Below are 57,671 nucleotides of genomic sequence, written 5' to 3'. Positions count from 1 at the left end.
GCTTCAGGACGTTCATTGGTCGGGTGGTGACTTTGGTTACTTTGCATCATACTCGCTCGGCAATATGTATGCTGCACAGATTCTACATACACTGCGCAAAGAAATGCCGGAGTTCGATGCCCATATTGCTGAAGGTAACCTGATCCCCATTAAGGAATGGTTGACTGACAAAATTTATCGTTACGGCAAAAGCCGTACACCTTCTGAACTGATTGTGGCCGTAACGGGTGAAGAGCTGAATCCGGACTATTTGGCTGATTATCTGGAAGCGAAATATGCCGAGATTTACAAGCTGTAAACAGCTATAACATCATTATCCAATTTTTGAAGAGCGGGGCATCATTGCCCGGCTCTTCTTTTGCATGCAAGTTCTTAACCTTTTGCTGGGCATCAGCATATCAATAATAGAGAGAACAGCTGAAACCAGTGAAGGAGGTAAATATCATGAAATACACGCCCTGGTTCATCCGGGCCATCGTCATTTTGCTCATTATCATCGTGGCTCTCACCAGCTGCAATAAAGATAAGGATGAAACCAAAATTACGATCGGTGAGGTCACACGTTCTGTTTTTTACGCACCTGAATATGTGGCCGTGGCCCAAGGTTTTTTTGAGGAACAGGGGCTTGAAGTGGACATTCAAACGACGGCTGGTGGAGACAAAACGATGGCTGCACTGCTTGCAGGCTCAGTAGACATCGCGTTGGTCGGAGCTGAGACGTCTATTTATGTCTATCAACAAGGCGCAGAAGATCCGGTCATTAACTTTGCCCAGCTTACACAGACGGACGGAACGTTTCTGTTTGCCCGCGATCCCGAAGGCGACTTCAATTGGGATCAATTGAAACAGAGTACATTCCTTGGACAAAGAAAAGGCGGCATGCCTCAAATGGCAGGTGAATTCACACTGAAAAAACATGGCATTGATCCGCAGAATGATTTGGAATTAATTCAAAATGTGGATTTTGCCAACATCGCTTCTGCATTTGCTTCAGGTACGGGGGATTATGTGCAACTGTTTGAACCTCAGGCTTCCATCTTTGAGAAAGAGGGTCGCGGCAAGGTTGTAGCCTCGTTTGGAACGGAAAGTGGCCATCTGCCTTATACGGTCTTCATGACTAAACAAAGTTACATCAACGACAACAAGGACATCGTTCAGAAGTTCACTAACGGCTTGCACAAAGCACAAGCTTGGGTGGATTCCCATACCGCTGAAGAGATCGCTGAAGTCATCAAACCTTATTTCAAAGATATCGATCCAGCCATTCTGGTAAGCAGTGTGAACCGTTACAAAGAACAGGGCACATATGCAACCGATCCAATCATTGATGAGGACGAATGGAATAACTTGCTGGACGTTATGAGCGCAGCGGGAGAACTGAAACAACGTGTGGACTCTCCAACGATTGTCGATAATTCCTATGCAGAACAAGCAACAACGAAGTAACCAGGTATTCGGGAAAGGACGTGAGCATGTATGCCTGAATCCGAAACGGTGATCAGACTGGAAGGGATTTCGCAAGTCTATGTCAGCGAACGTGAAGCATCACTGGTTATTGAAAATTTGAATCTTCAGGTTGAGCAGGGAGAATTCGTTAGTCTTGTTGGCCCAAGCGGATGTGGTAAAACGACATTGCTGTCGATCATCGCCGGGCTGCTCACACCAACCGCAGGCGAGGTCAAGGTAAAAGGAAAACGCATCGAAGGTCCGTCTGCCCAGATCGGCTATATGTTGCAACAGGATTATCTGTTTCCATGGCGTACCATTTTGGACAATGTCTTGATCGGACTTGAATTGACAGGTGGACTCAATGACGAGAGTCGCGAGCGCACACGTGAGCTGCTGGCAGGTATGGGTCTAGCTGGAACTGAAGCCCAGTATCCTTCAGAGCTATCCGGGGGGATGAGGCAACGGGTGGCTTTGGTACGTACACTGGCTACGGATCCGGGAATACTGTTGCTGGATGAACCCTTTTCTGCACTCGATTATCAAACCAAGCTGCAGCTGGAGGATCTGGTCTCAGACACATTGAAGAAATCCGGCAAAACTTCGGTGCTTGTCACCCATGATCTGTCCGAAGCCATTGCCGTCAGTGACCGCGTCATTGTGCTTGATCGTAATCCGGGTCGCATTCGGAAGGAGTTTATCATTCCCGAAGATCTGCGGAACTCACAGCCTTTTCACGCGAGGGAGCAGCCAGGGTTCAATGAGCTGTTTCAGGCGTTATGGAGTGAACTGGATCAGTCCGGAGGAGGTGAGAAAAACGGGTGAATCAGACGAACCAGAAGCAGGAAATGCGTGATGATTGGATGAGACAGCTGCACCAAAGTCATATTCAGCAGGTTGCCAGATGGCGACATAAAGTGCTGGCGGTGCAGCTGTCCATGCTGGTGTTTATGTTTTTGCTGTGGGAACTGGCAGGAAGACTGCGCTGGATTGATGTGCTTTTGTTCAGTTATCCCAGCAAAATTTTCAATCAGATCTGGAAGGACATCGTCAGTGGAGAACTATGGGCGCATGTTGGGGTAACCGTTGGGGAAACGGCAGTCGGCTTTTTGCTGGGGACACTCGTCGGAACACTGCTTGCGGTTCTGATCTGGTGGTCTCCTTTTTTGTCCAAAGTGCTTGATCCCTATATGGTTGTGTTCAACAGCATGCCCAAAGTAGCGCTGGGTCCAATCTTTATTGTCATGTTTGGTGCAGGATTTACGGCTATTGTCATGACGACGTTATCCATTACAGTCATTATTACTACACTCGTCGTGTATAACAGTTTTAATGAAGTAGATCAGAACTATATTAAGGTTATCCGTACGTTTGGTGGCGATCGTTCCGAGATTTTCAGCAAAGTGGTATTACCCGCATCCTTTCCTGCCATTGTCTCTACCTTAAAAGTAAACGTGGGCATGGCCTGGGTCGGTGTGATCGTGGGTGAATTTCTGGTCGCCAAGCAGGGATTGGGCTATCTGATCATCTATGGATTTCAAGTGTTCAACTTTACCCTTGTTTTATCGAGCCTGTTGATCATTGCGGCTGTAGCTACAGCGATGTACCAACTCGTTGTATATGTAGAACGCAAGCTGCTGGCAGGACGCAGGTGATTTTGCGAACCATGCGTGTGCAAAATAGAATGCTTCATGATATGTATACAATTTCACAAGAGGTGTCACGTTGCCTGAACCCGTAAAATCAAGTACCATACTAATACGAATATTCCGCGCAGTCCGGAATGAATGCGACGATTGGAGAAGAGGGCCTAGAGGCTTTTGTCGCATCAATCAAATTGCCAGCGTCCCTCATCCGGGGCGCGTTATTGTGACCGACATGCATATGCATGTCGGTTGATGCCGTTTATGAGTGTAGCAGCGAAATAGATATACGGTTCTTCCAGAATGATTCTTTTGATTAGATAAGAAATGGTTTTTGGCAGGATGTGTAATACTAGGGATATGATATATGACGACACACGCTGTCAGGCATTGGTGGACAAGTGCTCACCCGGATAGGTATGGCTCGCTGGCTTTGCCATTTTTGCAGCTTAGAGGAGAGGGAGTTAGATGGGTTTTAGGGTAATTAAAACCGCAATAGCCGCGCTGATGGCCGTGCTGATTGCGGACTGGTGCGGCTTGCCCGGACCAACATCGGCGGGCTTGTTAGCCATACTCGGCGTTGATGTGACACGAAAAAGAAGTATTCGCACCATATCTGCGAGATTTTTCGCTTCCGTAGTGGGGCTTTTATTTGCAAGTGTACTTTTTCACTTTCTTGGCTTCCATTACTGGGTGCTGGCGGTTTACATACTGATTGCATTCCCGGTTATCGTTCGGGCCGGATTCAAGGAAGGCATTGTGACGGGTTCTGTCGTGGTGTTCCGGGTATTTAGCGGCGGCGAAATGGACGTACAGGTGGTTTTGATCCAAATTGGGCTGCTGCTGATTGGTCTCGGTTCCGCGATGGTTGTCAATTTGGCCTATATGCCGGCTGCGGACCCGCAGATGCTGCGTATTCGCAAAAGAATTGATGAATTATTCTCGGTTATCTTCCAGGAGTTTGCAGCCACGCTGCGCAATCCAAACGAAGTATGGGCAGGGAAAGAGCTCATTGAAGCCGACAAGGCTGTACTAGGCGGCATTGAAGCGGCCAAACGTTCATTGGAAAATCAGGTCATCCACCCGAACGAGGGATGGAGTGTTTACTTTTATATGCGCAAAACGCAATTGGATTCCATCCAGCATATGATGCATCTGGTATCCCAGATCTATCAGAAGATGCCGCATGCGGAAATGGTATCGGAGCTGTTCGACCAGCTCAGTCAGGATGTGCTCACTGAATCTTACACCGGACGTACAGAAAAACTTCTCGCAGATGTGCAAGAAGAATTCAAGCGAATGGAGTTGCCGGATACAAGGGAAGAATTCGAGATTCGTTCCGCGATTCTCCAGCTGTGCCGGGAACTCGCGCTGTATCTGAAAATAGCCAAGAAGGACAAAGCGCCGTCTCCAGTATCGGACCGGTCCCAATCTACAAATGAATAATAGAAAATAGTTGTCACCCTAGACGGATGCCCTGCATACACTTGTAAAGAATGATTGTATGGAGGAGGTTTAAAGATGTCATTGAGTCATAAACATCAATGTAGAGAGATCATCACGAAGGCGATCTGCGGCAAAGGTCGTAAGTTCTCTACCGTAACACATACCGTGACTCCGCCACATGGTCCGACCAGTATTTTGGGGGCTTGGATTATCAACCACCAATATGAAGCCGTATCAGCGGGGGACGGAATTGAAGTTATTGGTACTTACGATATCAACATTTGGTATTCCTATGACAAAAATTCACAGACGGATGTAGCCAAAGAAACGGTGTCGTATGTAGAACATGTGCCTTTGTCCTATCTGGACCCGAAACACCGGGCCGCCACTGTAGAGGTATCTGCGGATGCAACGCAGGAACCGAGCTGTGTGGAAGCCACGGTGTCGGCAGGTGGAGGCAGCGTAATTATCCGGGTAGAACGGGAATTCGCTGTTGAACTGGTCGCCGAGACCAAAGTATGTGTGAAAGTGTGCACGGATGGCTGTGGAGATTACGAAGACAAGGATTATGACTACGGCAGTGGCGATGGAGATTATGACGATCTCGATCCCGACCTGCTTGACGATGAGCTGTAAGCTCAGCGATCCGGATTCATAAACTTAAGGTATTATATGCGCCGCAAGCGGCAGTGAAGAGGGCGTAAGCCCTCTTTTTTCATTTTGGGCGAGTATCGGGAGGTGGGACAGAATGAATGTGATAGATGAGGCCGAGGAGGCGGTGCGCCGATATGAACGCATGCTCCCTCGTGAACGGTCAGATCGCCTGAAACGATCCGGGATTGAAGTGCTGGCATCGCAGGACAGACGTGACCGGGAGTTGGGTCTGCGTGTACGTTACGATGTAGAGATATGCTGTCTGCAAGCGATTCGCATCAAACGTAGGGACACCAGTGGCATGGGTGGAGCGCAAGAAAGTGTGCTGGATCGTGAAGCGGCATCAACGTTATTCAAACGCATTGAACGGCTTGCCACCAAAGCATTGTATACGGTTGGACTGGATCACGGCGCTGTAAGACTGGAAGCGTCAGGAAAGAGCGGTTGTGCTGTCATCTCGATTGACCCAAGGCCATGGAAGGGTATGACGGATCTCTCTGCCATGTACCGTGCAGGCTGGAAACAGCTTCAGTCCGAACTGGATGAAGAGCGGCATCGTAATGCAGCCCCCATACTTGGAATGGACCCTGAGTTCCTGCTTGTGCAAATGCCAGAATCCAAAATTGTGCCCGCCTCCAGATTTCTCGAACGAACAGGTGTAGCCGGCTGTGATTCCGTGACGATTAATGGACGACGAATATATCCTGTTGCCGAACTACGACCTGCACCCAGCTCTGAGCCGCGCGAGTTGTTGGCTCATCTGATGAGAGCCTTTGCGGCGGCTTCCCGTAGTATTAGTGATCACTCGCTGATCTGGCAGGCAGGGGGAATGCCCCAGCGTGGCTTGCCACTGGGCGGACATGTTCATTTCAGTGGGGTTACATTAAACGGGGACCTGCTGCGTGCGCTTGACAATTATCTGGCGCTGCCGCTTGCCGTTCTTCAGGATCCACGAGGATCAGGTCGCCGTCCACGTTATGGGGCATTAGGTGATTTTCGACTGAAATCATACGGTGGATTCGAATACCGCACATTACCCAGTTTTTTGGTATCTCCTTTGGTTGCCAAAGGAGTTGTGGCTTTGGCTGGTCTTATCGCGAGAGGTTACCAACAATTGCGTCAACGTCCATTGGCGAAGGCTGTTATTCATACTGCTTTTTATGAAGGCAACCGTGAGGTGATGCAGGCGCATATTCCGGCACTGCTGGATGACCTGACACAAATGGATGGATATGAACGTTATGAACTTTACGCTGCTCCATTAATTAGCCAGTTAAGACAGGGTAGGACATGGGACGAGAGTCGGGATATACGTAAACTCTGGAATATTCGAGCAGGTTCATGAAGAGTGGGCACTTTTTTGTTATAATGAGAAATAAGTCGATTTTGATCATCGTTACGGAAGAAATGGAACAGCAACCTGTGAGGGAAGCGGCGGATGCCGAAACATGAGGCGGTGGCACGATTAAGGTGCCTAACCGCCTTATTGCTCCTTCCGGGACAGCTTCTCTTCCTGACAACATTGGAACGGATGGAGGATACTCATGGCTCAGTATACGCCAATGATTCAACAATATTTGCAAGTGAAGGCCGAAGCGCAGGACGCTTTTCTTTTTTTTAGATTAGGTGATTTCTATGAAATGTTCTTTGATGATGCAGTTAATGCTTCTCGTGAACTAGAAATTACATTAACAGCACGTGCAGGTGGGGGAGAAGATAAAATCCCGATGTGCGGTGTGCCTTATCATTCGGCTGACAATTACATACAGCGCTTGATTGAAAAAGGATACAAAGTAGCCATCTGCGAGCAGATGGAAGATCCAACGGTAACCAAGGGCATGGTGCGGCGTGAAATTGTACGAGTTATAACACCCGGAACGGTAATGGAAGGCAAGACCTTGGGGGACAAGTCCAACAATTATATGGTGTGCCTGACAGGGAATCAGAACACACTTGCACTGGCTGCCTGTGACTTGTCCACAGGGGAACTCTATGTGACGTCAGTTCCTTACTCCCAAGAGTGGCTCAAGGATGAGATCGGGATCTATGAACCTTCGGAACTGGTGGGGGATGCTGCGTTGCTGGATACGGTGGCTACCCAGGCATCTCCAATTGGTCGGCCTGTGGTATACACACCATGGACGAAGAGCAAGGAAGATTTGGTGCGTCAGCAATTCGGCGAAGCGGTGTGGGCACGTCTGGAGCCTGAACGTCAAGCTTGTATAGCGCGTCTTTTCTCCTATTTAAGTGAGACGCAGAAGCGTTCTCTTGGCCAATTGACACAGGTTTCAACGTATGAGCCGGATCACTTTATGATTCTGGACCCCTTTACTCGGCGCAACCTGGAACTGGTGGAAACCGTACGTGAGCGTTCGAAAAAAGGTTCGCTGCTCTGGCTCCTGGACCGCACAGAGACGTCCATGGGTGCCCGGATGCTGCGTCGTTGGGTGGATAAACCCTTGCTGCAAAAAGGCAAAATCAATGAACGTCTGGAAGCGGTAGATACGCTGTATAACCAGTTTATATTGCGGGAAGATCTGCGTGCAGAACTTAAAGACATCTACGATCTGGAACGCCTGGTGGGTCGGATTGCCTTCGGCAACGCCAACGGCCGGGATCTGAATGCACTGAAGGTGTCACTGGATAAAATTCCGGGGCTACGTCAGTATTGTGCAGATTCGCCTTCTACAACGCTACAGCACATTGCTGGTATTATGGATGATTGCAGTGATTTGCGAGATGCAATCGGTCAGGCTATCGTTGATGAGCCACCGGTGTCCGTGCGTGATGGCGGCTTAATTCGTGAAGGGTACCACGAGCGGCTGGATGAGCTCCGGGAAGCCTCGGTGAATGGTAAACAGTGGATTGCTGAATTGGAAGCCAGAGAGCGTGAAGCAACCGGCATTCGCTCGCTGAAAATTGGTTACAACAAAGTGTTTGGGTACTATATTGAAATTACCAAGTCGAACCTGGCTTCTCTGCCAGAAGGCCGTTATGAGCGGAAACAAACACTTGCCAATGCTGAGCGTTATATTACACCGGAGCTAAAAGAAAAAGAGACGCTGATTCTGGAAGCTCAGGACAAGATGGTTGATATTGAGTACGGCTTGTTCGCGGAATTGCGGGAACGGCTTAATCAGGAGATCGCCAGGCTGCAAAAACTGGCTGAGCTGGTGGCGGAAATTGATGTGTATCAATCCTTTGCCGTTATCAGTGCAGAGCGCAATTTCGTACGTCCTACATTGACCGATGGTTACGATCTGGTCGTGGAACAGGGGCGCCATCCGGTAGTTGAAGCAGTGATGCGAGATGGAGCTTTCATTGCCAACAATACTGCAATGCAGAAGGAAGAGGCGCGCATTCTGCTGATTACCGGCCCGAATATGGCAGGGAAAAGTACGTATATGCGGCAGGTAGCGCTGATTTCGATTCTGGCGCAGATCGGCTGTTTCGTGCCAGCTGGGCAAGCTGAAGTACCGATTATGGATCGTATTTTCACACGGATTGGTGCGGCAGACGATCTCATCGGTGGACAAAGTACGTTTATGGTGGAGATGGCCGACATTCAGGTCATGACGGATAAAGCAACACCACGCAGCCTGATTATTATTGATGAATTGGGCCGGGGGACGTCTACCAGTGAGGGAATGGCGATTGCCCAGTCTGTCATTGAATATGTGCACGATATCATTGGGTGCAAAGCGCTGGTATCAACTCATTTCCATGAGCTTGCTCATTTGGAAGAGAGTTTGGACAAGTTGGCGAATTACTCCATGGCCGTTCAAGAGAGCGGGGACAAGGTTAATTTCCTGCGTAAACTGATCGCCGGGGCTGCAAGCAGCAGCTACGGAATCTATTGCGCACGGCTTGCAGGTCTGCCGGACAGCATCATTGAACGGGCGAATGGCCTGCTGCACGGTTTCGAACATGCGGCGGCTCAGGTTGCGGTTGGAAGTGAATTTGCCGGGAAGGACAAGCAGCAATCGGGTGATCATGCTCGAGACGGTGCAGAGTTCCAGTCAACTGATCATTCGTCATTGATTCGGGAGCAGGAATCTACAGAACCTGTCGAACTCTCTGTTGCGACTGAAGATCCAGCACGGAAACAACAGGACAAAAAACAAAACGGCAAGCAGCAGTCAGACTCCAAACATGCCGATGTGGTTCAACTGTCCATCTTTGGGGATGAAGAGCCAAGTGTAACTCCGAAAACGGAGGTTGTTGCCTTTGACAAGCCTGCCAGGGAGTTTATTCGTAATATGAAAGATATTGATGTAATGAACATGACGCCACTTCAGGCGATGCAAATACTGAATGATCTCAAATTAAAGGCACAGCAATTATCCTGATTATAGGGGAGGGGAAAACCTGTGGCGAAAATTCATGTGCTTGATGAACATATTGCCAACCAGATTGCGGCAGGTGAGGTGGTCGAACGGCCTGCTTCAGTCGTTAAAGAGTTGCTCGAAAACTCGGTGGATGCAGGCGCCTCCAAAATTGATGTTACGGTGGAAGAGGGCGGACTGCTCCGAATTCGGGTCAAAGACAATGGTTCCGGCATCGAGCCGGAGGATATGGAAAAGGCTTTCTATCGTCATGCAACCAGTAAAATAGCTCATGGCCGCGATCTGTTCCAGATCACAAGTCTTGGATTCCGGGGAGAGGCCTTGGCGAGTATTGCCGCTGTCTCCAAAGTGGAAGTATTATCGGCCAGCGGGAATGACGGGCGTGGACGCCGAATCGTGATTGAGGGTGGCAAACTTCTATCACATGAGGATGAAACCTCACCCCAAGGCACGGACTTTGAGGTAAAAGAACTATTTTTCAATACGCCGGCTAGGCTAAAATATATGAAAACGATCCAGACTGAGCTGGGACATATCTCGGATGTTCTCTATCGCATGGCGATGTCTCATCCGAATATCTCGTTCACACTGCGACATAATGAAAATACGCTGCTTCAGACGCTGGGCAATGGGGATCTGCTGCAAGTGGTTGCAGCAATCTATGGTACAAGCGCCGCCAAAGCGATGCTTCCCATTCAGGGAGAGAGTCTGGACTATCGTGTGAGCGGGCTGATCAGTTTGCCGGAATGGACTCGTGCCAATCGTGGCGGCATGTCAACCATTGTGAATGGACGCTTTATTCGGAATTACGGGCTCAATCAGGCTATTCTGAAGGCGTATCATACATTGCTGCCCATTAATCGATTCCCACTTGTCGTGGTTCAATTGGAAATGCATCCATCCCTGGTCGATGTGAACGTGCATCCGGCGAAGTTGGAGGTTCGTTTTAGCAAGGAAGCGGAGCTGTACGAGTTTGTGGAAACGACACTGCGTGGAATCTTACGGAAGGAAGTGCTTATTCCTCAGGTAACCAAGCAGCAAATCAGACGTGGAGATAACAGTTCCTTTATCCAGGAACAATTTCTGTTCCCAAGAGGTCCTTTAAAGGACGAATCGGAATCTGCGGGGTATGGGCAACAGGGTCCATTAGGGAAAACTGCTGGCCTCGATAAAACGACCTCAGAGGACGATGACCTGGATGCTCCGGCTGATGTGGCTCCGTCTGATGTGCAATCAGTTCCTGATGGAAACGGTGAGGGTCAGTCGCTGCCATTGCCTGAAGCCCCACCCGAGATACCACCATCCTATGACCCATTCGGGATGTTGAGTGGGGACCTAGGATCAAATGTCCTGAAGCAAAATTATAGTCCTAATGAAAACTCCAATACCGATGAAGCTTCTGCTGTGAGTGGGGGTACCGGTGCTAACGCAGATCGTGCTGCGCAAGATGCCTTACCTTTAACTGAAGATAAGGGGCTGTCTACTTCACAGGCTCAGTCTTCTGCGTATCGTTCCAATTCGGTGAATTCTCCGGTTAGAGAAGGGCGTTCATCTTATAATCCATCTGCAGTGGCTGCAAAAGGAGAGCGGAGCTGGAAGACTCCAAGTTTACCAGACCCGGCAAGGCTGGCATCCGCCATTAAGTCGGATGTTTCCATGCCCGCGTTTCCCGAGCTAAGTCTGATTGGGCAGCACCACGGTACGTACTTGATTGCACAAAATCAAGATGGTCTATATCTGATTGATCAGCATGCTGCCCATGAACGGGTGAATTATGAATATTACTACGAGCAGTTTGGCAATCCGGCTCAGGCTTCGCAGGAGTTGTTGTTGCCCATTACATTGGAGTTCACACCATCCGAGACCGAAAAGCTCAAAACAAGACTGGCTTGGTTCGAGCAGGCAGGTGTCTATTTGGAACATTTCGGTGGGCAGACTTTCCGGGTGCGTTCTCACCCGTTCTGGTTCCCTAAGGGGGATGAGAAAGACATTATTGAAGAGATGTCAGAATGGGTGCTGAGTGAACGTAGTATTGATGTTGCCAAAATGCGAGAAGCAGCCTCCATTATGTGCTCTTGCAAAGCTTCCATTAAAGCCAATCAGAAATTGACGGATCAGGAGGCGGAAGTGTTGATTCAGCGCCTAGGTTCTTGCCGTCAACCATATACTTGTCCACACGGGAGACCGATTGTGGTGTCATTTTCAACCTATGATCTGGAGAAATTGTTCAAACGGGTCATGTAGCTACTTAGGAGGAACTTATGTATATTACAACCGGTGAAAAGGAAGCAGGCCACCTTGTGGAACGTGCACGAAACCTGGCGGAAACAACAGGAGGGACCTATGTACCGCGCAAAAAAATGTCTTTACCTGCACTGACTGCACATTATGGGATAGATGAAATTGTAGTTGTGCTTCAGGGTAAAGTTCGTTTGTTTCGTCCGGATTCACCGCTGCTTGAGTTTCACCCCAGTATGGGATTTGTTCGGGCCAAACGTGTGTTAAATGGAGAAGCTGATCCGATGCTGGACGCAGGGGCGATTCTTGAAGGGGATACTGTTATCGATTGTACAGCAGGATTGGGCACCGATGCACTGGTATTCTCGGTTGCTGTAGGCAAAAGTGGTCGGGTCATCGCCTGTGAAAGCTCCCTCCCACTGTACACGTTATTAGTAGAAGGCATGTCTCAATATGAGAGCATTAAGCCTGCGGTAAACGAAGCTTTCCGGCGCATTGAGCTGCGGCATGCAAATCATCTCGATTTGCTGCGTTCCTTGCCAGACCGAAGCTGTGACACGGTATATTTCGATCCGATGTTCCGTGAACCAATGCTTGATTCAAGCGCCATTCAGCCTTTGCGAGATTATGCGAATCCAAGTGCACTGGATAAACAGAGTATTATTGAAGCGAAAAGAGTTGCCCGCAAGCGGGTAGTTATGAAAGAGAAGCGCGGCAGCGCGGAGTTTACGAGACTCGGTTTTGAAGTGCATGACCGGGGCAATGCAAAAACACTGTACGGAGTGATTAATGTTGAAAGCGGAAGTTAAACCGAAGCTGCTTGTGCTGGTTGGACCAACAGCGGTAGGCAAAACAAGAATGAGTATCGAGCTTGCACAGGCGTTCAATTGCGAGATAATTTCGGGGGATTCGATGCAAGTGTATCGCGAAATGGATATCGGAACGGCCAAAATTACTCGCGATGAAATGAAGGGTGTGCCCCATCACCTCATCGACATCCATGAACCGGAATATCCCTATTCCGTGGCGGAATTTCAGGAAAGCTGCACACGTCTGATTGGGGAAATCCATGAGCGTGACAAGTTGCCTTTTATTGTTGGTGGTACTGGTCTGTATGTGGAATCGGTATGTTACGGCTTTCAATTTTCGGACAGCGGCTCAGATGAAGCGTTCCGGGATGAACAGTTCCGTTATGCAGAGCAACATGGCCCGCAGGCGTTACATGATAAGCTGAGGGTCATTGATCCGGTTAGCGCAGAACGACTGCATCCGAATGACCAACGCCGAATTGTTCGTGCACTGGAGATCTATCACCTCACAGGTGAGAAGTTATCCGAGCAGCTGGCTTCCCAGAAAAAAGAGTCTCCATATGATCTACTTATTGTGGGTTTGACAATGGATCGTCAGAAACTGTATGCCCGAGTGGAAGAACGAATTGATCTTATGATCGAGCAGGGTTTGGTAGATGAGGTCAAGTCTTTGCTGGAGCGAGGCGTAGCGAGAGGACATATTTCCATGCAGGGGCTCGGCTATAAGGAAATTGCGGCTTATCTTCAGGGTGAAGTAAGCTGGGATGCTGCGGTGGAGTGGCTGAAAAGGGATACGCGTCGTTTTGCCAAGCGGCAATTGTCCTGGTTCCGGCATATGAAAGATATTGAATGGGTAGATATGACGGATACCGAAGATTTTGCAGGGAATTATGCCCATGTAAGTGAGATGATCAAACGCAAGTTTGACTGAATATAGAAGGTGGAATTTGCCACCTATTAGGACTTTAGAACCTCTATCTTTTTGAAATAAAAGGTAGAGGTTTTTACTTTTTTTATATGAAATGATGCCTTTAAAAGAGGGAATAATCGGTGGTATATGCAGATTTAAGCAGAGAAATTGATTGTAAAAAAATAACATAAATATTAAAATGAATTCACATGACAGGCTAATTGTTTTGATTCAAAGCTAAAGTGGAAGGGGGAAGATTTTATGAGTGCAGAACCGAGCGGAGTGGCAAGTTTATATCTCTTTTTCTCAGGATTGATTGGAATTGGTTTCGCCATTGGAGGTCTTGTCGCATTAATTTGGTTAATTATTGTTCTAATCAATACCAATACATACCTGAAACTCTTGATCAATGATAAGAAGAATCGGAAAAATATTACGTTAGTCAAAGAAGAAGAGAAACCGTATACAAATCCAGAAAAATAGAAGGGAAACGTGGGAAAAGGTAGAATTTGTCCCTCTTTTGCAATTCTGACAAGCGGTGTATAATGGATAAGTCTTCTAGTTGCAAGCGAAGCTCAGGCATAGGTGCAAAATAGCAGACAAGGGGTTTTTGTGGATTATATGAATCCGTTCATGATATAATAGCACGAAAGCTACTCAGCGATATTGAATATTACTTATAACACGAATTCAAATGAACCAATGGGGGTACGGCTAATGAACAAGTCCATCAACATCCAAGATACGTTCTTGAACCAACTGCGGAAAGAAAACATTCCAGCTACAGTCTATTTGACTAATGGCTTTCAAATCCGCGGAACGATCAAGGCATTTGACAATTTTACGATCGTCATTGACAGCGACGGACGCCAGCAAATGGTCTACAAGCACGCCATCTCCACGTTCACGCCGCAACGCAGCGTATCGCTGATGCAGCAAGATAATAGCGGCGAAGCTTAAAAAATTACGAAACCTTTTTATCAACCATTTCGTCTACATGTATAGGAATTGAAACAGAGCAACCTGAATAAGGGTTGTTCTTTTCATTCCGGGCAAAATAAGCTCTATAGGAGTTTGAGCCAGCAGACGAATAGAAATTATGCAACTGAAAGGGAGTCAGGAGGTAACATGCCAAACGATCCGTTGTCGAGGTCTAACAATCGCAACAGTAATAACAAGTCAGCCAAAAAAGCGAAGCCAAAGACCTCTAAAAAGAAAAAAATTACGGGTAAACGCGTTGGATGGACACTGTTTTTCACCATGGCAATCGCCATATTCTGTGCACTGGGTGGATATTTATTTATTATGGTGAGTGGCGAAAATCTGCTCAAAGCCAACAAGGACAAAACAACAATCAATGAAACTTCAAAAGTATATGATCGTAACGGACAGTTAATGGGCGAGTTGTCCATTCAAAAGCTGGAGCCGGTCAATGAAGAAGATATTCCGGAATTGGTAAAGGAAGCTTTTGTTGCTACGGAGGACAGACGATTCTACGAGCATCAGGGCGTGGATATTTGGTCCATCGGACGGGCGGCAGTTAAAGACGTCATGGCCCGCTCCATGGTGGAGGGTGGTAGTACACTGACTCAGCAGCTTGCGAAAAATATGTTCTTGTCCCGTGACAAGACATTCTTCCGGAAAGCAACGGAGGTTTCCATTGCGATGGCATTGGAGCGTAAGTACTCAAAAGACGAAATTCTGACGATGTATCTGAACCGGATTTTCTTTGGTCATCAGCGTTATGGAATTAAGGCTGCGTCTGAATTTTATTTTGGAAAAAAAGATTTAAACGATCTTAAGTTATGGGAAATTGCCACATTGGCAGCGATGCCTAAAGGGCCTTCAGCTTATAACCCGCTGAGCAATCCCAACGATTCCAAGGCACGTCGCGCTGTGGTATTGCAGCTGATGTATGAGCAAGGTTACATCACCAAGGCGGAAATGGATGAAGCCAAAGCAGTAGATTATGACTATACACCGCCTGAGAAAGATCAAAAGTATCAAGCCTTTATTGACTATGTTCTTCGTGAAGCAGAAAAAGTGACTGGTAAAACGGAGGATGATCTGAATATCGGCGGGTACAAAATTTACACGACGATGGATGCTCAGGCTCAAACAGCCATGGAAAGTGCTTTCTCGGATGATAGTTTGTTTGAGTCAAGTAAAGACGATCAGCCAGTTCAAGGCTCCATGGTCATTATGAACCATGAAAATGGCAGTCTCGTCGCCTTGATGGGCGGACGGGATTATCAAACGAAGGGCTATAGCCGGGTAACACAGAGCCGCAGACAACCTGGATCGGCATTTAAACCGATTGTGACTTATGCACCGGCTCTTGAATCAGGTAATTACAATGCAAACTCAGCTCTTAGTAATGAAAAGCAATGCTTCGGCAATTACTGTCCGGGTAACTTGCATGGGTATTCTTCTACCATTAGCATGACGGATGCCATTACCAAATCGGAGAATATCCCGGCTGTATGGCTCCTAAACAAAATTGGTGTGAATACAGGTGTTCAGTTTGCCAAAAGCGTAGGTATCCAGCTTACGGATGAAGACAAAAACCTGGCGATCGCGCTGGGTGGTCTTAGCAAGGGTACGAATACGCTGGAAATGGCGCAAGCCTATAGTGCATTCGCTAATCTGGGTGAGTACCAGCAGGCGTATTCCATTAAGGAAATTAAGGATAGCGCTGGGAAAACGACCTATAAACACGATAGATCGGAAACAACACGTGTCATGAGTGAGCAAAATGCTTATTCCCTGACTAAGATGCTGCAAAATGTCGTGAATGACGGTACAGGTCGTTCAGCACGTCTGGATCGACCAGTTGCTGGTAAGACGGGAACCGTTCAAAGTGGTATTTCCGGCAACAGTGCCAACCGTGATGTTTGGTTCGTCGGATACACGCCAGAATGGACTGCGGCAGTATGGATGGGTTACGACAATCCAGATGCAAACCATATGCTCAAAAATAGTAGTAAGCTGTCAGCGGCGTTCTTTGCCAAAGTTATGGGGGATGCGTTGAAAGGAGTTCCTGTGAAGGACTTCAAAGCTCCAGCAGGTGCCCAGACACCTCCACCGGAAAAAGAACCAGAGCAACCAACGCTTTCAGTGAGTGGTTTGAATGGAGCTTATGATCCATCTACGCAAACTGTATCGTTGAATTGGACTTCAACGGGGGATTCCTCGACACAGTATCGGATTTACAGAAAAGAAACATCTGAGGGCCAGTTCACCCACCTCATTGATGCAGTTGGTTCGACCAGTGCGCAGGATCTAAGTGCGCTCCCTGGTCTCACTTATGAGTATTATGTAACAGCATATGATCTGGCTTCCGGACAGGAAACGGATCCTTCCAATACCATATCGCTTATGATTGAAGCGGAGGAATTGGAACCGGAACAGCCAGATACGGGCACGGAGCCAGGAACGACGGAGCCGGGTACAGAACAGCCTGGAACAGAAAATCCAGACAACGGTTCGTCGGGGAATGGAAGTTCTGAAGGTAACAATGGCAACGGAAATGAAAATGGTAACAATGGTAACGGCAATAATGGAAATGGAAACAATGGCGGGACAGGTCAAGGGAACGGACAGACCGGAGAAGGAAACACACCGCCGGGACAGGGAACAACAGAACCTGGAGGTACGGGGGAAGGTTCCAATGATGGGTCTGTAACGACACCAGGCGAAGTGGTCACACCGCCAGATAGTGGAAACAACGGTAACACTGGAGAAACGGATACACCCACTGATTCTCAAGCTGGAACTGGCGGTTAACAAGAATAAGCCGCATTAAATAATTACAGCCTAAAACCTGCTCCCTGATGTTGGGGAGCAGGTTTTTTGGTTTGTGTAGCGTTCGGCGTGGAACCAAAGCTCTCCGATAGATGGGCAAAGCTTGATTTTGAGTGTATAACTTAAATATGATAAGCTGTAACTATTCGTAATACGTTGTGCAAAGCGGATTCAGGGGCTTGTGGAATCGGTAATGCGGACGTTATTCGCTGTTCACCAATATCAGCAGGTCACGGACCTGTGGTCGGCAAAGAGGGGTTCGTATGAAACGGAAATTCGGGGACCGCGCGAACTGGCGCCGGATTACGAACCGACAATTTACATGCCGGTTCGTTCAATCCAAAATTTTTACGGGTTACATTACGCTGTATACGATACAAGATTTGAAAGAGCCTTTGTGGAAAACCTATGGAGGAAGTACCTTCTGCATTGCGGATAAAGGTTATTCCTGGTTGCAGTATTATCCAAAAGGCGAGCATTTTGTTGTTACGGCGATGTTTGATGATCAGGAGCGGATTGTTGAATGGTACATTGATACATGCCGCAGCCAGGGCATAACCGATCAGGGTGTTCCATGGTTTGATGATCTGTATCTGGATGTCGTTGTCCTGAAGGATGGAGAAATATTTTTGCTGGACGAGGATGAACTTGAAGATGCTCTTTCTCGTAAGCACATTACGACTGGGGATTATGATCTGGCTAACCGGACAGCAAAGGAATTGTTGCATGCTATTGATGCTCATGTGTTTCCCTATTTCCAACTGTCTCTGAAGCATAGACAGACCCTGTTTGAGAATGGGGAGTTCAGAAAAAATATTGAGATTTGAGTCATGGAAAAGTCCCATAATTCTTCGCCATACTTCTAATATTAGAGCACCTGATAGAATACATTAATAATCAGGAGAGTTCAGCCCGATAAAATAGAGGTGATGGCGAATGAACGGACGGGTCATGGCTGCAGGAGGGCAACCGGGAGGCAGACCATCCAGACAAATTAATGTTGTTTTGCGTAACCAGGAACCTCAGATGCTGGTCAAAGAAGAAGAGACAGCAATACAAGCAGCAAAAGGTTTAGCCAAACATGCGCATTTTCAGGAAATTCAAGGTGAGTTAGAGCAACTGGTTGGACTTGAAAATATCAAAGATTTAGTATTTGAAATCTATGCTTTCTTACAGATTGCCCAGATGCGTACCGAAGCTGGTTTGATAAGTGGGGCGCACGTGTATCATATGATTTTCAAAGGCAATCCGGGAACCGGAAAAACAACGGTAGCACGAATTGTTGCGAAGCTTTTTCAGAAGATGGGTGTATTGAGTAAGGGTCACTTGATTGAAGTGGAACGTGCAGACTTGGTCGGAGAATATATTGGGCATACGGCACAGAAAACCAGAGACTTGGTCAAGAAGGCACTGGGTGGAATTTTGTTTATTGACGAGGCTTACAGTCTGGCTCGCGGGGGCGAGAAGGATTTTGGGAAGGAAGCGATCGATACACTTGTAAAGTCAATGGAAGATAATAAGAATCAATTTATCCTCATTTTGGCGGGTTACTCGGAAGAAATTGATTTTTTTCTACAGACGAATCCCGGATTACCTTCCCGTTTTCCGATCCAGGTTGAATTTCCAGACTATAGCATTGATCAATTGATTCAAATCTCCGAAATTATGGCCAAGGAACGTGACTATATTCTCATGCCACAGACCATACTCAAACTAAAGCAGCATCTGCTTCAGGAAAAAAATGAGTCTCTTCATGCGTTTAGCAACGCCCGATATGTCCGAAATGCCATTGAACGATCGATTCGCCATCAGGCAGTTCGACTATTGGAACAGTATACCCAGGGGAATCCGGGAAAACTGGAGCTGATGACTATCCGCACAGAGGATTTGAAGTTTGATCAAAAGTAAGCGATAATATAGTTTTTAAAGCAGCCGGCCGGGTTAACCGGTTCGGCTTAAAGCATGCCATGGAACCATGGTGGCACAGAATATATGCGGAAACGTAATAGAAGGAGTGAATATACACGATGACAAATGGCACACATGATACAGATATGGTAAAGAAGGATCGCGCCGTATTGGTGAGTCTGGTTACCGATGAGGTCAAACGTTCAGGTATTAACCCGGAGTACTCCCTTGAGGAGTTGGTAAAACTCGCGGAGACGGCAGGCGTAGAAGTGCTGAGTGTATTGTCACAGAACCTGAAAACCCGGGACACCAAATGGTTCATTGGTAAGGGGAAAGTGGAAGAACTTCGTGCAGTGGCTGAGGAAATGGGAGCAACAACAGCTATTTTTGACCAGGAGCTGTCCGGTGCTCAGGTGCGTAACCTGGAAGAAGCGTTGGATCTCAAAATTATTGATCGCACCCAGCTGATTTTGGATATTTTTGCGCAGCGCGCCAACACGAGAGAAGGTATTATACAGGTTGAATTGGCTCAGTTGAGCTATTTGTTACCACGTTTGTCGGGTCATGGGAAGAATTTGTCCAGACTTGGTGGCGGAATTGGAACGCGGGGTCCAGGTGAAAGTAAACTGGAGACGGATCGTCGACATATTCGTGGCCGCATAGATGACTTGAAGCGTCATTTGGAAGAAGTGACACGTCATCGCAAGCTGCACCGGGAGCGTCGCAAAAAGACAGGGATCGTTCAGGTAGCCCTTGTAGGTTATACGAATGCGGGTAAATCCACCTTGCTTAAACAATTAACGGCGGCAGATGTGTATATTCAAGACCAGCTGTTTGCCACACTGGATCCAACCTCTCGGACGATGGAACTGCCAAGTGGTAAAGAAATCGTACTCACTGATACGGTTGGGTTTATACAAAACCTTCCTCATGATCTGATTGCGGCTTTCCGTGCAACGCTGGAGGAAGTGAATGAAGCGGACCTTATATTACATGTGGTCGATGCATCGTCTGCAATGCGTGAAGATCAGATGAAAACGGTACACACCATTTTGCAGCAACTGGGTTCAGGGGACAAGCCTCAATTGGTATTGTATAACAAAAAGGATGCTTGTACACCGGAGCAACTTGAAATGCTTCCTTTGGATAAAGAGCATATCAAAGTGAGCGCTCTGGATGCCGATGACTTGCAGAAAATTCGGGAGCTTATCCAGGCTGAATTGACTGGTGACACGAAACGCTTCCGTATTCCGGCTGAGCGTGGGGATCTTACATCTGTACTTTATAAAATTGGTGATGTTGTTGAGACCACATTTGAAGATAATGATGTAATTTATGAAGTGGAACTGCAAAAAGGCGAATATGAGAAATTCGGTTATTTACTTGAAGATTTCATACAACTGTAACATCGATGACATATTTGTATGATAAGTTGACACGATAATTGATGTTTGACGTCAGATTCGTGTATGAAGGGGAATGAAGTAAGATGGCAAGCTTTGATTCAGAGATTATTGAACTTCAACGACAAGTTGAAAATCAGATTGCGGGGCAATTGCAACAGATTGACCGGATCACCGATCATAACCAATGGAAAGTAATCAATGCTTTTCAACGTAGAAAAGTCAGCGATTTTCACTTTGCGGGTTCAACGGGTTACGCGTATAACGATCGGGGGCGTGAGGTGCTTGATGAAGTATATGCCGATGTGTTTGGTGCAGAGGCGGCACTGGTGCGTCCCCATTTTGCGTCTGGTACCCATACAATTGCTACAGCTTTGTTCGGTGTGCTCCGTCCAGGTGACGAGTTATTGTACATTACGGGTAAGCCCTATGACACATTGCATAAGGTAATTGGCAAGCCTGGTGATGGGACAGGATCGTTACGGGATTTCGGCATTGGCTATCGAGAGACGGCTCTGTTAGAAGATGGAGGAGTAGATTGGACGGCAGTAGAGAAAAGTATCAATGCAGCGACAAAAGTCATTGGTATTCAACGCTCCAGAGGATATGATTGGAGATCTTCCTTCTGTATTGAAGAAATCGCTGAAATGGTTGCACGTGTAAAGGCGATCAAGGAAGATCTCATCGTATTTGTGGATAACTGTTATGGTGAATTCACGGAGGAACGTGAACCAACTGAAATCGGGGTAGATCTGATGGCAGGTTCACTGATTAAAAATCCCGGTGGAGGTCTGGCGGAAACCGGTGGATACATATGCGGGAAGGAAAAGTACGTACAATTGGCTGCCTATCGTTTGACTGCTCCTGGAATTGGCGGTGAAGTTGGCGCGATGTTGGGAACAACTCGTGGCATCTACCAAGGACTTTACATGGCTCCGACAATTGTGGGACAGGCCATTAAAGGCAGCACATTCGCTGCGGCGATGTTTGCTGCATCTGGATTTGTAACCAAACCGGCATGGAACGAGATACGTACAGATCTGATTCAGGCTGTTCAATTCAGTTCGGCCGAACATTTAATTGCCTTTGTACAAGGAATACAGCGGGCTGCTGCGGTAGATAGCCATGTTGTTCCTGAACCGTGGGATATGCCGGGTTACGAGCATCCTGTCATCATGGCGGCAGGTACGTTTATACAGGGTGGAAGCCTTGAATTATCTGCAGATGCGCCTATCCGTGAGCCTTATATTGGCTATATGCAGGGTGGTTTAACATACTCTCATGTTAAATATGGCGTTTTGATGGCATTACAAACGATGAAAGAACGTAAATTATTGTGAGTTTATCTAACACATCATTGACACTTAGTAATAACTAAATGTACAATAGAGTGAAGAATAGATGACTGGAAGGTTGATGAATGATGGGTGACGAAATTCGCAGAAATATGGCCTTATTCCCGATAGGTATTGTAATGAAACTTACGGATCTGTCCGCGCGTCAGATTCGTTATTATGAGCAGCACAGTTTGATTGTTCCTGCGAGAACGTCAGGTAATCAGCGTTTGTTCTCTTTTAATGACGTAGAACGATTGCTGGAAATCAAGGCTCTGATTGAAAAAGGAGTTAACATCGCGGGCATTAAACAAGTGATGAATCCTGTATCCAAAGAGTCAGAAGAAGCAACGGTTATTACAGCCGATACGGAAGTAAAACGCAGAGAGCTGTCGGACTCCCAACTGCATCGTCTGCTTAAACAACAACTGGTGTCAGGTAAGAGACCTGGACAAGTATCTCTCATCCAGGGAGAGCTTTCCCGATTCTTTAATAAAAAATAAGTTCGTATAACCTCGTAGGTCAGGGGAAATCCTGCTTTTGGGTAGGAGAACTCCTTGACCCGTGCAATATTCTAATGTACAAATATAACAGGCAAGCCAAATACGCAGAGAAGAAAGGGAGAGGGTATCGTGAGTTTTACTAAAGAAGACATACTACGCATCTCAAAAGAAGAAAATGTACGATTCATTCGTTTGCAATTTACCGATCTGCTTGGATCAATCAAAAACGTTGAAATTCCTGTGAGCCAACTAACCAAGGCTCTGGACAATAAAATGATGTTTGATGGTTCTTCCATTGAAGGTTACGTGCGTATCGAAGAATCTGATATGTACCTCTATCCTGATCTTGATTCTTGGCTCATTTTCCCTTGGGTAGCCGAGAACCGTGTTGCTCGACTGATTTGCGACGTATATCTTCCGGATGGTAATCCGTTTCCAGGAGATCCGCGTGGCATCTTGAAACGAAACCTGAAAGAAGCCGAAGAAATGGGATTCACTTCCTTCAACGTCGGTCCTGAACCAGAGTTCTTCTTGTTCAAAACAGACGAAAAAGGAAACCCGACTAACGAACTGAATGACCAAGGTGGATATTTCGACCTTGCGCCTACGGATCTTGGTGAAAACTGTCGTCGTGACATCGTTATCACACTTGAAGAAATGGGCTTTGAGATCGAAGCTTCCCACCATGAGGTAGCTCCAGGTCAGCATGAGATCGACTTTAAATATGCTGATGCTCTAAAAGCAGCAGACCAGATTCAAACGTTCAAACTCGTTGTTAAAACGATTGCACGTCAACATGGTCTACATGCTACCTTTATGCCGAAACCGCTGTTTGGTATGAACGGTTCTGGTATGCACTGTAACCAATCCTTGTTCCAAGGCAAAGTGAACGCATTCGTAGACGAGTCTGACGAGCTGGGTCTGAGCAAAACTGCACGTCACTTCATGGCTGGAACTTTGAAGCATGCGCGTGCGTTTGCAGCAATTACTAACCCAACTGTGAACTCATACAAACGTCTTGTACCAGGTTATGAAGCCCCTTGTTATGTAGCATGGTCCGCCAGTAACCGTAGCCCAATGATCCGTATTCCAGCTTCCCGTGGTCTGAGTACACGTGTTGAGGTTCGTAATCCGGATCCAGCTGCTAACCCATACTTGGCATTGGCTGTTTTATTGAAAGCAGGTCTGGATGGAATCAAACGTGAGCTTTCCTTACCAGCTCCGATTGACCGTAACATCTACATCATGTCAGAAGAAGAGCGTGTGGAAGAAGGCATTCCAAGCTTGCCGGCTGACCTGAAAGAAGCATTGAACGAATTGATCCGCAGCGAAGTTATCTGTGATGCTCTCGGCGACCACGCCCTGGCTCACTTCTACGAGCTGAAAGAAATTGAGTGGGACATGTACCGTACACAAGTCCACCAATGGGAACGCGATCAATATATCACGTTGTACTAATAGCTGAATCCCTTGGCGCTCTAGCGCTGAGGGGTTTTTCTTTTTTTTGGCGGGAGATATAAAAAAGCTAGGTAGAATAATATTCTACCTAGCTTTATATCTATAGGAACTCAGTCCTTAATTTCTGATAAGTAGTGCTCATATAACTCGTTAATTGAAGAACTAGAAAGTAAGTGAGTGACTGCTTCAATTGATTCTCTTTTCCAATCAAACCAGCGCATTTCTTTTAACTTCATGATTTCTTCTTCTGAGAAACGCTTCCTAACTTCTTTTGCAGGATTGCCACCAACTATCGTGTAAGGGGCGACATCTTTTGTTACAACTGAGCCTGCTGCAACAATCGCACCTTCACCAATGGTAACACCAGGCATAATCATTGCATTCATGCCGATCCATGCATCGCTTTCTATAATGGTATCTCCCTTGGGTGAGAAGGAATGGCTAATTTGATCAGCGAACGGATAAACAGTGATCCACTCCGCATGATGATTGTTATTTCCTCCCATAAGAATAACAACACCGGCTGCGATACATACATAATTACCAATAATCAATCGATCTATTTGCCATCCAAAGTCCTCAATGGGGTTGAATAAGCTCCTGGATTTGTCATCTCCCCATAAATATCTCACGCATCCGTCTTCAAAAGATGAATTGTTATCATAATAACCGGAGTAATAAGAGTAATCGCCGACTTCGATTAATGGATTGGTTACAATATCCTTTAAATACTTAATTTCAGACCAGTGATTAAATTGGTTTATATTCATTTTAGTTTCCTCGCTTCTAAGTTTTATTTCTGAGTAACTTAGAAGCGTGATGCGGTAGCCACATTCTTTAGTTTTTTTAGACGACGAATCATCTGAATCATCCTTCCTTAAGATATGAGGGCGATTATAACAATGACCTCCTTTATTGTCAATCCTATTCTAATAAAGAGATGTCAGTGTGGATCCTCCCTCAAAGTGTATATAATGAAGAAAAAATTCAGTGAGAGAAAATATAGACAGAACACGTGCCCATCATTTGGAAGGATGGATACATCATGTTTGACTAAAACGGGGACGGGAATAAAAATGTAAAGAGGAAGCTGGCATTCGTAGCATAAAATATTGGCATATTAGTGTTGAGGCTTTTTACGTAGTCAATAAGAAATAGAATGGTTAATTAAGATATGATCATATCGTTGAAGCGAGAGTATGTTTAGATTGTTTGCTCTGTATTTACAGTATCTATATGTTGATAGTTTCATATAATTGCGTTATAATTCATTTATGTTTTTAGAAATTAAATTTTGAACAATTAATTGGAGATGTTAATATGGAGCAAGAGAAGCAACTGGTTGCCGCACAGCGGACATTTTTTTATACAGGACAAACGAAGTCTATTGAGTACCGTATTCGTGCTCTTCAGCAATTGAGACAGGGAATTGAGAAGTATCAGCAACGTATTCTTGACGCACTTCGTGCGGATCTAAATAAATCTGAAACAGAGGCTTATGGCTCTGAGATTCGGATCGTGTTGGGTGAACTGGATTTTGCATTGGAACATTTGGAGGAATGGGCTACACCAAAACCTGTACCTACAAATTCTGCTATACCCGATGGCACAAGCTTCATTTATCCTGAACCTTATGGAGTTGCTCTTATTATTGCACCATGGAACTATCCGTTCCAACTGGCTTTCGGCCCTCTAATTGGAGCCATTGCTGCGGGTAACTGTGCCATTATAAAACCGTCAGAATTAACCCCAGCCGTGTCACGTCTAACTTATGATTTGATCCATGAGATATTTCCTAGTGAGTACATGGCAGTTATGGAAGGGGAAGTTGAGACGAGTACGGCATTGTTGAAAGAAAAGTTTGATTATATTTTCTTTACAGGCAGTACAGGTGTTGGTCGTATTGTTATGAAGGCAGCTGCTGAGCATTTGACTCCAGTTACGTTAGAACTAGGCGGTAAAAGTCCGGTCATTGTTCATCAGGATGCGGATTTGAAGCTGGCGGCTCAGCGCATTGTCCGCGGTAAATTCCTGAATGCTGGGCAAACCTGTGTTGCTCCGGATTATTTGCTTGTACACGAGCACGTACATGACAAATTACTTGAATTGATCGCTGCAGAAATTCAGGATAAATTTGGAGATGACGTGATGAAAAATGCTGATTTTCCGCACATTGTCAATGCACGTAACTTTGATCGTTTATCCGTTTTGCTCCAAGATGGCAAGGCAATGATCGGTGGGCGTTCTGAACGTGATCAGCTGCTCATTGAACCAACAGTACTGGGGGAATTGGATTGGAAATCCCCAGTGATGCAAGAAGAGATCTTTGGTCCAATTCTTCCTGTATTTAAGTATACCGACCTCGATCCCATGCTAGATGAGATTGTTCGTCGTCCAAAACCACTGGCATTATATATCTTCACTCAGGATGAAGATCTGCAGAATCAGGTTCTGAATCAAGTTTCTTTTGGTGGTGGTTGTATTAATGATACCTTGTCTCATATGACATCACATTATCTCCCGTTTGGCGGCGTAGGGGAAAGTGGCATGGGTTCTTACCATGGTCAACAGAGTTTTGATGTGTTCTCTCATCATAAAAGCATTCTTAAGCGAATAATCGACTAACGTAGAACAATATATATTGTATAAGAAAAAAGAGGTTGTCCCGTTCAACGGGACAACCTCTTTTTTCTTATTGTGAGACTTCTGTACAACTAGAATACATATTAATGAATATCACGGAAAAGGCCGATGACTTTGCCCAGGATGCTAACGTGTTTCAAACGCAACGGTTCAAAAGTCGAATTTTCCGGTTGAAGACGAATATGATCTTTCTCTTTGTAGAACGTTTTTACCGTTGCTTCATCGTCTTCAGTCATGGCTACTACGATATCGCCGTTATCTGCAGTTTGCTGCTGACGTACGATAACATAGTCTCCGTTAACAATGCCTGCTTCTACCATACTGTCTCCTACGACAGAAAGCATGAATACTTTCTGTTCGCCTACATAATGCGTGGGAAGAGGGAAGTAATCTTCGATATTTTCTGTTGCTGTGATCGGAACCCCTGCAGTAACTTTACCCACGACAGGAATGCGAGCAACGCTGTGAGCAAACTGATGTGAATGCTCTGACTCTTCCTGGCTGAGAAGTTCAATGGCTCTTGGTTTGGTTGGGTCACGTCTAATCAGACCTTTCTTCTCCAAACGATCCAGATGTCCATGTACTGTAGAGCTGGAAGCCAATCCAACGGCTTCACCAATTTCGCGTACGGAAGGAGGATACCCCTTCAACCGGACTTCATTGCGTATAAACTCCAGAATAGCCTGTTGCCTGCTGGATATCTTCGACATACCGTATCAACCCCATTTTAGTAACGTTTGGGAAAATTATAACATAGAACCTCCGTTCGTACAAACATAAGTTCTAAATAAAATGCCATAAAATCAATGTTTTTTTGCGAATTAAGATGAAAATTTTCTTTTGGTCTAATCAAATACTGCAAATGACAGGTCCCTTTTCAATAGAAGAAAGATATTGGAATGTAGGATGCAACAAAAAAAAGCGAACAATTGTTCTAAAAAGTTATTGTACAAAACAAGTGTTCGTGTTATATTGATTTCAACGGATAGGAACAAACGTTTGGAGGTCGATATTTAATGAGATATTCTACTTATCAAAGCATTTACGAACCGGTGCGTTCAGAAGTGGTTGAAACTAACATAAGGAATTTTAAGAAGGTTTTTGCAAAAGGTAATGTCCCAACTTGGGTCTTGAAATTAATAATCGTGAGCTTAATTATACTGGTTGGATGCAGTACAGTACTCACTGTGTTCGCTGGCAATGAGAAAGATTTATTGCCTGGAGGGAAGATGGCAGTTTCACAAGGAGATACACTATGGAGTATATCATTAGATCACAAACCTGAAACAATGGATACACGTGTATATATAGAAGCAATTAAGAAAGTGAATCAACTTCAGTCAACTTCAATACAAGTGGGGCAAGTTTTAATACTGCCTCAATTCACAGAATAAGACTGCATATCCACACGCACTAATGCATGTCAGCTTGACAAGCTGCCCTTATCATGTCAAAGTTAATAAGACTTTGTATTTTTGGAGGGGACAAGCTTGGATATAGATAGTCTGGTAGCACGTATTAATGAATTGGCCCGTAAGCAAAAATCCACTGGACTGACAGAGGAAGAGCTCGCAGAGCGTGCCAAGCTTAGAGAAATCTATTTGAATAACATTCGAAGCAATTTCAGACAGCAACTGGATTCGATTGAAATTGTAGATGATGAGAACGATCAGGGCCACCAAGGCAAACTCAAACATTAAGGAAACCTAATGATATCAATATGATATTTAGGTTTCTTCCTGTTATCTAGAGGTTGCAAATTATAGGGGGAAATGTTGGTTTGCAGTTATGTAAGCCGATACAAAGAACATCTAAGGGGGATTCTCATGTCGCGTTCGTTCGAGAGAACGGTTCGGAAAAATTCTAAGCAGTTGAATCAGCAACGCAAAAAAAGCGGTAAGCCGGTTTCCGGTACACCAGGTGAGGACGTATTTAAAGGACGCAGCCTTCTGTTTCCTATTTTTCTGATCGGACTAGCATTCCTGTACCTCTTTATGAGTACATTTCTTGTCAAAGCTCCGATGACCACTTGGGACTGGGTGACTATGTTGCTGTACGTATTTTTGGCAGTCATCTTCATGCTCCGTCGCCCTTATGTCAAAATAGGAAGTAATCGGATTTTGACGACAAAAGGGAACCGCGAGCGTTCAATTGGAGTCGACGATATCGTGAAATTCAGAATTGAGCCAGGTACGGTTGTAATTGAGCATAATGCACGAGGTAAGAGATGGGTATTTACCAAACTACTTAATCGTTATGATACCGATGCAATCACTGAACGTCTTCTGAAATTCGCCAAAGCACATCAGATCACCGTGGAAACATACGAGAAAAAGTAATTATTGCATAAAGGGGAAGATGACCGAAATGGCGTTAAAAGCGATTTTGTTCGACCTAGATGATACTTTACTGTGGGATGAGCGCAGTGTTCGAGAAGCCTTCCATGAGACTTGCCTGATTGCAGCTCAAGAGACGGGTATTAAACCCGAAGACCTTGAAGAGGCTGTTCGTAATGAGGCACGTAATCTGTATGAATCTTATGAAACTTTTTCGTTTACCAAAATGATTGGGATTAACCCGTTTGAAGGTCTTTGGGCTAACTTCACAGGTGGCGATCAGCCGGAGTTTCGCCAGTTGGAGCAACTTGCACCCGCATATCGTAAAGAGTCATGGCGTCGCGGCTTGTTAAAATTGGGTGTTGATCGTGAAGATCTGGCGGAACGACTTGCCTCACAATTTGGGGCTGAGCGGAGATCAAGACCCCATGTCTATGAAGAAACGATGGAAACATTGAGTCATCTGCAAGGGAAGTTTAAGCTTTTGCTTTTAACCAACGGCTGTCCTGCTTTACAACAAGAGAAACTTGATGGCGTTCCTGAATTGGCTCCTTTATTCGATGAAATTATTATCTCGGGTACGTTCGGTAAAGGAAAACCTGATCCTTCGATCTTCGAACACGCATTGAGTAAGCTGGGAGTTCAACCTGAGGAAAGTATGATGGTTGGAGATAAGCTTACAACTGATATCCGTGGAGCGTTGTCTGCAGGTATTCAATCTGTTTGGATTAACCGCGAGAATAAAGAGAACATCGAATCGTATGTGCCTGACCATCAAATCAAGCATTTATCCGAATTGGAACGAATCATTGCTGAATTCTCAATAAGTGCATCATAAATCGTATTTTTAGTGCACTACTCAAACATTGTTAGGTTTTGTGAGATGTATTTTATCCATAAAACCTAACAATGTTTTTTTGTTTTGGGACAGTTTGAACTATACCATAATAACAAAATATAATTTTTTTTACTAAAAGTTATTGAAATTATAGAACTACTGATTTAGAATATAACTAACATACTAGTATGACTAGTATGCGAATGAATACAGCGAATATCTGTTGACTTACTTGAATGAAGTGGAAGCGGGAGTTATTCGCTATAATTTTCACATCGTTTGTAAGCGCTTTACATAATCGAAGTAAACTATCTAGTTCTGGAAAGGCAACATGAAGTGGTTAGTAAGAAAATAAGGGGAAGCATCTTGACCGAAATGTGCCTCTAGTGATTTTCAAAATTGATATCGCTTACATTGGTTTGGTTTATTCTGCAGGTGGGGGTGAAGTGCATCTGATTACTTGTCTTCTACAAAAAGAAGAGATGATAAGCATTGATCGAAAACGCTTTTATTTTATTAAGCTAAGGATCGGAGTGAAATAACATATGGAGTCGGAAACCGCTAAAACCACGCTAACGATGACATCTTTACGTAAAGAAAGCAGGTTGAGAACTATTACAGCTCTGCTTCGCAAAGATTGGCAGCTGTACTCACTGTTAATTCTTCCAATTATCTATCTTATTATTTTCAAATATGGGCCCATGCTCGGTAACGTAATCGCATTTAGACGATTTGTACCGGGAGGCAGTATTTTTGGAGAGACGTGGGTTGGATTCAGGTATTTTCAGATGTTCATTCAAGACCCAACCTTTTGGAAAGTATTTGGGAACACACTTATGCTCGGTGGACTTGCGTTACTTTTCACCTTCCCAGTTCCGATCATTTTTGCATTGCTGCTGAATGAGGTGAAAAGCAAACGTTTCAAAAAGTTTGTGCAGACCGCATCGTATCTTCCGCACTTCTTGTCCATCGTTATCGTTGCCGGAATGATTCTGCAATTAACGGCAGTTAATGGCTCTATTAACGGAATGGTATCATTCTTTACTGGAGACAGCATTCCTTTCATGCAACGTGCGGAATGGTTCAGAACAATCTATATCACCTCTGAGGTTTGGCAAGGTATGGGGTGGGGAGCCATTCTATATTTGGCTGCATTAACAACAATTGATGATTCTTTGTATGAGGCTGCTCGGATCGATGGTGCGAACCGTTGGAAGCAAACGCTCCATATAACCATACCAGGCATTTTGCCAACGATCGTTACATTGCTGATTTTGAACATGGGTAATTTCCTTGCGGTTGGATTTGAGAAAATCTTGCTCCTTTACAATCCGCTGATCTACGAGACATCTGACGTGATTTCTACTTATCTGTACCGGGTAGGTTTGCAGTCCAGCAATTTTAGCTATGCTACCGCCATTGGTTTGTTCGAATCCATTATTGGACTGATCCTGGTATTCTCGGTTAATGCCATTTCACGCAGACTGACACAACGAAGCTTGTGGTAAAGGAGGAGCAATATGCTGGAATCAAAATCATACAAAGTATTTAAAGTTTTCAATGCCATCTTTTTGCTGCTTGTGGTATTCATCACGCTCTATCCGTTTCTGAATGTCGTGGCCCAGTCTTTCAGCAGCGAGGCTTATATCAATTCAGGCAAGGTAAGCATTATCCCAAGAGGATTTAATGTGGAAACCTACAAGACCATCTCTCGTGATAGCATGTTCTGGACCAACTACAAAAACACAATTATATATACCGTTGTAGGTACTTTGATTTCCATGTTCATGACGACCATTTTCGCTTATGCCTTATCCAAGAAAAGATTAATGGGACGAAAATTTTTGACGATGTTCGCCGTATTCACGATGTTTTTCAGTGGCGGCTTGATTCCTAACTATGTCCTGATTAACTCTCTGGGCTTCAATAACACGATGTGGGCATTGGTTGTGCCTGGGGCAATCAGCATTTATAACATGTTAATTATGAAATCATTTTTCGAAAACATGCCTGAAGAGCTTGAGGAAGCGGCAGCTATTGACGGTTTGAATACGTATGGCATTTTGTTGCGGATCATTCTACCGCTGAGTAAAGCGGTCATGGCAACGATGGTTCTGTTTTACGCTGTGGGACATTGGAATTCCTGGTTTCCTGCCTTCCTGTATCTCGACAAAAAGGAACTGTTTCCCGTTACGATCTACTTGCGCAACATGATTGCAGGTGCAACGGGCGGTGCTTCGGCTGGTGCTTCAGCGGATAATCTGACTCAAATTTCTGCAAACATCAAATCGGTCACGATGGTACTCACCATTTTGCCTATTTTAACGATTTATCCATTTGTTCAAAGATACTTTGTAACCGGTATCATGTTGGGATCTGTTAAACAGTAAAACAGTAATCCTAGCCCAATATAGTTCAACATCTTGATTGTAAGGCCAATCTAAACCACATGCAGGGGGAGAATTGAATGAAACAGAGACCACGTAAGCTGGTAGGCAAGATGGTATTGGCAACAATGATGAGTGTCGTTCTGGCAGCATGTAGCAGCGGAGCTGGTGGAGACAAAGTCGAACCAGAATCCAAGGGAGCCATGGAGTCCTATGGTGTAGGGGAGACCTTCAAAGCGGCTGAACCATTTAATCTATCTATTCTGTACAGTGACCAGCCAGCATACCCGTATAAAAAGGATTGGCTCCTGTTCCAAAAAATCACGGAAAAAACCGGAGTAACGCTGGAGCCTACCATCGTTCCGATGAGTGACTATTCCCAGAAAAGATCCCTTCTGATCAGCTCTGGAGATGCCCCACTGGTTATTCCGAAAACCTATCCGGGTGAAGAATCTGCTTTTGTATCCTCTGGTGCAATTTTGCCAGTGAGTGATTATGTTGATTTGATGCCAAATTTCAAAGATAAGGTTGAGAAATGGGGACTTCAGGATGAACTTGAGGGTCTTCGACAAGAGGATGGGAAATATTATGTACTCCCAGGTTTACATGAAGAGGTTTGGCCGGACTATACCCTTATTGTGAGAACTGATATTTTTGAGAAAAATAACATTGCCATTCCAAAGACATGGGATGAATTGTATGATGCAGCCAAAAAGCTAAAAGAAATCTATCCAGATTCCGTTCCGTTCTCAGATCGTTTCCAATTTAACAGTACATTGAATATTGCTGCTACCAGTTTTGGAACGAAAGCTGGGTGGGGATTTGGCAATGGTTTAACGTATAAAGAAGATCAGGATGAATTTGTATATACTTCGACTACGCCGGAATACAAGGAAATGTTAACTTACTTTAACAAGCTTGTATCGGAGGGGCTGCTGGATAAAGAAAGCTTCACCCAGGACGATGACCAGGCTATTCAAAAGTTTGTTTCTGGAAAATCCTTTATTATTAATGGTAACTCGCAAACGGTAGTGCTTCATCGTAATGACATGAATAAAACGTTGGGAGAAGGAAATTTCTCCATCGCCAAAATTACAGTTCCTGGTGGCCCTAAAGGTCAATTGATGTCCGGCTCCAGACTTGAAAACGGTGTCATGATTTCCGGGAAAATTAAAGACAACGAGAATTTCAAAGCAACCATGCAATTTATTGACTGGTTATACTATAGTGATGAAGGTCAAGAATTTGCCAAATGGGGTGTAGAAGGCGAAACCTTCACCAAACAGGATGGCGTTCGTAAGTTGGCCGAAGATGTGAACTATAACGGATTGAATCCAAAAGGCACAAAGGACTTGCGCATCGATTATGGATTCTCCGGTGGTGTGTTTGCCTATGGAGGAACGACGGATTTGTTGCACTCCATGTTTAGTGAGGAAGAATTGAAATTCCAGCAAGACATGAAAGATATCAAAGAAGTAGTTCCTGCAGAGCCTCCAATTCCTTACTCGGATATCGATCGTGAACAGGTGACACTGCTTAGCACACCGCTTAAAGATTTCTCTGATCAAAATACGCTTAAATTCATTTTGGGAGAACGTAAACTTTCTGAGTTTGATGCATTTGTAAAAGAGCTGGAGAGCCAAGGCTTGCCTCAGTATATGCAGCTTTCCAATGACACATATAAGAAGTACAAAGAAAACAAGCAACAATAGTTCTGAACTGAAATTTGCCCATTGCCGTTTCATTTAGGGAATTTTAGTGGAACGGCAAATTGTGCTAAGATGGATGAATATGGCTGAGAGGAAGAGGTTAAGGAATGTCACTTAATCAAAAGATTAGAGGTTCGACCCGGGCTTATTCATACAATCTGATAAAGGAACGAATTCTGCACCTTGAACTTGAGCCTGGTACCAAGATTTCCGAGAAGGAAATTGCGGATGAATTGCAAGTAAGCAGAACACCAGTACGTGAAGCTTTCATGAAGCTTGCCGAGGAAGAATTACTGGATATCATTCCACAGAGTGGAACCATTGTCTCCCATATTAATCTTGAGCATGTTGAAGAAGGCCGGTTTATGAGAGAGAAGATGGAGAAGGAAATTGTCACTCTGGCTTGTGCCTCTTTTCCCGAAGAGTTCAGATTTAGACTTGAAACCAATATCGCCATGCAGGAAGTATGTATAGGGAAAAATAATTTCTATCGGCTTTTTGAACTAGATGAAGAGTTTCATCAAATATTGTTTCAAGGCACAGGAAAAATGAGAACTTGGAAAATGCTACAGCAGCTCAATATTCCCTTTAATAGGCTTCGTTTATTACGTTTGTCTGAAGATTCCGATGCAGAGGTTATTATTTCACAACATAAAGAAATATACCGACTTATTACGGAACGTGAAACCGAGCGAGCTGTTGAGGTTATGGAAGCTCATCTCAGACTAGTTGTTGTTGAACAAGAGAAGATGAAGGCAAAATATCCACATTATTTTATATAGAACATCTAATGTTGTATACTATCTGAATATGCAGAAACCCCTGTTCGAATTGAACAGGGGTTTGTTGAGCAAATAATAGAATTTGCTTATTATGCTTGTTTGATAAACGTTGGATCCGGGTAAGGATCTGCGATCCAGCCATCTTTTTCAATAAACAGACGTACGGCAATGATTTGTTTGTTTTCCATCAAAGTGAAGAAGTGTGGGGTGTTCTCAGGTACTGAGATAACGTCTCCAGGAGACAATTCTACATTAAAGTAACCTACATCATCTGTAGCTTTGATGACAAAGATTCCTTTGCCGGCTACAATAGCTCGGATTTCATCTTCAGCATGAGTATGAATCTCTTCGAATTTGGCAAGCTTCTCTTCAATATCTGGTGTTTGTTCAGACAGCGTAATGACATCCCAGATTTGGTACCCGCGACGCGCAGCCAAGTCTCTGATTTCATAGTCATATGTTTTTAGTACTTCTTCTTTTTGTTCATCGGTGAGTCCAAAGTTGTTTTGCAGATCCGTGTTTAATTTGGAAGCGTCCCATTTTTCAAATAATACTTCATATTTGTTTAAGAAATTTCGAACATTTTCGTCTCCAGTGATACGTTCGTTCGTATTTCGGATTACAATTTCAGCCATGTTCTTTCCCTCTTTTCCACTTGGTTTAATCGCTATTATATCGGATTCCGCTATTTTTGTCGATTCACAAATTCCTTCGACCTTCATAAAAACCGCCTGGGGACTGATCAAACCCGATCTTTCACATTAAGTTAGTTTCTGTTAAACTAAGATTTAACGTTTTGCGGAGGTGACGATATTGGATAAGCTTAGCCTACATGATGCATTAAAACAACGAATATTGATCCTCGACGGTGCAATGGGGACCATGATTCAACAAGTTGATCTCACAGGCGCAGATTTTGGCGGAGAAGACCTGGATGGATGTAATGAAATGCTTGTACTTACACGTCCAGAGCTAATCCAGCGTATTCATGAGGAATATCTGGAAGCCGGTGCTGACTTAATTGAAACAAATACGTTTGGTGCAACATCAGTTGTACTTGCTGAATATGACATTCAGGACCGTGCACGTGAAATTAATCTCGAAGCAGCCAGAATTGCAAAAGCGGCCGCGGATCGATTTTCGACACCGGAGTCTCCACGTTATGTGGTAGGTGCTATGGGACCTACAACCAAAACGCTGTCAGTAACAGGTGGAGTTACTTTTCAAGAGCTCATTGACAGCTATTTTGAGCAAGCGCTTGCTTTAATTGAGGGAGGCGTTGATGCGCTGCTGCTCGAAACCTCACAAGATACGCTCAATGTAAAAGCAGGTAGCATTGGAATTCAACAGGCATTCGAGCAAAGTGGTATCAAGCTTCCTCTGATGATCTCAGGAACGATCGAACCGATGGGTACAACCCTCGCTGGTCAGAACATTGAGTCTTTTTATATATCCTTAGAACACCTTAACCCAATTTCAGTGGGACTAAACTGTGCTACAGGTCCGGAATTCATGCGTGACCATATTCGCTCTCTTTCCGGCATGGCTTCAGTTGCGGTAAGTTGTTATCCAAATGCAGGTCTTCCGGATGAAAACGGTAATTACCATGAATCGCCGGATTCGCTTGCTCAGAAGATCGGTGCTTTTGCCGAACAGGGCTGGTTGAACATCGCGGGTGGCTGCTGTGGAACAACACCTGCACATATTCGGGCAATGCGGGATACACTTGCCAAGTACCCTCCCAGAGAAATGAACGGAACACATCCACCAGCGTTGTCAGGAATAGATCCAGTCTACGTTGAACAGGACAATCGCCCTTATATGGTTGGGGAACGTACGAACGTACTTGGATCACGGAAATTCAAGCGTCTTATTGTTGAAGGGAAATATGAAGAAGCTTCAGAAATTGCTCGGGCTCAGGTGAAAAATGGGGCACATGTTGTCGACGTTTGTGTTCAAGACCCGGACCGTGAAGAAGCAGAAGACATGGAAAAATTCCTTGAACTTGTTGTCAAAAAAGTAAAGGTGCCACTTATGATCGATACGACAGATGCAGCCGTCATCGACCTTGCACTGCAATACTCTCAGGGTAAAGCGATAATTAACTCCATTAACCTTGAGGACGGCGAGGAAAAGTTCGAGCTGGTCACTCCGCTCTTGCATAAATACGGCGGTGCTGTCGTTGTCGGAACGATTGATGAACGCGGTCAGGCCATTAGTCGTGAGGACAAGCTGGAGGTAGCCAAGCGGTCTTACGATTTGCTGGTGAACAAATACGGGTTAAAAGCCGAAGACCTGATTTTTGATACCCTGGTGTTTCCAGTAGGGACGGGCGATGAACAGTATATCGGTTCGGCCAAAGAAACAATCGAAGGTATTCGTGTCATTAAAGAAGCAATGCCTGAATGTCATACAATACTGGGGATCAGTAACATTTCATTTGGATTGCCTGAAGCTGGGCGTGAAGTGCTGAACTCTGTATTTTTATATGAGTGTACCAAAGCAGGTCTCGATTATGCCATCGTTAACACCGAGAAGCTGGAGCGTTATGCATCCATCCCGGAAGAAGAGCGAAGACTCTCAGAAGAGCTGTTATATAATACAAATGACGAAACACTGGCTGCTTTCGTTGCGGCGTTCCGTAACAAAAAGGTTGAGAAAAAAGAAAAGATTTCGAACCTGTCGTTGGAAGAACGTCTCGCATCGTATGTTGTTGAAGGAAGCAAAGAAGGTTTGCTGCCCGATCTGGAGCAGGCACTCGCCAAATATACAGCCCTTGAAGTAATCAATGGCCCGTTGATGCGGGGCATGGAAGAAGTAGGACGGCTGTTTAACAATAATGAGCTGATCGTAGCAGAAGTGCTTCAGAGCGCGGAAGTTATGAAGGCTTCGGTAGCTTATTTGGAACAGTTCATGGAGAAGAATGAGACGTCAGTTAAGGGAAAGATTATTCTAGCAACGGTCAAAGGCGATGTGCATGACATCGGCAAAAACCTGGTGGAGATCATCCTTTCCAATAACGGTTACCGGATCATTAATTTGGGTATAAAAGTACCACCAGAGCGAATTATCGAGGCATACAGAGAAGAGAAGGTCGATGCGATCGGTCTATCCGGTCTGTTGGTAAAATCGGCACAACAGATGATTCTTACCGCTCAGGACTTACGTACAGCAGGAATTGATGTACCTATTATGGTTGGTGGAGCAGCATTGACACGCAAATTCACCAAGAATCGTATACGCCCGGAATATAACGGCATGGTTGTATATGCAAAAGATGCGATGGACGGTCTGGATTTGGCTAACAAGCTCATGAACCCAAGCACTCGCGAAGTGATGCAGCTGGAGATGGACGCTGAGAAAGAGGCGGACGCAGCTGGTGCAGAAAACGTTACCTCACTTCCCGAGCTTACACGGGTAGAGCGTTCGGATATCGCAATAGACAACCCGGTTCTCGTTCCACCGGATCTGGAGCGACATGTGATGCGGAACTATCCGCTATCACACATATTACCGTATGTGAACATGCAGATGTTGCTAGGTCACCATCTTGGTTTGCGTGGCTCAGTAGAGCAGTTGCTTGCTTCGGGTGATCAGAAAGCCACAGACCTAAAAGCGGTAGTGGATGAGATTATGCAGGAAGCTGTTCGTGACGGGATTATTCAGGCGCATGCGATGTATCGTTTCTTCCCGGCTCAGTCCAGCGGTAACAGCGTTATCATCTATGACCCAGAGAATACAAGTAATATCTTGCATACATTCACGTTTCCTCGTCAAAAAGTTGAACCATACCTCTGCCTGTCCGATTTCTTGAAGCCAGTGGAATCCGGACAAATGGATTACGTTGGTTTCATGGTCGTAACGGCTGGGCACGGTGTACGGGAGTTATCGACAGCTTGGAAGGAGCAAGGTGATTATCTTCGCTCACATGCTCTGCAATCCGTAGCGCTTGAAGTAGCAGAGGGATTAGCTGAGCGAGTTCATCATATGATGAGAGATATCTGGGGATTCCCAGATCCAGCACAGATGACCATGAAGCAGCGTCATGGAGCACGCTATCAGGGAATCAGGGTATCATTCGGATATCCGGCTTGTCCCGATTTGGAAGACCAAGGGCCACTGTTCAAGTTATTACAGCCTGAGGATATTGGTGTGGAGTTGACTGAAGGTTTCATGATGGAACCTGAAGCATCCGTATCGGCGATGGTATTCAGCCATCCGCAAGCGAAGTATTTTAACGTGGATAAGGCTTAAAAGTAAAAGGTCAGGCAAAGCCCTCCGCATTGTCGGAGGCTTTTTGCTGGCAGCAGAAAGAGGTGCGATCCAGATGGAACTATATTTCCTGGGAACTAACGCTGGTGTACCTACGCTTCAGCGGAATGTAACTTCCATAGGGCTGCGCATGTTGGATGAGCGCAGAGCATTGTGGTTGTTTGACTGCGGGGAAGGAACCCAGCATCAGATTTTAAGTTCTCCGCTTAAATTGAGCAAATTGGAGAAAATATTTATCACCCATTTACATGGAGATCATGTATTTGGACTTCCAGGTCTGCTCTCCAGCAGAGCATATCAGGGTGGCACTACACCGCTAACGGTGTATGGTCCGCCAGGAACTGAACGAATGATCATGACAACCATGGAGCTGAGCCAATCACGTCTAAACTATGATTTAAGCATTGTAGAACATACAGGCGGAGTGCTTTTCGAAGATGAGAGCTTCATTGTGGAATCTGCGTTGCTGGAACATCGTATCGACAGTTATGGGTATCGGATTACCGAAAAGGATCGTCCAGGCAGTCTGGACCCTGCAAAACTGGCTGAGTATGGATTGAAGCCTGGGCCGCTATTTGGTCGCTTGAAGCGGGGAGAAACGATTACCCTCGACAATGGGGACTTCCTTCGTCCAGAAGATGTGTTGGGTGCACCCAAGCGAGGGATGGTGATTACCATCTTGGGCGATACGCGCCCATGTGACAATGTACAGCCACTTGCACTAAATGCGGATGTTCTTGTACACGAAGCAACGTTTCTGCATGATTTGGCTGATACGGCTCATGAGTATTATCATAGTACATCGAAGCAAGCGGCTGAGGCGGCGAGAGCGGCAGGTGCAGGACAGCTGATCATGACCCATTTCAGCTCTCGTTACAAAGATGAGGATCAGTTGCAGCCACTACTGGAGGAAGCGCAATCGATATTCCCGAATACGAAACTTGCGATTGAACACGAGCTTATTCCAGTTGTTCACCGTAAGAGTGAATCCTAATGATGGACGCGCGAAACAGTACAGCCAAACACGACGGGAGAACAAGCCGTTAATTGCACGGGACTAAGGGGAAGTTACTCCCGAGGTCCCTTTTGCAATCTGGCCGGAAAGCGTGTAGGATGGGCAATATGAGAAGGGAAATGATTCAAATTATTTTCCGGGAAAGCGCAGGAAATGACAAGCTTGTACAGAAGACGCGCGGGGCCAAACGTCCGTGTTCGATTCGGTTCGACGTGTTGCGTGCAGATGCGAGCTAGCCATTTTTTTGTACTGTATACATAGAGTGGCATTGAAGTTCGAGGCAAATGATTAATGACATGAAATATTAATAGAATAAAGAAAGGAAGTGCTGTATATGATTAAGGCCTATCTGATCGACCTGGACGGTACGCTCTATCATGGCAGACATCGTATTGAAGGAGCCGATAAGCTTATTCAGACATTAAATGAACAAGGCATGCCTTATTTGTTTGTGACTAATAATTCTTCGCGTACACCGCAAGGTGTGGCAGATCATCTGAACGGGATGGGTATCCCTGCCGATGCATCACAGGTATGTACTTCTGCGGTGGCGGCTGCGGAATACGTGGCCCAAGAGTCTCCAGGTGCGAAAGTGGCTTGTATCGGAGAAGAAGGGCTGTTGCAAGCGATAGAAGCTGCAGGGCTTACACTAACGGATGATGAACCTGAATACGTTATACAAGGAATTGATCGTGAATTTTCCTATCATAAATTGACTAAAGCGCTTCGCTGGATCAATGGCGGCTCTAAATCTCTCATGACCAATCCGGATTTGCAACTACCTTCTGATGATGGGCTTACGCCCGGAGCGGGGACAATTGGGGCAGCGATAGAAGCAGCAACTGGAGTTCATCCTACTGTCATTGGCAAACCGTCAAGTATTATTATGAAGTCTGCCATTAGCCGATTGAACTTAAAGTCTGATGAAGTTGCTGTAATCGGAGACAATATGCGTACAGATATTGCCGCAGGAGCAGCTGCAGGCTGCGAGACCCTACTGGTTCTGACTGGAATAACGACACGGGACAATATGGATAGCCACATCCAGGCGACCAAGGTTCGTCCTGATCATGTGTTTGAAGATTTGCATAAACTGATTGAGTGGCTGTCGCAGACGACAAGCCAAGCATCCAAGAAGGGGTAGATGTACGATGCCGGAATTGCCGGAAATGGAAAACTACCGGACCTTGCTGTCCGAGAAAATACTCGATTTGCCGATTACAGGTGTGGTGGTTAACCGTGATAAGTCGATTAATACCGATCCTGATGTGTTCACCCGTGAACTGACAGGCAATCGTATCATATTTGTAGAGCGCCGGGCCAAACATCTGATCTTTCATCTGGCTAATGGTAAGCGGCTTGTGCTACATCTCATGCTGGGCGGAATGATTTTCTGGGGCACGGAAGCTGAACGTCCTGATCGCTCCACTCAAGTGGAAATTCAATTTGGAGAATATACTTTATTCTTTATTGGGCTCCGTTTAGGATATCTGCATCTGCTTACTTCCAAAGAGACGGAAGAGGCTATGTCTGATCTTGGACCTGAACCTCTTGATCGGCGCATGAATGCAGAACGTTTTGCTGCCCTATTGAAAGGACGTCGGGGTACACTCAAAACTACACTGGTCAATCAACACATTATTGCAGGCATCGGAAATTGTTATTCGGATGAGATTGCATTTGCAGCAGGTCTGAGACCAAGCTCCAAGACGCAAAATATTGCTGCATCGCCTGAACTCACAGCACGTTTGTACCATTCTGTGCAATCCGTGTTGCGGGAAGCTGCTTCGGAAGGCGGTTATATGGAAATGCCGTTGATGCAGGGAGATACAAAGACGGGAAGTTTTGACGAGCAGTGTCGAGTGTATGATCGTGAAGGGGAAACTTGCCCTCGTTGTGGGGGAACGATAGCACGCGTGGAAATTACGGGCAAGAAGGCTTTCTTCTGTCCAGATTGCCAGCATGAGGCCTAAAAGCGGAATCGGGGCACATGTCAGCACCAGAGGTGGATTTCTACAGGCAGCCAAGCGGGCAACTGAGATGGGGGCTACGGCATTTCAATATTTTCCGAAGAACCCGCGTAGCCTTGGCTTGAAAGAATTGGACCTCAAAGATGCTGAACAGTGTCGGGACTGGTGTGAGAAGCAGGGGATATCTTCCATTGCCCACTCACCCTATCCCACGAATCCGGCTTTGGGCAAAACCCGAGGAGAGGCGGGTTTTCATGCAACCATCGCTTCGATACAAAATGATCTGCATATTGCAGATGCCTGCGGTTCAGTAGGAACTGTAGTTCACTTTGGACATCTTAAGAGCAATGAACCACTTGAAGGATATCAGAATCTCATATCCTGTCTGGATACCGCTTTAGCAGATTGGAATGGACAGGCTAAGGTTCTGCTTGAAAATCAGGCTGGAGATCATGGTCCCATGGGTACCACGATGGAAGAGTTGATACAGATTCGTAAGCTAAGCCGGTATCCTGAACATATTGCTTTTTGTTTTGACACATGTCATGCTTTTGCTTCAGGCATGTGGACGACAGGCAATGAGGCATCAATGCTGGAGAAAGGCAGACTGCTGGGATACTGGGATGCTCTTGCAGCTGTTCATTTTAATGATTCGAAATATCCTTCCGGTTCATGCAAGGACAGACATGCACGGATTGGACAGGGTTATATAGGGAAAAAAGCGATGCAGGAACTGTTATGTGCGCCTGAATTTCAGCAAGCGGTAGTTGTGCTGGAGACCGAATCAGGCGAAGATGGAACACACCGTGGAGACATTGAGCTCATGCGTTCCTGGCTTTAAATGGGGAGAGGAGCGATTGTAATGCATGTTTTTTTGGATGATTACCGGGCATGTCCGAAAGGGTTTGTTCTGGCTACCAATGCAGAAGAGTGCCTGATGCTGCTTAGAGAAGGTGACGTGGACATTCTATCCCTGGATTATGAATTGGGTCCGGATTCGCCGAATGGCGGTGAAGTTGCTGCTTCGATCGTCCGGGAAGGTTTATTTCCAAGTCAGATCTATTTGCACACGTCCAGCATGTATGGCAAACGTCAGATGTACGAATTGTTGTACAGCAATAAACCAGACTCTGTTACCGTTCATAATGGTCCGATGTCAGGTGAGGTTATGATGCGAGTTGCTGCGGGAGAAGAAAGCTGATGAAGCCGATTACGACCAAAATGTTAATGCGTGGTGTGTGGGAAGGCATGCCTCAGGCTGTATTTATATATACCCCGCTATGCGGAACTTGCGCAGCAGCGCGTCGAATGCTTGAGATCGCCGAACATTTGCTGCCCGAAGGGATTTTGACCGAGATGAATATTCACGATATCCCGGAACTTGTACAGCAGTTTCAGATTTCGAGCGTGCCTGCGGTTATGCTTTTTGATGGAGAACATGATGTGCCCAGAATGGTTTATCGTATGAACTCTGTCGAGCATCTGTTAGGGGAAATCCGAAAGGCGGTGCTAAAATGAGTGTAATCTCGATGGAGCATGTCTCTCTTAGACGGGAAGACAATCAGATTCTGGATGACGTCCATCTGCATGTTAAAGAAGGCGAGCATTGGGTGATTCTCGGGCGCAATGGTTCAGGTAAAACAACGCTGCTGGAAATGATGAATGGATATATGTTTCCAAGTCAGGGGCGCATTGAAGTATTGGGCAACCTGTATGGTCAATGTGACGTGCGGGAAGTTCGAAAAGAAATTGGTTATATCAGTCAGACATTAATTGAGAAACTGACACCACGAGATCCGGTGTGGGAAGTGGTCGCAACAGGAGCTTATGCTTTTTTGCGTTTCTATCAAACGATTCCGGATGACGTGAAGGCCAAAGCATTGAACCTGCTTGATGAAATGAGGTTTGCAAAACTGGCTAATCATCCGCTCGGCACCCTTTCTCAAGGGGAGCGCAAAAAAGTAATGCTGGCTCGTTCATTGATGGCAGATCCCAAATTGTTGATTATGGACGAACCTTGTGCCGGACTCGATCTGTATGAACGTGAGAAAATGTTGGCCGAAATCGATCGTTTGCGTAAGCGTAATATCACTGTCGTTTATGTAACTCATCACGTTGAAGAGATCGTACCTTTGTTCACACATGTGGCCTTGATCCGCGATGGACGTATTGCTGCGGCAGGGCCCAAACATGAAGTTTTAACACAAGATACAATTAAGCATACGTACGATGTTCCGGTTGATATTCAGTGGGAAGATGGACGTCCCTGGATTCGCGTACGTTCTGGAGGGTAACACATTTTGAGTACACAGTCATCTTGGGGTGAAGGAGACTTCTCCCGTTTTATCTGCACAGCCAATCATGGCTTTGCGCCTTATGCTCAGGAGGAATTGCGCCGTACGTTTGGGGCAGTAAAGAGCACGGTACTCGTACCAGGTGAGATTCTGCTTGCCGGTCTTCCAATTGCGGAAGAAGAGGTAGCGATTAAGCTTTTGGAAGAAAGCCCGACGTTTTTACGTCATATTCAACCTGTTCAATTTCAGGAAAATACGGAAGATTCAGCGCAAGCTATGGAAAAATTGATTTCATTTGTGTTGAACCATACAGAGTTAACGGGCACTAAAGTTGCATTACAAGTTCGAAAAACGGAAAGTGCCTTCTGGCAGGAGAACGCTGCTTCATTGAAACAGCTCTTGACCGAGAAGCTGGATGACCTTGGTTGTGAGTGGGTTGTCCGTGATGCGGATCATGTTATATCTGTCTTCGTTGCGGATGATACGTTATATGCTGGTGTATCAAGACCGGATCAAAATCTGTCGGACTGGAGTGGCGGAGCAGTTCGTTTTCAGAAGGAAGAGGGCCAAATCTCTCGGGCCAAATTCAAATTGCTTGAAGCGGAGCAGACATTTGGCATAGACTTTACTTCTTTCCACAAAGCCTTGGACATCGGTGCTGCACCAGGTGGATGGACCTCTTTCCTGCTAGAGCGAGGGCTTGAAGTTACTGCTGTTGATCCGGCCAAGATGGATGCGACCCTGCTGAAATCGCCCAAATTGACCTTTTTGAAAAAAAATGCCGGTGATGTACGTTTCCGCGAAGGAGAATTCGATCTGCTCGTATGTGATATGAGCTGGAGTCCAAAGCTGATGAGCCGTCTTATATCGGATCTGTTATACAGCCTTCAATCAGGGGGAACAGCAGTTGTGACAGTGAAGTTACTGCATAAGAAGCCGCTTGCGTTGATTAAAGAAGTCATCGATACATTTGAGCGCTCCCGGATGCAGATTCAACGTTCCAAACAGTTGTTTCACAACCGTGAAGAAATCACGCTATATATGATTAAGTATTAAGATATTAAAGGCGTTAAATTTTATGCTTTACAATACCTTATTGCCTATACTATAATGATACCAATATTAACCATAACAAGTTGAGGGAAAGCATCCCGAAGTGAAGAGTCCGGATATCCGGTCTGTTACGCTTCGGTGAAGCTTTCCCTTTTTTGTTATGCACACAAGGAGGAGTCTATATGAGACATCCGGCCAGGCTCGAGCGTGGAAGCCTGCTGGGAGGAAGGTATCGTATTGTGTCCATTCTAGGTTCAGGTGGCATGAGCCATGTATATGAAGCAGAGGATTTGAAGTTGCCAGGCAAAACCTGGGCGATCAAAGAAAGCGTGACGGCGATGCCATACGAAGGCAGTATGGAGTCAGAAGCTGCTCTTCTTACATCTCTGAGGCATCCCAGATTGCCGCAAATCGTAGATTTTTTTGTTCCTGATGAGCACGGGTATACCTATCTTGTGATGGAGTACATTGAGGGATTGACACTTGGTGACTATTTCAAGCAATGTCGTGGGAAGATTCCGCTTGAACATATGACTGAGTTTGTGCTTCAGCTACTGGATGTATTAAGTTATTTGCACAGTCTGGACCCACCTGTCATCTACCGTGATTTGAAACCATCCAACATTATGATTACACCAGAACATGAAGTCAGACTGATTGATTTTGGTATAGCGCGGAGTTATAAAGCACAAAGAGTCGATGATACGGTTAAATTGGGAACGGCCGGCTTCGCTGCACCAGAACAATATGGTTCAGGACAGACGGATGCGCGTTCTGACCTTTATGGGCTTGGAGCATTGCTGCTATATCTCATGACTTGTGGGACTTATACGGAATGGATTCAGGGAGTAGAGAGTTCCATTCGCAGCGATGTTCCGCGTACCTATATTCCTGTTGCGAGAAGATTGTTGCGACTGAATCCAAATGAACGCTTTCAATCGGCTGATGAAGTTCGTAAGGAGCTGCTGCGCAGACCGGGAATAGCGTCTGTTGGTACAGAAACGACGGTGACGATAAGCGGAGGGACAAGAGTAATCGCTTTGACGGGGGCATCATCTGGTGTTGGGGTTACGCATACGGCCATAGCCATCAGTCACTATCTGGAGCGGCAGAACTTCAAAGTGGCCATAATCGAGATGTCACCACGTTCCCAATCGTTTGCACGGATTCAACAAGTGGCGCATGCAGGTAAACCCGTGCCAGCAGGCAGACAGTTTGCAGTAGATGGTGTACATTACTGGAAACAATCGGGACGTGCAGACATCCTGTCTTTATTAGGAGGCAGCTATCAGTTCATTGTGATGGATCTGGGCAGTGGTCAAGATCAGAACCGGCTTGAAGAGTTTCTCAGAGCTGACTTGCCCATTGTTATAGGTTCCGGTGCCGAATGGAGACAAGCGGAGATTGGATCTTTTGTCCGTTCACACAACCGATACCCGCGAGACAAATGGATCTACTGCCTACCACTGGCAGCAGCTGATGCCGTTCAGCGCATGCGCAAGACGTTGGATACTTCCAGTGTCTACGGTCTGCCTTTACATATCGATCCCTTTGATCGGGAACCGCAGATGGATAAGGTTTTTGCTCATATTCTGACTCATATGATGGGGCAGCTTCCCAAGAAACGTTCATTCTTTGCAAGAAAAAAAGTACATGATTAGGAGAGATTGCGAAAGGAGAGCCTCTTTTGTCTAAATTAAGAAAACAAAGCCGTCAACTGATTTACGCTGGATTGACGGGAGCAGGAGCAATCGGTTTATTGTTTGGGGCATATGTCATTTACAATGTCAAAACCATGAGTGATACGAGGGCTGAAGTGGAGGCCCGTTACTCATCAGCCTACGAACAAAAAGAAGCTGAATTGATGCAACAATGGAACTCGGGGGCACAGGGATGGGTAACTATACGGGATGTTGAAGCAGGAGAGCCGATATTGCCCGAGGATATCAAACTGATAGCCGTTCCGGATGCACAGGCACCAAGGAATCTGTGGTCTAGCTCCAAGCAGATGGATGGTCAAGTGGCGAAAATAGAATTAAAAAAGGGAACAGCCATTACAACTGAAATGGTGTATGAAGATACCCCGACACCGCCCGATTTAAGAAATCGTGAACTACAGGTTGTGTTATTACCGTCTTCACTTGCTAAGGGAGATATCATTGATATTCGTATTCAGTTTCCAACGGGTCAAGACTACATTCTCCTGTCTAAAAAGAAAGTCGAAAGATTAAATGCAGCTACGCTATGGATTACGATGACGGAGGAGGAGATCCTGTCCCTTTCAAGTGCAATTGTAGATGCCTATTTACATAAAGCTTCAATCTATGCCCTAACCTATGTAGAACCACAGTTCCAGACACCAGCAATCCCGACATACCCTGCCAACAATGAAGTGTTAAAACTGCTGGAGAGTGATCCTAATCTTGTGCGCCGGGCTGAGGTGGAGTTAGCACGGCAGGTACGGAGTTCTTTAGAAAGCTCACTCGCTGCATCCATCTCAGCGCCATCCCAAGGTGTGGAGCAGGACGTTGCGCAGTCCTCCGTTTCATACAATAGTCGCCCTGGAGCGAATAACTCTTCATCTACTGATGGGGTCATCTGGAATGACGGTTCGGGTAGCGGTGGAGCGACTGGAAATGCCAGCAATGATTCTTCAGCATCAACTTCAAGTACGGATGAGCAGAAAAGTTTACTGACGGGTGGGGAGTAAGACGGAGGGGAAACAAATTTGTTATACATGTAACAACGCATAAAAGAACTTGAAAGGGGATTCGATAGCTATGCAAACATGGATCTTTGCTGGGTTATGCGAGAAGAATGACCTGATGCTGTACCTTTGCAAAATACTAGCGTCCTCCGGAAAACGTGTCTTGCTTGTTGATGGAACATTACAGCAGAAATATGGATACGGCGTTGGGGAAAGTCAGCAATCTCTGCGTATTACAGAATTTGAAGGTTTTGATATCGCTTGTCAGTTCGTAACTTCAACAGCGGTTGAGAGTCATCTTGAAGCGAATGGCGAGAAATTAGAGAGTTATGATTACGTCCTTTACGACATGGAAACATCACACTTTGCATCACGTGACCTATGGCTCACGGCAGATACTCGTGTCTGGGTCAGTGACTATGAACGTTACAATCTGGAACGCGGTAAAGGGTGGCTCAAGCGTTTGCTTGAAGAACAGTCCCTGCCCGCAGAACTACCATTTCAGCGCATTTTGATTAATGCCGTTGATTGCAAACTGGAAGCTCGATATTTGTGGGCGTATCTGGAAGGTAGTCCATTTGTATGGACAGGGGAATCGCTGATGTTGCCTTGGGATGAACTGACTGCAGCAGTGAAACTGGAAAACGAGCATCATCGCCGTATTCGCCTGGGGTCATTGTCACGGAACTATAAAAAATCGCTATGCAGGTTAGTGGAACAGTTGACCGGATGGGAAAATGTCCAGAGTCGCCTGGCCATTAAAGAAGCAGAAAGGATGAGAGCATGAGCACCATTACGTTTTGGAGTCCTTTTGCAGGAGCAGGCAGCACCTCAAGCGCGTTAATCGGCGCCTATGCGATGGCCCTTCAATATAGGACAAGAATTTTGCTTGTAAATACAGGTCCAGTTGGGAGCAGTACGGAAGCTGCCCTCCCACCTAAAGAAATAGAGGACACAGGATCTGTATTTACATTCGAGGAGGGGGGATGGGATGCTGTGGAACGGCTGCATATCAGCGGAAGTTTGAACAAGCATAATTTGAGGGATTATACCAAGCCGCTCCTCAAAGACCGTTTGGATTTGTTGACTGGCAGAATTAATAGGTTGGAACGTTCAACAGAAGAGCATGTGGAGACTTTAAAAAGGCTGCTGCACGTAGCTAATGAATATTATGATCTGGTTCTTCTGGATGCAGACCGCGCAGGCACCAGTAACCAGGTTCTGCTGGAACAAGCGGACTATGTTGTGGTGAACCTGAATCAAAATATGAGGGATCTGGAGTATTTTTTTGAAAAAATCAGACCCGAAAGCCTGGGTGATCAGAAGCTGCATGTCGTACTGAATAAGTATGACCCACATTCACGCGCAACCATTACCAATATTCGTCGGCGTTTTCGATACAAAGGCTCGATATCGGTGTTGCCGTATACCACCGGATTTATGGATGCCTTCAATCGTCGTGATGTGGCCGCGTATTTGCAATTGGAAGGTCTAAGCAACAATAAAGATATACGTAAAGGGAGCTTTGCCGCAAGTATGGCTGAACTTGCTCGCCTAGTTATGGACGGGGCAGGGATGCGTACCGTACTAAAGAGGCTGGAAAGGGGAGCCTGACCTCTGATGCTCTGGAATACCCTATGGTTAATTTTAATTTTGCTGTTATGCCTTGCGTATGTTTGGTTCAAGTACAGAGCTTCTCATCGTGAAAAAAATAACCGTGCTCCCGAGCGTGAATCCTTCACCATTGAAGTGCTGACGGAGAAAGTAAAGAACTCGCTTCATGAGCTTAGTCATAGTCAACTTGCGGATGCCGGATTACATGAAGAAGAGTATCGGCGAAGAATCAATCAGCGTGCCGAGATGCGCAAGGCGCTTAAAGGTTGTGTATCAGGAAGCATCAGTGACAAAACGTATGTCAAAAATCTGATAGGTGATCTGCTTACTCGCAGTATAGGACTGAATAAGTCAAATATCGATGAGGTCATTTATTTCGGAGACACTGAGTTACTGACGGTCCAAGATCAATTCGAAATCGTGTTTTATCTATACTGGCAGCAATTTGGTGTCGATGCCTTGTCACGCATGATTGACACTTATGATCTTGGCAGATTGAGGCTGAGTGAGGGTACAGACGACGGAGGAAGCTACTATATCTCCGAGGAGGACATCCGGTATGTTTTTGAGTGTGAGTATAGAGAGCTTGGATTCAGAGAAAAAACAGATATCATCGTTCAACGGATCTACCAGCATTACAAAGGCTTCTCGGTGGTTGATGAAATAAGAGATCAACGAATAGATGGCGTTAGTGGTGGTGTGAGCGGCATGCTGGATGCCCTTCAGGATATGGGGCTACGGCAGCCGGCTTCGTGGAATGATCTGCTCGCGGATGGACTTGATGATGCTCCCATCGAAGAACCACTTAGTGGAATGGAAAGTGTCTGGATTTTCTATAAAGGTAAGTCCATTCATCTGTCCTTTCTGTCATTTGGCAGTATCCGTGAACTGAAGAGGGTATGTCAAAATATTTATAAATACAACTATCCGGGACAGCTTTCGGAGGCGAATGGATACAAGGTGAACGAGATGAAGGATGGATCACGTGTCGTTGTTGTACGTCCTCCCTTTGCCGAATCATGGGCATTCTTTGTCCGGAAATTCGATATTCCCAATGCTTCACTGGATCAGTTGATTACTGGTAACAACGCAGATCTGCCAATCACTTTGCTGCAATATTTGATGAAAGGCAGTCGAATCACAGCTGTAACAGGAGCACAGGGATCAGGTAAGACGACTCTACTTATGGCGATGGTGAAGCATATTTACGCTTCGTATACCCTTCGTGTACAGGAGATGGCTTTCGAGCTACAGCTGCGGCGTATATACAGTCGGCGTAACATACTAAGTTTCCGGGAAACGGAGCACATCTCAGGTCAACAGGGACTGGATTTACAGAAAAAGACGGATGGTACTGTAAATATTCTCGGTGAGGTCGCAAGTGACGAAGTAGCCGCATGGATGATTCAGATGTCCCAGGTTGCCAGTCTGTTCACCTTGTTTACTCATCATGCCAAAACGTTTCGTGATCTGGTTTTCTCCCTCCGTAATTCACTGCTCAAAACAGGTATGTTCCAACATGAACATATTGCCGAGGAGCAAGTAGTAAGTGTCATTAATTTCGATGTACATATGAAAAAGGACGCAGAGGGACGAAGATATATCGAACGAATTACGGAGTGTCTGCCACGTGCGAATAAAGGGGATAGCGTGGAGGAACGAGCGGGATTTACGTTTCGCAATGTGATCGAGTACAGGGATGGCAATTACGTCGCTACAGCTCCAATCTCCATAGGAAGCATTACGGATATGCGGGATCAGATGACACTGCAGGACGCTGCACGGTTCGAACAGTTCATCAAGCAACATTGGGGTGATACCTATGACCGTTAAGTTTGTTCTTCTCTTGGTGCTGGGGATATGTGCAGGTGGCTTGATAATCACGCTACTTATACTGAACCTGTTACGTCACAGAGGAGGAGACAATGCTGGTAAATCTATCGGGATCGCTAAGCTAAACGGAAATCGTACGCTGCGGTGGGGAGCGTTCCTGTTACAGTCTTATCGCTGGGGCATGAAAGTGCCGCTTCTCCCTTCCTATATTCTGCAAGTACAGAAACGAATTTCATTCCGGCATGTCGGCGACGAACCATCATTAAGACGAATGACGATGAGCGTGGTCTTAATGATCCTCGGAGGATACGGGAGTATCAGTGTAATCCTTTTCCTAATGCAACCGGGTATCGCCTTTGTCATATTGTCGGTACTCTGTGCTGTAGTTCTAAACAGCCTTGTACTGGATATGTGTCTGAACCGTATGGAGAAACGACTGTTGGTACAGATGCTGGACCTGTTTGCCGACGTGAGACATCGGTATCATCAGCATGGAATGGTAGAGGAAGCACTGTATGAAGCAGCGGAAGCAGGTAAAGGAGAGGCTGCCGAACAAGTGCTGTTGATCTATGAAGCATTGACTTCTCCAGATCCGAACGAAGCTTTGGAACGATACTACGAGATTGCGCCAAATCGCTTTCTTAAAGGTTTCGCCGGTATTTCATATATGGTGATGGAGTTCGGGGATAAAGACAGAGCACAGGGTTCGATTTACTTGAAAGGCCTGGGGAATCTGACACAGGAAATTCATTTGGAGATTTTGCGGCGGGACAAATTGGACTATTTGTTAAAAGGGTTGAATTTCATCGCTCTGGCTCCCGTTCTTTTCACAGCTCCAATTGAACGTTGGGCCAGAGGAAGTTTTCCAACTATGGATGAATTCTATCGCAGCAAAATCGGATTTGTAACCAAAATATCGATCTACGTCATTATCATACTTGCCTACCTGCTTTTGCAAAGACTTCAGCAATACGATGAAACCCGCTATCGGACAGGTCGCAAACACTCCAGAATGGATCAGTTCCTATACAAGCAGACGTTCATTCGTAAGCTGGCGATGTTGTTCGCGGCCAAACCTGGTAGTACCAATTATAGTCAAACCGTAAGACTGATGCGGGAAAGTAGCTCGGAACTGAAATATGAATGGCTGGCTATACGAAGGCTGATGTTATTTGCAAGTTGTTTTGTCCTGACCATTGGCTGTGTCTTGTTGCTGCATCAGGTTGAACGAAATCATATCTTATATGATCCCGTGAGAGATGACCGGATGTTTGGCGCGATGGGAGAGGCCGAGTTGAAGCAGGCTACAGAAAAGACAAGCTTAGATCAAGCTGTACTCGAACGCATCGAAATGAAGCGAGGAGCAACTTTTGATGAGATCTCCAACGCATTGCAGTCCGTGAATCCCGTTCCACTGGATCATGATGCACAGACTGAAACTATTGCACGCATCCTGCAGAAGCTGGAAGGTTACAACAAGCAATATCTCCACTGGTGGGAGTTAATTATTGCAATGATGATAGGTATAGCGGGTTATCACATGCCGATCTGGCTCATGATGTTCCAGCGCAAGATGAGAAGCATGGACATGAGGCATGAGATCTATCAGTTTCAGACCGTTATATCGATCTTGCGGGAGATGGACCGTATGTCTGTAGAGGAGATATTGGAATGGCTTAATCGCTTTGCTGTTATTTTCAAAAGACCACTGCAAAAATGTCTGTTGCATTTTGAACATGGCCCGGAGCATGCACTTGAACAATTGAAAGAAGAAGCAGGGCTGCCTGAATTTCAGCGTCTGGTTGATAAGCTGCAACTTGCACTTGGGAAAATTTCGATTCGAGAAGCATTTGATGATCTGGAAAGCATGATGGCATTTTATTTTGAACAAAGGAAGCAGGAATACACCAAGATGATTGATGTTAAAGCATCATGGGGAAGAATGATCGGGTTTACACCAATGTATGCCCTGATCTTCCTCTATCTGGTCATTCCGCTGGTAGGTATGAGTTTCCTGCAAATGAACATGTATTATGAACAGATTCAGAAACTGTAACGACCATTACGTCACAGTCTGAAATAAATTAAAAACGATATAGGAGGATTTATCATGAACAATGCATCAAGCGCTTTAAAGGTGGCAGCAGGCATCTTTCTGACCATTGCCCTTATTACAATTGTAGTTTTGTTGTTTATTTCGGCTCAGGAGGCGACCAAAACGGCACAGAACAATTTTGCAGATATCCAGACCGAGCTGTCCCAAGCTGCATTTACGGTGTATGACGGAACTACCATTAGCGGATCACAAGTTACAAACGCGTTGCGTAAATATGCGGACAAAGACCAGTTCGGGATTCAAGTTATTACAGGTAAAAATAAAGGAGGACAATGGTACGGTAATCAGTTGAACATCTCCCAGGATCTCAATAATGCAGATTATGGTTCTGTTATTAAACCTGACGAGAAAGTGGGTGTTATCAACCAGACCATGAGTGAAAAAGACAATCAATATGTCAATCCAAGTGGTAAATTCAAAGCAATTATCGTAAAAGACAAATCCAATGTGGTAAGAGGACTTATTTTCCAGCAATCCTGACAGGAGTTGGTTCAACATGTCCCAGAATACACAGCAGCTCATGTTGTTCTGTACGGTGGTTGTCCTATTTGTGACAGCCTGCCTGTACGGGCAGCAGAATGTTCGGGTTCTATCAGACGCTTTGAATCACTTGCTGCAGACGACAACAGACATGGAAGGACGGTTGAATACCACGCTGCGTATAAGCGAGCCAATCCGTTATAGTGGTGCGGAAGTGTTACACACTGTGAGGCAAATGACAGGGACAACGGTCAGCGTGCAGGTGGACGGGATTGCATATGTCATTGATCCCCTTGTAAACAGAAGAGGAACCATACCTGTGCAACTTGCAGCTTCGTATAGACCTGAGTTCATAAGAAGTGGAACTGGCGAACTGCTGAAAATTGCATTTTGGAAGGAGGCCAGTACACCTTGATTAATGCTGCATCCAAGTTGCTTGCTGTTTTGCTGGCAGCGATTTTGCTTTATGTATACCCGGCAGCAGAGACTGCAGATCGACAGGATGATATGGCACGTATGACCGTTGTTCAGACGGTTACCCGTTTTGTTGATGCAGTCAGAACAAAGGGATACATTTCCCCTGCCATGTATGCAGAGTTCGAAGAACAGATGGCCCGAACGGGGAATGCCTATGAGATTTCCATGGAACATTTGCACAAAAAATATGTTCCTCATTACTCAGATCCGATGGATCAGAGCACATTTTCTGGTACTTATGAAACCGTGCAGGATGGCTATTATTCAGCCCAGATTAAAGCAAAGCTGTTTCCTTCGTCTGGTGTTCTGGCTTTAGACGATCCTGGGCGCAGATATACACTGGCAATGGGGGATTTCTTCACAGTAACCGTCAAAAACACCAATCGCACACCTGCCATGCTGATTCGTGAGTGGTTAAACGGGTCTGCGCAAGCTGCAGCTGTGTTTACCACTTATGGGGGTATGGTGCTCAATGAAGATTACTGATCTTTCTATTGTGTTTGTGCTTATCTTTTTACCTATATTCTGGGTTATTTCTCACAATACAGACAATGCCCAGGAGGCTCAATATTTAAGCAATCGATATAAGATGGCACTTCAGACTGCTGTACTGGATGCAGGGGCCGTGATGCATCAAAATGAGAAGCAAAACGACGAAGCAGGGTATGATTCGACCAAATTTGTAAAAGCGGATAAAGAGCTTGCCTTGACTACCTTTACCCAAACAATGGCGCTAAATATGGGGATCCAGGATGATCCTGCTGCTATACGGGCCATGTTTAATTACATTCCAGCAATGGTCGTGCTGGATTATGATGGTTACTACATTTTGGCGAATGAAAATGAGATGACTGGTGATCTTGAAGATTCAATCCGGCAAGTTTGGAGTCCAAAAAAGCCCTATACATATTCTGATTTAAATGGTAACAGTATTAACTTCACACTTGATGGGTATGTGTATGCCTATGATGCAGGCTTGGGCATGTGGGTTGAAGGTTTCCAGAAAGAACTTGCCTCCAGTACACAAATCCCTCTGCTTCAAAATGCCGAGACGTTTGAGCAGATCAGACGAAGTCGTATCGTGACAAGTGTGCAGGATGATTTGGCAGATGTTATTAACCGGCATAATGAGTTTGCAAGAAGGAATGGTGTTTCCTATACCTTTACCATGCCTTTGATTTCTCAGGAAGACTGGTACAATTCGATTAATGACACGGGGCTTATGGCTTTTATTCAGGGAATACCTGTAGGTAACCAAAAGATTAACAATTATGCCATTGGTGGTGGCAGACTGGTGAAGAAAACAGCGATGGTTGGCGGAGTGGATCCAGTGAGTGGAATTAAATACTACTATCCTTCCACATGTAACAATGGCTACAGAGCCGAAGAAGTGTTTACAAATGCTAAACAAGCGGCAGCGCAAGGTTATTTTGAGTATAACTGTTCCATAAAATAAAGGCAGTTTGTTTATAATATAAAAGCGAGGTTGCATGAGATGTTTACATTACTTTCAGAAAAGGCGACACCTGTGCTAAAATAGGGTTTCGGAACGATAGTAATGTCCAATAGATAGGAGCAACCTCATCTTATGAGTTTATTGTCAGTAGAGAACGTGAGTCACAATTTTGGAGACCGCACGTTATTTAAAAATGTATCTTTTCGTTTACTTGCTGGAGAGAGTGTTGGCCTTGTCGGTGCAAATGGTGTAGGCAAGTCCACACTGATGAACATCCTTACCGGGAAATTGTTAAAGGACGAAGGGAAGGTTGAATGGACCCCCAAAGTTCGTTATGGATATCTGGATCAGCATACCAAGCTCACGCCTGGAAAAACGATTCGTGATGTGCTTAAGGATGCGTTCCTGCCCTTGCTTGAGTTGGAAAAGGAAATGATGTCCATCACGGATCAGATGGCAGATGCCGATCCAGACAAGCTCGAATTGTTGCTGGAAGAAATGGGTGACATTCAGGAGCAATTGGAGCAAGGTGATTTTTATCTGATTGATGTGAAAGTGGAAGAGATGGCAAATGGACTGGGCTTGTCCGCCATTGGGCTGGATCGTGACGTGGCCGCGCTTAGTGGTGGTCAACGTACGAAGGTATTGCTTGCCAAGCTCTTACTGGAGAAACCAACTGCACTTCTGCTAGATGAGCCGACGAACTATCTCGATGTGGAACACATCGAATGGCTGACGCGTTACCTGAAGGATTACCCGTATGCGTTTATTCTGATTTCGCATGATACGGAGTTTATGAATGAGGTCGTTAATGTTATTTATCATCTGGAATTTGCCAAGTTGACGCGTTATGCAGCGAACTATAACAAATTCCTTGAAATGGCCGACATGAACAAGGCGCAGCATATTGATGCTTATGAGAAACAGCAGGAGTTTATCAAGAAGCAGGAAGATTTCATTCAGCGGAACAAAGCCCGCGCTTCTACTTCCGGTCGTGCCAAGAGCCGTGAGAAGCAGCTCGGTAAGATTGAACGGATTGATCGTCCAGACGAAGCAGCTAAACCCACATTCAAATTCAAGGATGCCCGGGCGAGTAGTAAAACCGTCTTTGAGGGTATTGATTTTGAAATTGGATATTCATATGCATTATTGCCTAAAATGACGATGACGATTGAGCGTGGCGAGAAAATTGCCATTGTTGGATGTAACGGTGTAGGTAAATCCACATTGCTCAAGACTATTCTGGGGAAAATCCCACCTATCAGCGGTAAGACTTTCTTGGGTGATTATCTGGAAACAGCCTATTTCGAACAGGAAGTACGTGCAGGTAATATTACTCCAATCGAAGATGTGTGGAACGAATTTTCTCATTTGACACAGAATGAAGTCCGGGGGCATCTCGCACGTTGTGGATTGAAAAATGAGCATATCACCCGCCCGCTTAACGCGCTTAGTGGTGGTGAACAAGCCAAAGTTCGTCTGTGTAAACTTCTGATGCGTGAAAGTAACTGGATTTTGTTCGATGAGCCTACAAACCATTTGGATGTAACGGCTAAAGCAGAGTTGAAACGTGCCTTGCAAGAATTCAAGGGTACCGTACTGCTCGTATCCCATGAACCTGATTTTTATGAAGGTTGGGTTACCAAAACGTGGGATGTTGAAGCTTGGTCCGAAAAACAATAACGTAATAAATGGAAATGTACGGTGACAAAAAAAGGTGTCTATGGTAACATAGGCTACAGCTTCATATGAACACTAGGGGGGCCGCACGATGCGGCTGAGATGGA

At 45.5% G+C, this 57,671-nt stretch carries 52 protein-coding genes and 1 riboswitch (2 of these 53 cut by a window edge); of the genes, 49 read left to right on the top strand and 3 right to left on the bottom strand.

Going from position 1 to position 57,671, the window contains the following annotated elements:
* The 20 genes from HP548_RS17620 to glnA form a co-directional block, all read left to right on the top strand.
* Positions 1–298, top strand: partial view of a carboxypeptidase M32 gene (locus HP548_RS17620; RefSeq protein ID WP_175382386.1) — the 3' end only. It extends 1,217 nt beyond the left edge of the window; only the last 298 of its 1,515 coding nucleotides appear in the window; the start codon falls outside the window, past its left edge; its stop codon occupies positions 296–298.
* 146 nt (positions 299–444) lie between these two features.
* Positions 445–1,446, top strand: coding sequence for an ABC transporter substrate-binding protein (locus tag HP548_RS17615; protein WP_076289077.1), 1,002 nt, complete (start codon positions 445–447; stop codon positions 1,444–1,446).
* Between the two features lie 30 nt (positions 1,447–1,476).
* Entirely contained in the window at positions 1,477–2,271 is a 795-nt protein-coding gene (locus HP548_RS17610; RefSeq protein WP_175382385.1) for an ABC transporter ATP-binding protein, read from the top strand.
* Positions 2,272–2,309: 38 nt separating this feature from the next.
* Entirely contained in the window at positions 2,310–3,101 is a 792-nt protein-coding gene (locus tag HP548_RS17605) for an ABC transporter permease (RefSeq protein ID WP_371121628.1), read from the top strand.
* Positions 3,102–3,557: 456 nt separating this feature from the next.
* A complete protein-coding gene (locus tag HP548_RS17600) occupies positions 3,558–4,535 on the top strand; it encodes an aromatic acid exporter family protein (RefSeq protein WP_076289079.1) in 978 nt (325 codons plus the stop codon).
* A 75-nt stretch (positions 4,536–4,610) separates the two neighbouring features.
* Complete coding sequence (locus tag HP548_RS17595; RefSeq protein WP_076289080.1) at positions 4,611–5,171, top strand: outer spore coat protein CotE; 561 nt, start codon at positions 4,611–4,613, stop codon at positions 5,169–5,171.
* Positions 5,172–5,283: 112 nt separating this feature from the next.
* A complete protein-coding gene (locus HP548_RS17590; RefSeq protein WP_217504743.1) occupies positions 5,284–6,534 on the top strand; it encodes a putative amidoligase domain-containing protein in 1,251 nt (416 codons plus the stop codon).
* 199 nt (positions 6,535–6,733) lie between these two features.
* Positions 6,734–9,538 carry a DNA mismatch repair protein MutS gene (gene mutS / locus HP548_RS17585; RefSeq protein WP_175382384.1) on the top strand — a complete coding sequence of 935 codons (2,805 nt, stop codon included), beginning with the start codon at positions 6,734–6,736 and terminating at the stop codon, positions 9,536–9,538.
* Between the two features lie 21 nt (positions 9,539–9,559).
* Positions 9,560–11,779, top strand: a complete 2,220-nt coding sequence (gene mutL, locus HP548_RS17580) for a DNA mismatch repair endonuclease MutL (RefSeq protein ID WP_175382383.1) — start codon at positions 9,560–9,562, stop codon at positions 11,777–11,779.
* Positions 11,780–11,796: 17 nt separating this feature from the next.
* Complete coding sequence (locus HP548_RS17575; RefSeq protein WP_099858303.1) at positions 11,797–12,582, top strand: class I SAM-dependent methyltransferase; 786 nt, start codon at positions 11,797–11,799, stop codon at positions 12,580–12,582.
* Complete coding sequence (gene miaA, locus HP548_RS17570) at positions 12,566–13,513, top strand: tRNA (adenosine(37)-N6)-dimethylallyltransferase MiaA (protein ID WP_409347665.1); 948 nt, start codon at positions 12,566–12,568, stop codon at positions 13,511–13,513. Before HP548_RS17575 ends, miaA begins: the two co-directional genes overlap by 17 nt.
* A gap of 240 nt (positions 13,514–13,753) precedes the next feature.
* Entirely contained in the window at positions 13,754–13,975 is a 222-nt protein-coding gene (locus tag HP548_RS17565) for a hypothetical protein (RefSeq protein WP_175382381.1), read from the top strand.
* A gap of 234 nt (positions 13,976–14,209) precedes the next feature.
* Complete coding sequence (hfq, locus tag HP548_RS17560) at positions 14,210–14,452, top strand: RNA chaperone Hfq (RefSeq protein ID WP_017687918.1); 243 nt, start codon at positions 14,210–14,212, stop codon at positions 14,450–14,452.
* Positions 14,453–14,620: 168 nt separating this feature from the next.
* Positions 14,621–17,278 (top strand): penicillin-binding protein 1A, encoded by a 2,658-nt coding sequence (locus HP548_RS17555; protein ID WP_175382380.1) that lies wholly within the window; start codon positions 14,621–14,623, stop codon positions 17,276–17,278.
* Between the two features lie 281 nt (positions 17,279–17,559).
* Complete coding sequence (locus HP548_RS17550) at positions 17,560–18,123, top strand: DUF402 domain-containing protein (RefSeq protein ID WP_175382379.1); 564 nt, start codon at positions 17,560–17,562, stop codon at positions 18,121–18,123.
* A gap of 109 nt (positions 18,124–18,232) precedes the next feature.
* The gene (locus tag HP548_RS17545) at positions 18,233–19,204 is read left to right on the top strand and encodes an AAA family ATPase (RefSeq protein WP_076289088.1); all 972 of its coding nucleotides are present in this window, start codon (positions 18,233–18,235) and stop codon (positions 19,202–19,204) included.
* A 119-nt stretch (positions 19,205–19,323) separates the two neighbouring features.
* Positions 19,324–20,610, top strand: a complete 1,287-nt coding sequence (hflX, locus tag HP548_RS17540; protein WP_076289089.1) for a GTPase HflX — start codon at positions 19,324–19,326, stop codon at positions 20,608–20,610.
* 83 nt (positions 20,611–20,693) lie between these two features.
* Positions 20,694–21,947 (top strand): methionine gamma-lyase family protein, encoded by a 1,254-nt coding sequence (locus tag HP548_RS17535; RefSeq protein ID WP_175382378.1) that lies wholly within the window; start codon positions 20,694–20,696, stop codon positions 21,945–21,947.
* Between the two features lie 83 nt (positions 21,948–22,030).
* Positions 22,031–22,444, top strand: a complete 414-nt coding sequence (locus HP548_RS17530) for a MerR family transcriptional regulator (RefSeq protein ID WP_063563200.1) — start codon at positions 22,031–22,033, stop codon at positions 22,442–22,444.
* A 129-nt stretch (positions 22,445–22,573) separates the two neighbouring features.
* On the top strand, positions 22,574–23,902 hold the full coding sequence (gene glnA, locus HP548_RS17525) for a type I glutamate--ammonia ligase (protein ID WP_076289091.1): 1,329 nt from the start codon (positions 22,574–22,576) through the stop codon (positions 23,900–23,902).
* 110 nt (positions 23,903–24,012) lie between these two features.
* Here the strand turns inward: glnA and HP548_RS17520 are convergent, their stop codons facing one another.
* The gene (locus tag HP548_RS17520; RefSeq protein ID WP_163759881.1) at positions 24,013–24,672 is read right to left on the bottom strand and encodes a CatB-related O-acetyltransferase; all 660 of its coding nucleotides are present in this window, start codon (positions 24,670–24,672) and stop codon (positions 24,013–24,015) included.
* A gap of 550 nt (positions 24,673–25,222) precedes the next feature.
* Between HP548_RS17520 and HP548_RS17515 the strand changes: the two genes are divergently transcribed.
* Positions 25,223–26,527: an aldehyde dehydrogenase gene (locus HP548_RS17515; RefSeq protein WP_175382377.1), complete on the top strand. Its 1,305-nt coding sequence runs from the start codon at positions 25,223–25,225 to the stop codon at positions 26,525–26,527.
* A gap of 101 nt (positions 26,528–26,628) precedes the next feature.
* Here HP548_RS17515 and lexA read toward each other — a convergent pair whose 3' ends face one another.
* Entirely contained in the window at positions 26,629–27,255 is a 627-nt protein-coding gene (lexA, locus tag HP548_RS17510) for a transcriptional repressor LexA (protein ID WP_024630400.1), read from the bottom strand.
* Positions 27,256–27,561: 306 nt separating this feature from the next.
* On the opposite strand from lexA, the gene HP548_RS17505 reads away from it, so the two are divergent.
* From HP548_RS17505 to HP548_RS17470, 8 genes are all read left to right on the top strand, one after another.
* Positions 27,562–27,939: a LysM peptidoglycan-binding domain-containing protein gene (locus HP548_RS17505; RefSeq protein WP_099856330.1), complete on the top strand. Its 378-nt coding sequence runs from the start codon at positions 27,562–27,564 to the stop codon at positions 27,937–27,939.
* A 96-nt stretch (positions 27,940–28,035) separates the two neighbouring features.
* Positions 28,036–28,245 carry a DUF896 domain-containing protein gene (locus HP548_RS17500; protein ID WP_062325454.1) on the top strand — a complete coding sequence of 70 codons (210 nt, stop codon included), beginning with the start codon at positions 28,036–28,038 and terminating at the stop codon, positions 28,243–28,245.
* A gap of 126 nt (positions 28,246–28,371) precedes the next feature.
* Positions 28,372–28,884 carry a vitamin K epoxide reductase family protein gene (locus tag HP548_RS17495; protein WP_163759892.1) on the top strand — a complete coding sequence of 171 codons (513 nt, stop codon included), beginning with the start codon at positions 28,372–28,374 and terminating at the stop codon, positions 28,882–28,884.
* A 28-nt stretch (positions 28,885–28,912) separates the two neighbouring features.
* Positions 28,913–29,719: an HAD family hydrolase gene (locus tag HP548_RS17490; protein ID WP_175382376.1), complete on the top strand. Its 807-nt coding sequence runs from the start codon at positions 28,913–28,915 to the stop codon at positions 29,717–29,719.
* A 545-nt stretch (positions 29,720–30,264) separates the two neighbouring features.
* Positions 30,265–31,227 carry an ABC transporter permease gene (locus tag HP548_RS17485; RefSeq protein ID WP_076289097.1) on the top strand — a complete coding sequence of 321 codons (963 nt, stop codon included), beginning with the start codon at positions 30,265–30,267 and terminating at the stop codon, positions 31,225–31,227.
* Positions 31,228–31,239: 12 nt separating this feature from the next.
* Complete coding sequence (locus HP548_RS17480; RefSeq protein ID WP_024630394.1) at positions 31,240–32,109, top strand: carbohydrate ABC transporter permease; 870 nt, start codon at positions 31,240–31,242, stop codon at positions 32,107–32,109.
* 77 nt (positions 32,110–32,186) lie between these two features.
* Positions 32,187–33,818: an ABC transporter substrate-binding protein gene (locus tag HP548_RS17475; protein ID WP_175382375.1), complete on the top strand. Its 1,632-nt coding sequence runs from the start codon at positions 32,187–32,189 to the stop codon at positions 33,816–33,818.
* A gap of 104 nt (positions 33,819–33,922) precedes the next feature.
* The gene (locus tag HP548_RS17470; protein WP_076289099.1) at positions 33,923–34,597 is read left to right on the top strand and encodes a GntR family transcriptional regulator; all 675 of its coding nucleotides are present in this window, start codon (positions 33,923–33,925) and stop codon (positions 34,595–34,597) included.
* Positions 34,598–34,686: 89 nt separating this feature from the next.
* Here HP548_RS17470 and HP548_RS17465 read toward each other — a convergent pair whose 3' ends face one another.
* The gene (locus HP548_RS17465) at positions 34,687–35,232 is read right to left on the bottom strand and encodes a cupin domain-containing protein (protein ID WP_163760002.1); all 546 of its coding nucleotides are present in this window, start codon (positions 35,230–35,232) and stop codon (positions 34,687–34,689) included.
* 178 nt (positions 35,233–35,410) lie between these two features.
* Here HP548_RS17465 and metH point away from each other — a divergent pair, with 178 nt between their 5' ends.
* The 20 genes from metH to HP548_RS17365 all read left to right on the top strand — a co-directional run bounded on the left by metH (position 35,411) and on the right by HP548_RS17365 (position 57,567).
* Positions 35,411–38,851 (top strand): methionine synthase, encoded by a 3,441-nt coding sequence (gene metH, locus HP548_RS17460; protein WP_175382374.1) that lies wholly within the window; start codon positions 35,411–35,413, stop codon positions 38,849–38,851.
* Positions 38,852–38,924: 73 nt separating this feature from the next.
* Positions 38,925–39,863 (top strand): ribonuclease Z, encoded by a 939-nt coding sequence (rnz, locus tag HP548_RS17455; RefSeq protein ID WP_076289348.1) that lies wholly within the window; start codon positions 38,925–38,927, stop codon positions 39,861–39,863.
* A gap of 355 nt (positions 39,864–40,218) precedes the next feature.
* Positions 40,219–41,028: a TIGR01457 family HAD-type hydrolase gene (locus HP548_RS17450; RefSeq protein ID WP_175382373.1), complete on the top strand. Its 810-nt coding sequence runs from the start codon at positions 40,219–40,221 to the stop codon at positions 41,026–41,028.
* Between the two features lie 7 nt (positions 41,029–41,035).
* Positions 41,036–41,857, top strand: coding sequence for an Fpg/Nei family DNA glycosylase (locus HP548_RS17445; RefSeq protein ID WP_175382372.1), 822 nt, complete (start codon positions 41,036–41,038; stop codon positions 41,855–41,857).
* Positions 41,847–42,695: a deoxyribonuclease IV gene (locus HP548_RS17440; RefSeq protein WP_076289104.1), complete on the top strand. Its 849-nt coding sequence runs from the start codon at positions 41,847–41,849 to the stop codon at positions 42,693–42,695. Before HP548_RS17445 ends, HP548_RS17440 begins: the two co-directional genes overlap by 11 nt.
* Positions 42,696–42,716: 21 nt before the next feature.
* Complete coding sequence (locus tag HP548_RS17435; RefSeq protein WP_076289105.1) at positions 42,717–43,055, top strand: cyclic-phosphate processing receiver domain-containing protein; 339 nt, start codon at positions 42,717–42,719, stop codon at positions 43,053–43,055.
* Positions 43,055–43,372 (top strand): thioredoxin family protein, encoded by a 318-nt coding sequence (locus HP548_RS17430; RefSeq protein ID WP_053780884.1) that lies wholly within the window; start codon positions 43,055–43,057, stop codon positions 43,370–43,372. The genes HP548_RS17435 and HP548_RS17430 overlap by 1 nt, the downstream gene beginning before the upstream one ends.
* Positions 43,369–44,148: an ABC transporter ATP-binding protein gene (locus tag HP548_RS17425; RefSeq protein ID WP_175382371.1), complete on the top strand. Its 780-nt coding sequence runs from the start codon at positions 43,369–43,371 to the stop codon at positions 44,146–44,148. Before HP548_RS17430 ends, HP548_RS17425 begins: the two co-directional genes overlap by 4 nt.
* A gap of 6 nt (positions 44,149–44,154) precedes the next feature.
* On the top strand, positions 44,155–45,204 hold the full coding sequence (locus HP548_RS17420; RefSeq protein WP_175382370.1) for an SAM-dependent methyltransferase: 1,050 nt from the start codon (positions 44,155–44,157) through the stop codon (positions 45,202–45,204).
* Positions 45,205–45,383: 179 nt separating this feature from the next.
* Positions 45,384–46,862 (top strand): serine/threonine protein kinase, encoded by a 1,479-nt coding sequence (locus tag HP548_RS17415; protein WP_099856311.1) that lies wholly within the window; start codon positions 45,384–45,386, stop codon positions 46,860–46,862.
* Between the two features lie 26 nt (positions 46,863–46,888).
* Positions 46,889–47,911 carry an SAF domain-containing protein gene (locus HP548_RS17410; RefSeq protein WP_175382369.1) on the top strand — a complete coding sequence of 341 codons (1,023 nt, stop codon included), beginning with the start codon at positions 46,889–46,891 and terminating at the stop codon, positions 47,909–47,911.
* 70 nt (positions 47,912–47,981) lie between these two features.
* Positions 47,982–48,695, top strand: a complete 714-nt coding sequence (locus HP548_RS17405; RefSeq protein ID WP_175382368.1) for a hypothetical protein — start codon at positions 47,982–47,984, stop codon at positions 48,693–48,695.
* Positions 48,692–49,522, top strand: coding sequence for an AAA family ATPase (locus HP548_RS17400; RefSeq protein ID WP_175382367.1), 831 nt, complete (start codon positions 48,692–48,694; stop codon positions 49,520–49,522). Before HP548_RS17405 ends, HP548_RS17400 begins: the two co-directional genes overlap by 4 nt.
* Positions 49,523–49,528: 6 nt before the next feature.
* Positions 49,529–51,355, top strand: coding sequence for an ATPase, T2SS/T4P/T4SS family (locus tag HP548_RS17395; protein ID WP_175382366.1), 1,827 nt, complete (start codon positions 49,529–49,531; stop codon positions 51,353–51,355).
* On the top strand, positions 51,345–53,411 hold the full coding sequence (locus HP548_RS17390) for a hypothetical protein (protein ID WP_175382365.1): 2,067 nt from the start codon (positions 51,345–51,347) through the stop codon (positions 53,409–53,411). The genes HP548_RS17395 and HP548_RS17390 overlap by 11 nt, the downstream gene beginning before the upstream one ends.
* Before the next feature lie 54 nt (positions 53,412–53,465).
* Positions 53,466–53,951, top strand: coding sequence for an ABC transporter permease (locus tag HP548_RS17385; protein ID WP_076289114.1), 486 nt, complete (start codon positions 53,466–53,468; stop codon positions 53,949–53,951).
* Positions 53,952–53,967: 16 nt separating this feature from the next.
* Positions 53,968–54,366 (top strand): hypothetical protein, encoded by a 399-nt coding sequence (locus tag HP548_RS17380; protein ID WP_175382364.1) that lies wholly within the window; start codon positions 53,968–53,970, stop codon positions 54,364–54,366.
* On the top strand, positions 54,363–54,914 hold the full coding sequence (locus HP548_RS17375) for a hypothetical protein (protein ID WP_076289116.1): 552 nt from the start codon (positions 54,363–54,365) through the stop codon (positions 54,912–54,914). Before HP548_RS17380 ends, HP548_RS17375 begins: the two co-directional genes overlap by 4 nt.
* A complete protein-coding gene (locus tag HP548_RS17370) occupies positions 54,901–55,884 on the top strand; it encodes a hypothetical protein (protein ID WP_175382363.1) in 984 nt (327 codons plus the stop codon). The genes HP548_RS17375 and HP548_RS17370 overlap by 14 nt, the downstream gene beginning before the upstream one ends.
* Before the next feature lie 132 nt (positions 55,885–56,016).
* The gene (locus tag HP548_RS17365; protein ID WP_175382362.1) at positions 56,017–57,567 is read left to right on the top strand and encodes an ABC-F family ATP-binding cassette domain-containing protein; all 1,551 of its coding nucleotides are present in this window, start codon (positions 56,017–56,019) and stop codon (positions 57,565–57,567) included.
* A gap of 64 nt (positions 57,568–57,631) precedes the next feature.
* Positions 57,632–57,671, top strand: a riboswitch (TPP riboswitch); it runs 70 nt beyond the window's last position.

Source organism: Paenibacillus taichungensis, assembly GCF_013359905.1.
Lineage (GTDB): Bacteria > Bacillota > Bacilli > Paenibacillales > Paenibacillaceae > Paenibacillus > Paenibacillus taichungensis.
Note: the sequence above shows the minus strand (reverse complement) of the source record. Positions and strands in the feature narration are given on the sequence as shown.

Bases quoted from the DNA above. Each gene is read 5' to 3' on its own strand.
- HP548_RS17615 (WP_076289077.1), top strand. From the start codon at position 445: ATGAAATACACGCCCTGGTTCATCCGGGCCATCGTCATTTTGCTCATT.
- HP548_RS17610 (WP_175382385.1), top strand. From the start codon at position 1,477: ATGCCTGAATCCGAAACGGTGATCAGACTGGAAGGGATTTCGCAAGTC.
- HP548_RS17605 (WP_371121628.1), top strand. From the start codon at position 2,310: ATGAGACAGCTGCACCAAAGTCATATTCAGCAGGTTGCCAGATGGCGA.
- HP548_RS17600 (WP_076289079.1), top strand. From the start codon at position 3,558: ATGGGTTTTAGGGTAATTAAAACCGCAATAGCCGCGCTGATGGCCGTG.
- HP548_RS17595 (WP_076289080.1), top strand. From the start codon at position 4,611: ATGTCATTGAGTCATAAACATCAATGTAGAGAGATCATCACGAAGGCG.
- HP548_RS17590 (WP_217504743.1), top strand. From the start codon at position 5,284: ATGAATGTGATAGATGAGGCCGAGGAGGCGGTGCGCCGATATGAACGC.
- mutS (WP_175382384.1), top strand. From the start codon at position 6,734: ATGGCTCAGTATACGCCAATGATTCAACAATATTTGCAAGTGAAGGCC.
- HP548_RS17575 (WP_099858303.1), top strand. From the start codon at position 11,797: ATGTATATTACAACCGGTGAAAAGGAAGCAGGCCACCTTGTGGAACGT.
- HP548_RS17565 (WP_175382381.1), top strand. From the start codon at position 13,754: ATGAGTGCAGAACCGAGCGGAGTGGCAAGTTTATATCTCTTTTTCTCA.
- hfq (WP_017687918.1), top strand. From the start codon at position 14,210: ATGAACAAGTCCATCAACATCCAAGATACGTTCTTGAACCAACTGCGG.
- HP548_RS17555 (WP_175382380.1), top strand. From the start codon at position 14,621: ATGCCAAACGATCCGTTGTCGAGGTCTAACAATCGCAACAGTAATAAC.
- HP548_RS17550 (WP_175382379.1), top strand. From the start codon at position 17,560: ATGAAACGGAAATTCGGGGACCGCGCGAACTGGCGCCGGATTACGAAC.
- HP548_RS17545 (WP_076289088.1), top strand. From the start codon at position 18,233: ATGAACGGACGGGTCATGGCTGCAGGAGGGCAACCGGGAGGCAGACCA.
- hflX (WP_076289089.1), top strand. From the start codon at position 19,324: ATGACAAATGGCACACATGATACAGATATGGTAAAGAAGGATCGCGCC.
- HP548_RS17535 (WP_175382378.1), top strand. From the start codon at position 20,694: ATGGCAAGCTTTGATTCAGAGATTATTGAACTTCAACGACAAGTTGAA.
- HP548_RS17530 (WP_063563200.1), top strand. From the start codon at position 22,031: ATGGGTGACGAAATTCGCAGAAATATGGCCTTATTCCCGATAGGTATT.
- HP548_RS17520 (WP_163759881.1), bottom strand. From the start codon at position 24,672: ATGAATATAAACCAATTTAATCACTGGTCTGAAATTAAGTATTTAAAG.
- HP548_RS17515 (WP_175382377.1), top strand. From the start codon at position 25,223: ATGGAGCAAGAGAAGCAACTGGTTGCCGCACAGCGGACATTTTTTTAT.
- lexA (WP_024630400.1), bottom strand. From the start codon at position 27,255: ATGTCGAAGATATCCAGCAGGCAACAGGCTATTCTGGAGTTTATACGC.
- HP548_RS17505 (WP_099856330.1), top strand. From the start codon at position 27,562: ATGAGATATTCTACTTATCAAAGCATTTACGAACCGGTGCGTTCAGAA.
- HP548_RS17495 (WP_163759892.1), top strand. From the start codon at position 28,372: ATGTCGCGTTCGTTCGAGAGAACGGTTCGGAAAAATTCTAAGCAGTTG.
- HP548_RS17490 (WP_175382376.1), top strand. From the start codon at position 28,913: ATGGCGTTAAAAGCGATTTTGTTCGACCTAGATGATACTTTACTGTGG.
- HP548_RS17485 (WP_076289097.1), top strand. From the start codon at position 30,265: ATGGAGTCGGAAACCGCTAAAACCACGCTAACGATGACATCTTTACGT.
- HP548_RS17480 (WP_024630394.1), top strand. From the start codon at position 31,240: ATGCTGGAATCAAAATCATACAAAGTATTTAAAGTTTTCAATGCCATC.
- HP548_RS17475 (WP_175382375.1), top strand. From the start codon at position 32,187: ATGAAACAGAGACCACGTAAGCTGGTAGGCAAGATGGTATTGGCAACA.
- HP548_RS17470 (WP_076289099.1), top strand. From the start codon at position 33,923: ATGTCACTTAATCAAAAGATTAGAGGTTCGACCCGGGCTTATTCATAC.
- HP548_RS17465 (WP_163760002.1), bottom strand. From the start codon at position 35,232: ATGGCTGAAATTGTAATCCGAAATACGAACGAACGTATCACTGGAGAC.
- rnz (WP_076289348.1), top strand. From the start codon at position 38,925: ATGGAACTATATTTCCTGGGAACTAACGCTGGTGTACCTACGCTTCAG.
- HP548_RS17450 (WP_175382373.1), top strand. From the start codon at position 40,219: ATGATTAAGGCCTATCTGATCGACCTGGACGGTACGCTCTATCATGGC.
- HP548_RS17445 (WP_175382372.1), top strand. From the start codon at position 41,036: ATGCCGGAATTGCCGGAAATGGAAAACTACCGGACCTTGCTGTCCGAG.
- HP548_RS17440 (WP_076289104.1), top strand. From the start codon at position 41,847: ATGAGGCCTAAAAGCGGAATCGGGGCACATGTCAGCACCAGAGGTGGA.
- HP548_RS17435 (WP_076289105.1), top strand. From the start codon at position 42,717: ATGCATGTTTTTTTGGATGATTACCGGGCATGTCCGAAAGGGTTTGTT.
- HP548_RS17430 (WP_053780884.1), top strand. From the start codon at position 43,055: ATGAAGCCGATTACGACCAAAATGTTAATGCGTGGTGTGTGGGAAGGC.
- HP548_RS17425 (WP_175382371.1), top strand. From the start codon at position 43,369: ATGAGTGTAATCTCGATGGAGCATGTCTCTCTTAGACGGGAAGACAAT.
- HP548_RS17415 (WP_099856311.1), top strand. From the start codon at position 45,384: ATGAGACATCCGGCCAGGCTCGAGCGTGGAAGCCTGCTGGGAGGAAGG.
- HP548_RS17405 (WP_175382368.1), top strand. From the start codon at position 47,982: ATGCAAACATGGATCTTTGCTGGGTTATGCGAGAAGAATGACCTGATG.
- HP548_RS17400 (WP_175382367.1), top strand. From the start codon at position 48,692: ATGAGCACCATTACGTTTTGGAGTCCTTTTGCAGGAGCAGGCAGCACC.
- HP548_RS17395 (WP_175382366.1), top strand. From the start codon at position 49,529: ATGCTCTGGAATACCCTATGGTTAATTTTAATTTTGCTGTTATGCCTT.
- HP548_RS17390 (WP_175382365.1), top strand. From the start codon at position 51,345: ATGACCGTTAAGTTTGTTCTTCTCTTGGTGCTGGGGATATGTGCAGGT.
- HP548_RS17385 (WP_076289114.1), top strand. From the start codon at position 53,466: ATGAACAATGCATCAAGCGCTTTAAAGGTGGCAGCAGGCATCTTTCTG.
- HP548_RS17380 (WP_175382364.1), top strand. From the start codon at position 53,968: ATGTCCCAGAATACACAGCAGCTCATGTTGTTCTGTACGGTGGTTGTC.
- HP548_RS17370 (WP_175382363.1), top strand. From the start codon at position 54,901: ATGAAGATTACTGATCTTTCTATTGTGTTTGTGCTTATCTTTTTACCT.
- HP548_RS17365 (WP_175382362.1), top strand. From the start codon at position 56,017: ATGAGTTTATTGTCAGTAGAGAACGTGAGTCACAATTTTGGAGACCGC.